The sequence below is a fragment of the Aureimonas sp. D3 genome, from assembly GCF_001463805.1.
GTDB classification, from domain to species: domain Bacteria; phylum Pseudomonadota; class Alphaproteobacteria; order Rhizobiales; family Rhizobiaceae; genus Aureimonas; species Aureimonas ureilytica_A.
Genome location: NZ_BBWM01000033.1, coordinates 1 through 50,415 on the forward strand (window position 1 = coordinate 1; position 50,415 = coordinate 50,415).

The following is a 50,415-nucleotide window of genomic DNA, read 5'->3' on the forward strand; positions in this document are numbered from 1 at the left end:
GGCCGAGGCGATCCTGCGCCGTGTGCGCCAGGAAACCGAGCCGCAAACCGGGGCGGGCGTGGAGCGGATGGTGCTCGGCGCCCGCCGCCACTTCTGGGCCGGCGATGCCGACCCGGCCGACCGAATCGAAGTCTGGGGCACGCGGATCGGGCGGCTGGCGGGGCTTGCCGCCTTCATCGTGCTCGCCTTCGTCCTGGTCGGACAGCTTATGGCGGAGTGAACCAGACCTTCATGTCCCAACCCTCCTCCGCGCCGGACGAAAAACCGGCCGTCATCTCCATTTCGTCCCATGTCGCACGCGGCACGGTGGGAAACCGCGCCGTGGTCTTCGCGCTGGAAACGCTGGGCTATCCCGTCTGGTCGGTGCCGACCGTGACGCTACCCTGGCATCCCGGCCACGGGCCTTCGACGCGCATCGTGCCCGAGCCCGGCGCGTTTGCGGCCTTCATGCAGGATCTCGCGAACGCGCCTTGGCTCGGCGAGGTCGGCGCGGTCATCTCCGGCTATTTCGGCGCGGCCGAGCAGGTGGAGGCCACCGCCGCTTTGGTCCAGGCGGTGAAGGCGAAGAACCCGCGCGCGCTGTATCTCTGCGACCCCGTGCTCGGCGACGGCGGGGCGGATGGGGCGGGCCGGCTCTACCAGCCGCGCCCAGTTCTGGAGGCGATCCGCGACCGTCTGATTCCGCTTGCCGACATCGCCGTGCCCAACCGCTTCGAGCTGGAGTTCCTCACCGGCCTCGAATTCTCCGGCAATCAGCATCTGGTGGAAGCGGCCAGCGCGCTGGGGCCGCGCTCGGTCGTCGTCACCTCGGCCTATCCGCTCCTGCGGGGGGGCATCGGCAATCTTCTGGTGGAGCATGACGCCGCCATCCTCGCCGAGCATCGGCGCATCGAGGGCGTGCCGAACGGGCTCGGAGATCTCACCGGCGCGGTGTTCCTGGCGCGCAAGCTCGCCGGCCTGTCGGGCGAAAAGGCGCTGCAATCCACCACGGCCGCCGTGTTCGAAATCCTCGCCCGCACCACCAAGCGCGGTAAGGACGAGCTGACGCTGGAAACCGACGCCGACAGTCTGAAGACGCCCATGGCCATGGTGCAGATCCGCCGTCTCGCGACGGGTGGACGGCGCGCGTGATTGCGTCCCGCTCCAACCGCGAGTTAGCCGGCAAAGCTCGGGTGTGACGGCGCGGCGATGCCTCGTCGGCATCGATGGGTGCCGCGCCGGCTGGATCGCGGCGATCGAGCACGAGGATGGGCGCGCCGAGCTTCGTACCACCCCTCGCTTCGACGCGCTCCTCGCCGATCTGCCCGATGACGCGCTTTTCGCCGTGGACATGCCGATCGGCCTGCCCGAGCGCATCATGGGTGCGGGGCGCCAGGCCGAGATCGCCGCTCGCCCGCTTTTGTCGCCCGGCCGGCGCTCCAGCATCTTCTCCATTCCCGCCCGCGCGGCGGTGGAGGCCGGAGCCGGGCCGTTCGGCAGCGAAGCGCATCGCCGGGAGGTGTTCGCCCGCGTCTGTGCGCTGGCACGCGCCACCTCCGATCCGCCCCGCGCCGTGTCGATCCAAGGCTTCGGCCTGTTTCCCCGCATTCTAGAACTCGACGCCTTGCTGCGCGCCGACGCTGCTCTTTCCGCGCGCGTCTTCGAAAGCCACCCCGAGATCGCCTTCGCGCAGCTCAATGGCGGCGAGGCCATGCGCCATTCCAAGAAGCGCGGCGGGCGGCCGTTCGAGGACGGCATGGCGGAGCGCCGTGCCCTGCTTCTTTCCTGCGGCCTGCCGCCGGAACTTCTGGCCGAGCCCCTGCCGCGCGGCGCCGGCGAAGACGACAGGCTGGACGCCTGCGCCCTCCTTCTCGTCGCGCGCCGTCTGCTCGCGGGGCAAGCCGTCAGCCTTCCCGATCCGCCGGGACGCGACGCCTTCGGCCTGCCCGTCGCGATCTGGGTTTAGAACCGGGGACAGAACCGTTCGGATCGATCGACCGGGTCTTGTTCCCGCCGGGCATCGTTGCCGCCGCGCATTGTTGCCGGTGCTCGTCCATGCGCTGCATGGCCTGCGCCCGGCGCCTCGCCGACAGAAACAATCCCTCGCTCGCCCTCCGCCGAATGGTTCTATCCCCGGTTCTTAGAACCGGATCGGTTCCCTCGGGCTGGGGCCTCTCCCCTGACGGGTTGATCGCCCTTTCAGGCAATGGACGAAGGGAAACCTCGATGGGCCTATCGGAAAAGGGCGATTCAACGTCGATTTCCGCTTCATAAGAACCGTCAGCCGCCTATGTGAGCAGATGCAAAAAAGGTTAGAGACGGTCCGAACTGGGGCTGATTCGCACGCTCGGCCCCTCGCGTCATCAGATATGGAGCGCTCGATGTCCCTTCTTCCGACGCCCCTCCTTCAGGGCTACCGCAGCTTTGTGGAAGGCCGCTATCTCCAGGAAACGCAGCGCTACCGCACCCTGGCACGCGAGGGGCAGGCGCCCGAAACCATGGTGATTGCCTGCTGCGACTCGCGTGCGGCACCCGAGACCATTTTCGGCGCGGGCGCGGGCGAACTGTTCGTGGTGCGCAACGTCGCCAATCTCGTGCCGCCCTACCAGCCGGACGGTGATTTCCATGGCACCTCCGCCGCGCTCGAATTCGCGGTTCAGGCCCTCAAGGTCAAACATATCGTCGTGATGGGGCATGGGCGTTGCGGCGGTATCAAGGCCGCGCTGTCGCCCGATGCCGAACCGCTGTCGCCCGGCGATTTCATCGGCAAGTGGATGAGCATTCTGGAGCCGGTCGCCGCCGCCGTTTCGGCCAACGAGCTTCTGACCTCCGGCGAGCGCCAGACCGCGCTGGAGCGCATTTCCATCCGCACCTCTATCGGCAATCTGCGCTCCTTCCCCTATATCGTCGAGCGCGAGGCGGCGGGCGATCTGACCCTGCACGGCGCCTGGTTCGACATTTCGACGGCCGAACTTTGGGCGATGGATCCCGAAAGCGGCGATTTCCAGCGCCCGCTGGTGGATCTCGACCCCGAGCCGGGCGACAGCATCGCGAAAGGCGACCCGATGCACCGCGCCGGCGATAGCGAGGAGATCGGCGAGGACGCCCTGTCCGAAGGGGCGAACTGAGGCGAGGGGAGTATGAGGCGGGTCCAGGAATCCGCTTCCTGGCTTGAGACGCTGCCGGTCGCCTTGGCCCCGATGGGCCGGGGCGCCGCTCCCCGTTTCATGGGCCCCTCAACGCAACCGATACGGGCGGCAGGTCCCAATCATCCAAAAAGGGTCGGCTCTGCCTCTGCGCGCAGCGGGATAGGGTAGCGAGGGCTCGTTCGCTCCGCCGGCGCCCTGTCAAACCGGCAACGGAATCGACGCACCACAAGGAAGCTCGCCTTCGCCCTTGCGTGGCCGCGCCGCCACAATTTACCTTGCATTTTAATGAAGACATCCCGTTCCCGCTTGCGAAATCGGGGGACGGCCCCTTTTAACGGTTAAGAAACGGCGCGCGGCCTCGGCGGCGCGGCTTGGCGGATGCGAACGAGGATCGGGCACGCATGACCCAGTGGATGAAGACGGGCGTGGCAATGGCGGCGCTTCTGAGCCTTGCGGGGTGCAACTCGGTCGCCCCCAGCTTCGGCGGCGGTGGCAATCTGGGCGGCGGCGGCGTTGCCCCCGTGCGCGCGGCCCCGGCCGGGCAGGTCTATGCGAGCCAGTTGCCCCCGCCGCCCCCGCCGCCGGCAACGCCCGTGGCGCAGACGCCGCCTCCGGGCCAGACCCCTCCGGGCCAGACGCCCGCCCCCGGTGCGCAGCCGGCAGCCCAGCCGACCAAGACGGCCTCCGCCGCGCCCGTGACCCGCGAAGGTCTCGTCGGCGCGTGGCGCGTGTCTTCGGGCGGCGGCAATTGCCAGATCTTCATGGCGCTGACGCAGTGGACGGGCGGCTACCGCGCGGCCTCGCGCGGCTGCCCCGGTCAGGTCGCCGACGTGTCGGCTTGGGACGTCTCGGGCAGCCAAGTCGTGCTGAAGGATTCGGGCGGCTCCACGGTCGCCACGCTCTCCAATGCCGGCGGCACCCGCTACGAGGGCACCACCAGCGGCGGCCAGTCGGTCAGCCTCTACCGCTAAAGGCGGACTCGTTTCCGAGCCGGGGATCGGCCGGGAAGGTTCGCTCGTGAAAGACGTCGCGCGGTTCCGATCGCGCGGCGCGTTGGCCCGAGGCGCGGCGAATGTCCGATCAGCGTCCGAAGGTCCAGCCTGTTCCTGCAACGGAGGCTTGGGGCAGAGATGTCACGCCGCTCCCTTCTGCCGCCGTTGCGGCTCTGAATGGGGCGGCGTTTTTGCGGTGCGGCGGCGGCGGTGCTATGAGCCTTGCCCATGCATACCGGCCAATGCGCGCGATCGGGCTCGATACCCTTTTTCCTCTGCCATCGGCTGGCCTCCCGCTTCTTTCGAGGTTGATCCGACATGCCTGATGCGAAGGGTTACGGAACGCCGGGGTCCGAGCGCGGACCCGTGCGCAGCGAGCTGGAGCGGCGCGTGCGCGCCGGCGACATCCAGCCCGACCCGATCCAGGCGGTTCTGGCCGATCGGCTGGATCGGCTGGAGCGCGAGCTGAAGTTTCAGGCGCTGCCGGCCAAATCCAGCGCGCTCGGCTGGCTCTTCGGCAAGCGCGAGAAGCCTGCCGCCCCACGCGGCCTTTATATCCACGGCTCGGTCGGGCGCGGAAAGTCCATGATGATGGACCTGTTCTTCCGCCTCTCCTCCGAGCCCCGCAAGCGACGGCTGCACTTCCACGAGTTCATGCGCGAGGCGCATGAGCGCATCAACGCCCATCGCGCGGCGGTGAAGGCGGGAGAGGCCAAGGGCGACGATCCGATCCCGCCGGTGGCCGAGGCGATCGCGGCCGAGGCCCGTCTCCTGTGCTTCGACGAGTTCACGGTGACCGACATTGCCGACGCGATGATCCTGTCGCGCCTGTTCGACGCGCTCTTCGCGCAGGGCGTCGTCCTGGTGGCGACCAGCAATGTCGCGCCCGATGATCTCTACCGCAACGGGCTGAACCGCCCGCTCTTCCTGCCCTTCGTGGAGACGCTGAAGTCGAGGGCCGACGTGTTCTTTCTCGACGCGCCGACCGACTATCGCATGGAAACGGTGGGCGGGGACGATGTCTATGTGACGCCGCTCGGCCCCCAGGCGGAAGCACGCATGGACGCGCTCTGGCGGCAGGTGCTGGGCGGCGCGCCGGAGCGGGCAGAGGGTTTCGAAGTGGCGGGCCGGCGCATCGCCGTGCCGCGTGCGGGCCAGGGGGCCGCGCGCTTCGCCTTTGCCGATCTTCTCCAGCGCCCGCTGGGCGCCAACGACTATCTGGCGCTCGCCGCGCGCTATCACACGCTGGTTCTGGACGGCGTGCCCGTCATGACGCAGGATCAGCGCAACGAGGCCAAGCGCTTCATTCTTCTGATCGACACGCTCTACGATGCGGGTCGGCGCATCATTCTGTCGGCGGCGGCTCCGGCCCATGAGCTGTACCGCGGCACATCGGGCACCGAACTCTTCGAGTTCGACCGCACCGTCTCGCGCCTCACCGAAATGCGCTCCGACGAGTATCTGGCGCAAGCGGCCGCCAAGGCCACGAAGGCAGCCTGACGCCCGCTCGAGGGCGGGGGCCGAACGCTGGCACCGTGCCGTCGGCCTTGCAGCTTCTCGAATGACGCGTCCTGCGCCTTTGTGGCTGTGTTGAAGCGCGGCCGATCCGCGAAGCCCCACGCTCTCAGCAGTTTGCGAAAAAATTCATCAAAGGCACCTCGCTCCGGCTTTCCTGTTGGGAATGCGGAGCTTTGTCATTGACCTTTACGTAATTCCCACATGGTCTAACCGGTTGAATCTGCTGGAGTGCAAAAAGCAATGATTGCACTTTCTCCGGGAGGGGGGTAGTCAGCCGGCAACAACGGCGACGAGCAGGGCTCAGGGCCGGGCGTGCGAGGCGCGATCGCTTCCTACGATCCGGGTGTTGAGGTTCGGTTCGCGCCGTGGATGCGAAACGAGGCGTCATGGCGCGATTGCGCACGATCCTGGCTCAATCTTCGCGCGCTATCCGCGCCGACGGATGGCCATGGCCGACGCCCTTGTTCTCGCCTGTCGCTTCGCAGCCTGCTGCGGCCGGGTCTCCCACCCGCCCTGCCGGCTGCGCCGATCCCGCTCTCAACGAGATGATCCCATGAACATTCACGAATACCAGGCCAAGCAGGTTCTCAAGGGCTTTGGCGCGCCCGTCGCGGGCGGCGTCGCCATCACGAGCGCCAGCGAGGCCGAAGCCGCCGCCAAGCAGCTGCCGGGCCCGCTCTATGTCGTGAAGTCGCAGATCCATGCCGGTGGTCGCGGCAAGGGCAAGTTCAAGGAACTCGGCCCCGACGCCAAGGGCGGCGTGCGCCTCGCCAAGTCGATCGAAGAGGTCGTCGCCCACGCCAAGGACATGCTGGGCAACACGCTCGTCACCGCGCAGACGGGCGACGCCGGCAAGCAGGTGAACCGCCTCTATATCGAGGACGGCGCGGATATCGCCCGCGAGCTTTACTGCTCGCTGCTGGTGGATCGCTCGGTCGGCCGCGTGGCCTTCGTGGTTTCCACCGAAGGCGGCATGGACATCGAGGCCGTCGCGCACGACACGCCCGAGAAGATCCACACGATCGCGATCGACCCCGAGACGGGGGTGACCGAAGCCGATGTGGCCAAGATCTCCGACGCCTACGGCCTCGACGGCGCGGCGCGCGAGGACGCCAAGTCGCTCTTCCCGGCGCTCTACAAGGCCTTTGCCGAGAAGGACATGGCGCTTCTGGAAGTGAACCCGCTGATCGTCATGACGGACGGCCATCTGCGCGTTCTCGACGCCAAGGTCTCCTTCGACGGCAACGCGCTGTTCCGCCACGACGACATGCGCGAGCTGCGCGACGAGACCGAAGAGGATGCCAAGGAAATCGAGGCCTCCAAGTGGGACCTCGCCTATGTCGCGCTCGACGGCAATATCGGCTGCATGGTGAACGGCGCGGGCCTCGCCATGGCGACGATGGACATCATCAAGCTCTACGGCAAGGAGCCGGCGAACTTCTGCGACGTCGGCGGCGGCGCCGGCAAGGAGAAGGTCGCGGCGGCCTTCAAGATCATCACGGCCGATCCGCGCGTCGAGGGCATCCTCGTCAACATCTTCGGCGGCATCATGAAGTGCGACGTCATCGCGGAAGGCGTGATCGCCGCCGTGAAGGAAGTCGGCCTCAAGGTTCCGCTGGTGGTGCGCCTCGAAGGCACCAATGTCGATCTCGGCAAGAAGCTCCTCAACGAGTCGGGCCTCGCCATCACGGCAGCGGACGATCTCGACGACGCGGCCAAGAAGATCGTCGCGGCGGTCAACGCCTGAGACTTACGATGGCCCTCCAGCCCAACCCATCCGACCTTCATTCTCGCCTGAGCGCCTTCGTCGGCGCTTGGGACGGGGAAGAGCATGTCGCGGCGTCGGCCTGGGCTAAGGAGGGACGCGCAACGGGGGAAGTTCAAGCCGAGCTTGTTCTCGGCGGCTTCTTCCTGGAGCAACGCTACCGTCAGAGGCGGGATGGCGCTGTCTCGTTCGAGGCGCGCAATCTCATCGGGTTCGATCCGGCAGACCAGCTATACAAGCTCTATCCGTTCGACACCGTGGGATTCGTTCCGCCCGCGCCCGCTTCCGGCGCTTGGCAGGAGGATGGACTCGTCTTCACGAGGACATCCCCGCGCGGCAGGCAGCGCACCGTATTCACTTTTGAAAATGAGGACCGCTACCGGATGGGCGTAAGCTTTTCGCCCGTGGGCAGCGATACCTGGCAGGAAGTCGTCAGCGGCGTCTATCGCCGTGCGGCCTCCCCCTCTTCCAACCTCATCCAAAGCTAAGGGCTCGCATGTCCATTCTCGTCGACAAGAACACCAAGATCATCGTGCAGGGCCTGACCGGCAAGACCGGCACGTTCCACACCGAGCAGGCGCTGGCCTATCACGGCACGCAGATGGTCGCCGGCATTCACCCCAAGAAGGGCGGTGAGACCTGGACCGGCTCGAAGGGCGAGAGCCTGCCGATCTACGCCACGGTCGCCGAAGCGCGCGACGCCACGGGCGCCAATGCTTCCGTGATCTACGTGCCGCCCGCCGGCGCGGCCGACGCCATCATCGAGGCGATCGAGGCTGAAATCCCGTTCATCACCTGCATCACCGAGGGCATTCCGGTGCTCGACATGGTGCGCGTGAAGGCCAAGCTCGACAAGTCGAAGTCGCGCCTTCTCGGCCCGAACTGCCCCGGCATCATGACGCCGGACGAGTGCAAGATCGGCATCATGCCGGGCTCCATCTTCAAGAAGGGCAATGTCGGCATCGTCTCGCGCTCCGGCACACTGACCTACGAGGCGGTGTTCCAGACCACGAACGAGGGCCTCGGCCAGACCACGGCCGTCGGCATCGGCGGCGATCCGGTCAAGGGCACGGAGTTCATCGACGTCCTGGAGATGTTCCTGGCCGACGACGAGACCAAGTCGATCATCATGATCGGCGAGATCGGCGGCGCGGCCGAGGAAGACGCCGCGCAGTTCCTGATCGACGAGGCCAAGCGCGGCCGCAAGAAGCCGATGGCCGGCTTCATCGCGGGCCGCACCGCGCCCAAGGGCCGCACGATGGGCCATGCCGGTGCCGTCGTCTCCGGCGGCAAGGGCGATGCGGAGTCCAAGATCGCGGCCATGGAGGCGGCGGGCATCCGCGTGTCGCCCTCGCCGGCGCGTCTGGGCAAGACGCTGGTGGAAGTCCTGAAGGGCTGATGCATCTTCTTCCGGCGAGGCGGGTCGTTTCTGCCCCGTTTCGGCCGGATTGAGGTTCGACAAGGCGATGCCGCGCGGCTCCCGGCCCGCGCGGCTCTTGCGCAGGAGCTCCTGTTCGGAGGTCTTCGCGCAAGAATGGCCGGGTAAGACGCGTTTCGAGTGAACGGCGAAGTGACGGTCCTTCGCCACCTTCCAGTTTTCAAGGAGACGGCGCCCGACAAAAAGGGAGCCGCGTTTTCAGATCATGGCACGCAACCCGGCGAACGAATCCTTCGCGCAGACCTCGTTCCTCTATGGCGGCAACGCCGACTATATCGAGGAACTGGCGGCCGCCTATGAGCGCGATCCTGCCTCCGTGTCGGAGGAGTGGCGCTCCTTCTTCGGCGCAATGGCCGACGACAAGGCGACGGTGGTCAAGAACGCCGAAGGCCCGTCCTGGCAGCGCGCCAACTGGCCCATCGCGGCCAATGGCGAACTCGTCTCCGCGCTGGACGGCAACTGGGGCCAGACCGAGGCCCGCATCGAGAAGAAACTGCGCGACAAGGCGGCCGAGGCGCCCAAGGGCGCTGCCGGCCCGTCCGAAGCCGACATTCTCCAGGCGACGCGCGATTCCGTGCGCGCGGTCATGCTGATCCGCGCCTACCGGGTGCGCGGCCATCTCCATGCCAAGCTCGATCCGCTGGGCATCGCCAAGTCGGCGGACGAAGACTACAACGAGCTGAGTCCGGCCAATTACGGCTTCACCGAAGCCGATCTCGACCGCAAGATCTTCATCGACGGCGTGCTCGGCATGGAATTCGCCTCGATCCGCCAGATCGTCGACATTCTGGAGCGCACCTACTGCTCCACGATCGGCGTCGAGTTCATGCACATCTCGAACCCGGTCGAGAAGCAGTGGATTCAGGAGCGCATGGAGGGACTCCACAAGGGCGTCGCCTTCACGCCCGAGGGCAAGCGCGCCATCCTGAACAAGCTGATCGAGGCCGAAGGCTTCGAGAAGTTCATCGACATCAAGTACAAGGGCACCAAGCGCTTCGGCCTCGACGGCGGCGAATCGCTGATCCCCGCGCTGGAGCAGGTCATCAAGCGCGGCGGCCAGATGGGCCTCAAGGAGATCGTGTTCGGCATGGCCCATCGCGGCCGTCTGAACGTGCTCGCCCAGGTCATGGGCAAGCCGCGCCGCGCCATCTTCCACGAGTTCAAGGGCGGCTCCTTCAAGCCCGAGGACGTCGAGGGTTCGGGCGACGTGAAGTACCATCTGGGTGCCTCGTCCGACCGCGAGTTCGACCAGAACAAGGTCCACCTCTCGCTGACGGCCAACCCGTCGCATCTGGAAATCGTCAACCCGGTGGTGATGGGCAAGGCGCGCGCCAAGCAGGACCAGATCGGCGGCGGGCGCACCCGCACCGAGCCGGTTCCCGCCGAAGTGCGCGCCGAGGTTCTGCCGCTGCTGATCCATGGCGATGCGGCCTTTGCCGGCCAGGGCGTCGTGGCGGAATGCTTCGGCCTGTCGGGCCTGCGCGGCCACCGCGTCGGCGGCACGCTGCACGTCATCATCAACAACCAGATCGGCTTCACCACCAATCCGCGCTTCTCGCGCTCCTCGCCCTATCCCTCCGACGTGGCGAAGATGGTCGAAGCGCCGATCTTCCACGTCAATGGCGACGACCCGGAGGCCGTGACCTACGCCGCCAAGATCGCGATCGAGTTCCGCCAGACCTTCGGCAAGCCCGTCGTCGTCGACATGTTCTGCTACCGTCGCTTCGGCCATAACGAAGGCGACGAGCCCGGCTTCACGCAGCCGATCATGTATCGCAAGATCCGCGAGCAGAAGACGACGCTCGAAATCTACGCCGCCAAGCTGGTGGCCGATGGCGTCCTCAGCCAGGAAGACGTCGATGCCCGCAAGGCCGAATGGCGCGCGGATCTCGAGGCCGAATACGAGGCCGGCCAGAGCTACCAGCCCAACAAGGCGGACTGGCTCGACGGCGCTTGGTCGGGCCTCAAGCGCGCCGACGACGAGGACGAGCAGCGCCGCGGCATCACCGGCGTTCCCGTCAAGACGCTGAAGGAACTCGGCCGCAAGCTGACCGAGATTCCGGCCGATTTCGAGGTCCACAAGACCATCGGCCGCTTCCTCGAGAACCGCGCAAAGGCGATCGAGACCGGCGAGAATCTCGACTGGGCGACCGGCGAGGCCCTGGCCTTCGCCTCGCTTCTGACCGAGGGCACGCCGATCCGCCTGTCGGGCCAGGATTCCGAGCGCGGCACCTTCTCGCAGCGCCATTCGGTCCTTTACGATCAGCGCAACGAGAACCGCTACATTCCGCTCTCGAACCTCGCCAAGGGCCAGGCGGCCTACGAGGTCATCAACTCGATGCTCTCGGAAGAGGCCGTGCTCGGCTTCGAATACGGCTACTCTCTGGCCGAGCCGAACGCCTTGACGCTCTGGGAAGCCCAGTTCGGCGACTTCGTGAACGGCGCGCAGGTCGTGATCGACCAGTTCATCTCGTCGGGCGAAGCCAAGTGGCTGCGCATGTCGGGTCTCGTCATGCTGCTGCCGCACGGCTACGAGGGTCAGGGTCCCGAGCACTCCTCGGCGCGTCTGGAGCGCTTCCTGCAGCAATGCGCGCAGGACAATATGCAGGTCGCCAACGTCACCACGCCGGCGAACTACTTCCACATCCTGCGCCGGCAGATGAAGCGCGACTTCCGCAAGCCGCTGATCCTGATGGCGCCCAAGTCCCTGCTGCGCCACAAGCGCGCCGTGTCGGATCTGACGGAGCTGGGCGGCGACACCTCGTTCCACCGTCTCCTCTGGGACGATGCCGAGATGCGCCCCTCGACGCTGACGGTGAAGCTCAAGAAGGACAAGGACATCCGCCGCGTCGTGCTGTGCACCGGCAAGGTCTATTACGACCTTCTGGAAGAGCGCGAGAAGCGGGGCGTGGACGACATCTACCTCCTGCGCGTCGAGCAGCTTTATCCGTTCCCGGCGAAATCGCTGGTCAACGAGCTGTCGCGCTTCAAGGATGCCGAGATCGTCTGGTGCCAGGAAGAGCCCAAGAACATGGGCGCCTGGAGCTTCATCGAGCCCTATCTGGAATGGGTGCTGGACCGCATCGGCGGCACCAAGCGCCGCGCCCGCTATGCTGGGCGTCAGGCCGCGGCCTCGCCGGCGGTGGGCACCATGTCCAAGCATCTCGCGCAGCTGGAAGCCTTCCTCGAGGAAGCTCTCGGCGACGCGGCGGCCTGACGGCCGCCGCCCCCACCCTTTTGGTTTCCAATTTCAGTCACGAATGAGCAAGCGATGAGCACCGAAGTCAAAGTCCCGACGCTGGGCGAATCCGTTACCGAGGCCACGATCGGCCAGTGGTTCAAGAAGGCGGGCGATCAGGTCAGCCAGGACGAGATCATCGCCGAGCTTGAAACCGACAAGGTGACGGTGGAAGTGCCCGCGCCCGCCGCCGGCACGCTGGCCGAGATCGTCGCCAAGGAAGGCGAGACGGTCGGCGTCGGCGCGCTGATCGCGGTGATCGGCGAGGCCGGCGCCTCGGCTGCGCCCGCTAGCGCCAAGCCCGCCACCCCAGCCCCCGAGGCCAAGGAAGGCTACGGCAACGCCGCGCCCGTTCCGGCCGCCGCCCCGGCTCCGGCCGCGTCCGGCTCGGACATGCCGGCGGCCCCGTCCGCGCAGAAGCTCATGGCCGAGAAGGGCGTTTCCGCGTCCGACGTCGATGGCTCGGGCAAGCGCGGTCAGATCCTGAAGGGCGACGTTCTCGACGCCATCGCCAAGGGCACGACGGCGCCCGCCGCCTCCGCTCCGGCCGCCCCCCGCGCGCCGTCTTCGGCGTCCGACGCGCCGCGCGAAGAGCGCGTGCGCATGACCAAGCTGCGCCAGACCATCGCGCGCCGCCTCAAGGACGCACAGAACACGGCCGCCATGCTCACCACTTTCAACGAGGTGGACATGACGGCGGTGATGGAACTGCGCGCCCGCTACAAGGACCTGTTCGAGAAGAAGCATGGCGTGAAGCTCGGCTTCATGGGCTTCTTCACCAAGGCCGTGACGCACGCGCTGAAGGAAATCCCGGCCGTCAACGCCGAGATCGACGGCACAGACCTCATCTACAAGAACTACTGCCATGTCGGCATGGCTGTCGGCACCGACAAGGGCCTCGTGGTTCCGGTGGTGCGCGACGCCGACCAGATGTCGATTGCCGGCATCGAGAAGGAACTCGGCCGCCTCGCCAAGGCCGCGCGTGATGGCTCGCTGACCATGAGCGACATGCAGGGCGGCACATTCACCATCACGAATGGCGGCGTGTACGGCTCGCTGATGTCGACGCCGATCCTGAACGCGCCGCAGTCCGGCATTCTGGGGATGCACAAGATCCAGGAGCGCCCGATGGTGGTGGGCGGCAAGATCGAGATTCGTCCGATGATGTATCTCGCGCTCTCCTACGATCACCGGATCGTCGACGGCAAGGAAGCCGTGACCTTCCTCGTGCGCGTCAAGGACTCGTTGGAGGACCCCGAGCGTCTGGTGCTCGACCTCTAAGATCACGGGTTGGCGGGGGCTGGTCTCCCGCTTCTCTCATCCCATCGGGAGATGGCCTTCGGGCCGCCTCCCGTCCAACCCCCAAGCGCCGTATCAATGCCAAGGACGTCCATGGGCCGGAACGCCTCATGCCCCCGCGAGACGACGAGGGAAACGAAGCCTTCCAAGGCCCGTGTTGCCGGACGCTCGGGCGGGCTCCCGTCCGCGATGCTGCTGGGGCTTCTGGTGCTCGGTCCCGCCGCACCCGCGCGCGCGCAGGACACGCCGGATTACCGGGACGACCGCTCGACGCCGAACGCGGTGATCGAAAGCCTCTACAACGCGATCAACCGGCGCGAATTCGTTCGCGCCTGGAGCTATTTCCGTGAGGAGCCGGACCGGCCGGATTTCGAGACCTTCGCCAAGGGCTATCAGGACACGAGCCGCGTGCGCTTGAAGCTCGGCGCGAGCGAGGCGGAAGGAGCGGCGGGCTCCACCTATTATCGACTGCCGGTCGTGGTCGAGGCGACGCGCGGCGGCACCGCGACCGTCTTTTCGGGTTGCTACGAGTTGCGTCTCGTGCAGCCGGCCACGCAGGCCGAGCCTCCCTTCCAGCCTATGGGCATCGTTCGCGGCAATTTGCGCCAGTCCAAGGCGAAGTTCGAGGAGGGGCAGGGCGACTGTTCCCAGCCGAACCCGCCGGCCAAGCCGTGAGAACCGGACCTGCGTCAGCGCCCCGCTGCGCCCGATCGCCGTGGGCAATGGTTTCGACCGGCCGCGTGCGCCCTAGCTCAGGAGACAAGCGGCGCATGACGCGCCCGAGTGCGGAGCCTTCTTGGATATGAACACGCCCTTGTCTCTGGAACTGGCCCTTCTCGGCTGGTCCGTCATCATCCTCTTCATTCATGTCGGCCTTCAGGGCCAGCTCGTGACACGCGAGCGGGGCCGAGAGTGGAATGCCGGTCCGCGCGACGGGCAGGCCAAGCCCCTCGGAACCTATGCCGGCCGAGCCGACCGCGCGCTGCGCAACTTTCAGGAAACGTGGCCGGCCTTTATTGCGCTGGCTCTCGCGCTGGCCGTCTCGGGACGCACCGGGGGGATCGGCGCGACCGGGGCTCTCGTCTGGTTCGTCGCGCGTCTCGTCTACATCCCGCTCTATCTCTTCGGGGTTCCCTATATCCGCAGCCTCGCCTGGCTGATCTCGGTGATCGGGCTTCTCCTCATGCTCATTCGCTTCCTCTGACAAACGAAAAGACGATCAACCCATGTCCGACACGTCTGAAACCTTCGATCTCGTCGTCATCGGCTCCGGCCCCGGCGGCTATGTCTGCGCCGTGAAGGCCGCCCAGCTCGGGCTGAAGGTGGCTGTGGTGGAAAAGCGCGCCACCTATGGCGGCACCTGCCTCAATGTCGGCTGCATCCCGTCCAAGGCACTCCTGCACGCTTCCGAGATGTTCGCGGAAGCCAGCCACGGCTTCGCCGATCTCGGCGTCAAGGTGACGCCGGAGCTGGACCTGCCGACCATGCTGGCGCACAAGGACAAGACCGTGCGCGCCAACACCGACGGCGTCGCCTTCCTGTTCAAGAAGAACAAGATCACCGGCGTCACGGGCGCGGGCCGCATCGTGAAGGCCGGCGAGGTCGAGGTGACGGCCGAGGACGGCGCCAAGCGCACGCTCAAGACCAAGGCGATCTGCATTGCGACCGGCTCGTCCGTCGCCGGCATTCCCGGCCTCGACGTCGCTTTCGACCGGGACACGATCGTCTCCTCGGACGATGCGATCGCGCTCAAGAAGGTGCCGGCCACGATGGTGGTGGTTGGCGGCGGCGTCATCGGCCTCGAACTCGGCTCGGTGTGGTCGCGCCTGGGCGCGCGCGTCACGGTGGTGGAATATCTCGACAAGATTCTCGGCCCCATGGACGCCGACGTCTCGACCCAGTTCCAGAAGCTCCTCGTCAAGCAGGGCTTCCATTTCAAGCTCGGCGCGCGCGTCACCGCCGTCGCCAAGAGCTCGGCCGGCGCGAGCGTGACCTTCGAGCCGGCGCAGGGCGGCGCGGCCGAGACGCTGGAAGCCGAGGTCGTTCTGATCGCAACCGGCCGCAAGCCCTACACGGACGGTCTCGGCCTTCAGGAAGCCGGCGTCGCGCTGGACAAGGCGGGCCGGGTCGAGATCGACGCGCATTACCGCACCAATGTCGAGGGCATCTACGCCATCGGCGACGTGGTGAAGGGTCCGATGCTGGCGCACAAGGCCGAGGACGAGGGCATCGCGCTCGCCGAAATCCTGGCCGGCCAGAAGGGTCACGTGAACTACGCCGTGATCCCCTCGGTGGTCTACACCTCGCCCGAGGTCGCCTCCGTCGGTCAGACCGAGGAAGAGCTGAAGAAGAACGGTGTCGCCTACAAGGTCGGCAAGTTCCCCTTCTCGGCCAACGGCCGCGCCCGCGCCATGCTGCACACGGATGGGTTCGTGAAGGTTCTGGCCGATGCCAAGACCGACCGGGTTCTAGGCGCGCATATCGTCGGCCATGGCGCCGGCGAGATGATCGCGGAAGCGGCCGTGCTGATGGAGTTCGGCGGCTCGTCGGAGGATCTGGCCCGCACCTGTCACGCGCATCCGACCATGTCGGAAGCCGTGCGCGAGGCAGCCTTCGCGGCTTTTGCCAAGCCGATCCATATGTAAGACCCAGAATCGGGGCACAACCCGGCGGGCTGACACGCAGGGTTGTGCCCCAATTTTAAGGGGCGCCGCGAATTTCCCGGCGCCCCGATCTTCACGCTTCCAGGTCCCGGTTCTCATGTTCGGTGGCGCGACATCGGACGACGCGGTTAAGACACCGTTTGGTATGTTTCACGTGAGACGCCCGGCCACGGGAACCTTTAACGTAGCGTAAGGTGCCGGGCTTCAATCTGGCGCGATCGTGGGGAGGCATGGGCCGTGTCCCCGGTCGGGTCGTTCGATGAGCCTTGCAGCCGTTTATCTTTTGGGCACCCGAGGTGCGGCCAAGCAGGCCTCCCCTCACGGCGACCCGCGGACAGACGATGTCGCCTCGCAAGATTCGCTCGCACTGGTCGAAACGGAACTCGCACGCGGCATCGACGGCTCGCCTTTCCCTTCAGCGCTGGAACAGACGTTTCGGGAACAAGAGGACCGGGAGCGACCCAAGCGGATCCGATCCTGGCTCCGACTCTGGGGAAGCGCCCACGGCATCTGGGCGTTCGGTCTGGCCATGACGCCGGCCGGCTGGGCCACGCCCATCCATACATACGCCGTCATAGGGATGGTGTTTCTGGCATTGCTGGCCTTTCCAGCCAGCCTGTTGACCCGCCGGAAATGGTTGCTGGCTGCGGTCGGTGTTTTGACGCTGGGCACGGCCTTCCTCCAGATGAAGCTGATATTGTTGCCGCTCTGGACACAGAGCGCTGTGACGCCGAATACGCTTCTTGGCCCCCTCGCAACGCTCGCCATTTCCATCGGCGCGCCTTTTCCCAAGGCCTGGATACGCCGAGCGACTGCGGGCCTCGTTCTGGTGATTGCATGTGGTGGCATCGCACTGCTCCCGTTCGGCCGGGCCGCCGTCTTCATCGGTGTCGCCATGGTCCTGCGTATGGTCAGCGATCATGTGAACGGGGAGATTTCGGCCCTTCGGCGAGAGGCTTTTCTTCTGCGCTATCGGAGCCGATTGCTCCATCAGCAACGGATTTCTCAGCTGGCATCGTTGGAGCGGCTCGCCAAGGTCGACTCGCTGACGGGCATCGCCAACCGCCGTGCGTTCGACACCTGCCTGATGGAGCATCTCGCGCGAGCGCTCCCGTGCCAGCCTGTCTGCGTGGCTCTTCTGGATGTCGATTACTTCAAGGCGCTGAACGACACGGCCGGCCATTTGTCGGGCGACGAATGTCTTCGTCGCATCGCCACCAGCCTGCGCAAGGCGGCGGGCGCCGCTTTCGTGGCACGGTATGGCGGGGAGGAGTTTGCGGTCCTCTTTCCGCTTGTGGAAGGCGAAGAGATGATGCCGCGGTTGGAGGCCTTCCGCCAGGCGGTTCTGGCGCTCGACATCCGCCATCTTGGCCGGGATGGCGAGAGGGTGACGATCAGCATCGGTGGAACCTTGGCTGTCGGGCCTGAAAACAGCCGCGTCGTCCTCGATCGCGCCGACCACGCCCTTTATCGCGCCAAGGCCAACGGGCGGAACCGCGTCGAGTTCGAGCCGATCGCAACGCAACAAGCCCCGACCGCGCAGGATCTCCGCCGCCTGCACAATGCCGCTCTGAGCGGGGCAAAGCGTTTGCCCGAGCGCACAGAGGCTCGGCAACACGCCTGATTGGGTTCGTTGGCTTCCAAGCCATTCGCCAGGTGCTGAGCGTCGGCGGCGCGGCTCTCCCTCGATAGGCGGATCTCTAGAGCATGCGAGCCCCGCTCTGAAGGCTCCGCTGCCGCGACCTTGCTCCACAGACCTCACGATGCGCCTTGAGAGCGAGGGTCGATGGGCTCAGGCCTCAGCGCGGGGGGGCTTGGTCCCTTTCGCTCGGGGGAAGCCTTTGTCAGTTCAGTCGCCCCGCCCGGCAGCGCGCATAGGCTCGCCGTCCCGCATCCTCGGCACTTTGGCGGTTCAGGAGATCGACGCCGATCGAATCCTCGCGGTCTGTCAGGTTCTCATAGGCGTTGCGCGCCGTCTGATCGGCATAGTTCTCGCAGCCGGGGCGCACCGGCGGGCGATAGGAGGCGGGGGCGAGACCAATCGGGGGCGCAGTCGGAACGCAGCCCGCGAGCGGCAGAGCCAGAAGGGCAAAAAGAAGTCGGCGCATGGAAGCATCTCCCGCTGATCGATTTGCGGAGGAAACGAGCGTGGGCCGGTCCGAGGTTCCCTGCGCCCGCGCAGAGAGCGGCGACCGCCGCGAAGGGGGCTGGCGAAGCCCGGCCCGCTGTCGGCCCGAGGCAGACGATGCTTCGGCGCCGTTGTCGCCGGCTCCGCGCGTCTTTCGTCAGGGAATGCGCGTCACGCTCCAGCCGGCGCGCCGGAGGCTTTCGACCAGCCCGGTCTCGCCCGGCAGATGCAGCGCCCCGACGGCCACGAACAGGCCGCCGCGCTGAAGAAGCGGACCCAGCCGCTCCGACATCACGGCGTTGCGCTTGTGCACGACCGCCTCATCGAAGCGCTGCGTCACCTCGATGGAGCGAGCATCGTCCGTGCCGCTCGGGGCAAGGGCCGAGGTTGCGGGCTCGATCAACGAGATGCGATCGCTGAGATAGAGCTCGGTCATGGTTTCGAAGAGATCGGGCAGCCGGTCCACGAGGTCCAGCGTCGCCACGAGATTGTCCACTTGGAGATCGAGCGGCAGGGAGGCGAGCGCCTCCAGCTGCTCGGCGGCGCTTTCGAGGCCCATCAGCGGCTTGCCGGCTTCGCGCGCCTCGCCGGCGAGCGCCAGATCGAGAACCTGCGCGCCGCTCCTCATGCGCTCCATCTCGCACGGGGCGACCAGAAGCTGCGTGGCCAGAAACCAGGGCTGAAGCGTGCGAATGGCGGCGAGCGGCATGGCGCGCGCTTCCAGCTCGGGCTGAAGGCGGGCCATTTCATCCGCCGGCACCAGCGTGTCCAGCGTTTGGCCCGCCGGCAGGGTGGTGAGATCGGGGCGCGAAAGCAGCACCTTGGCCATGACCGCCTGATCCAGCGCGTCGGTGGTTTCCACCACCATGCCCGACGCGGCCTCGAAGGCGGCGCGCGCCTTTGGGGGGAGGGTCAGAACGCGCGGATCGGAAAGATGCATCGTGCCATAGAGGAACGAGGGTGCCACGTTTGCGCGCTCGACGCGGTAGAACCGGCCTTCGCCATTCGGCACCTCGGCGGCCTCCCGCTCCGCCTCGGCCAGCTTGCCGCTTTGCTCCAGCGCTGGCAGGGCGCTGGTCCCTTTGGCGCAGGTGGAGGTCTCGGCCTGAGCCGGGAACGCAAGAAGCGCGAAGGCGACCAGGGCGGCACTGCGGCGCAGGAGCGGACGAGGCGAGGCAAGAGCGAACATGGGCGATCCCGAACGGGGAAGAGGAGAGTGGGTCAAGCCGCGCCGCGCCGCGCGCGCGGATGGGCGTCGTCATAGATCTGGAGAAGCCGCCCGCCTTCGATGCCGGTATAGACCTGCGTCGAGGACAGCGAGGCATGGCCGAGCAGGTCCTGGATGGCGCGCAGGTCTCCGCCCTTGGCCAGAAGATGCGTGGCGAAGGAATGGCGTAGCGCGTGGGGCGTTGCCGAATCCGGCAGGCCGAGATAGCCGCGCAGCCGCTGCATCTCGCGCTGGATGATGCCGGGGGCGAGCTGTCCGCCGCGCGCGCCGCGAAACAAGGGGCCATCGGCCGCGAGCTGGTAGGGGCACAGACGCCGATAGGCGGCCACGGCCTCCAGCACGGCCGGCAGAAGGGGCACGAGGCGTTGCTTGTTGCCTTTGCCGGTGATGGTCATGGAGCGCGCGCCCGGATCGGCCAGCGCGTCTCCCGGCAGGTTCAGCGCTTCCGAGATGCGCAGTCCGCAGCCATAGAGCAGCGTCAGCACCGCGACATTGCGGGCCGCGATCCAGGGCTCGCTGGCTCCCGCGCCTGCTTCCTCGGTCACGGCCAGGGCGTCCGGCACGCTCAAGGGGCGGGGCAGGGATTTCGGCCGCTTGGGCGCGCGCATGGAGGCCGCGCCCGCGCCGGACGCCAGTCCTTCGCGCTCCAGATGGCGGATAAAGGATCGCACGCCCGAAAGATGACGCCCGAGCGAGCGAGCGCCCGCGCCGTCGCGCCGACGCTCCGCCAGAAAGGCGCGGAACTCGGCGGGCTTTAGGTCGGCGAGATCGGCCGGGGCGACGGGGCGGCCCTGGTAGCCTGCGAAGAAGGTGAGGAACTGGCGCACGTCGCGCTCGTAGGCGTCGATCGTCTGAGGCGAGGCCTGACGCTCCACCTCCAGCCGCCGCAGCCATTGCGTCTTCAGGGCCAGAAGGTCCGAGGTCGCCGAGATCAGAACAGGGGCGTTCATGCCGAGCGTCTTTCCTTGCAGCCGAACGACGGGGGCGACGCGCGGGCCACCCATGGCTGTTTCAACTATCTGGCCGCTTCGGCGTAAATGAAAGGTTGCCGCGCTGGAAACTGGCCGGTCGCGCCCCAGAACATCGCGGGATGAAATGCGGACGTATCATGCGGCCGCATTCGATCAAGGGACAGGACGACGATCGTCCGCCGAAACGAGGAGATCCGCATGAAGCGCCATGCAACCGCCGTCTGGAACGGTGCGCTCGGAACCGGCACGGGAAACCTGACCACCCAGTCGGGCGCTCTCAGCCAGCACGGCTATTCGTTCAAGGCTCGGTTCGAAGACGAATCCGGCAAGTCGGGCACCAACCCGGAAGAGCTTCTGGCCGCCGCCCATGCCGGCTGCTTCGCCATGCAGCTGTCGCATTTCCTGGCCGAGAACGGCACGCCCGCCGACGAGCTGAAGGCGCGCGCCGTGGTCAGCGTCGAGCAGGCCGATGGCGGCTTCGAGGTGAAGTCGAGCGCCATCACGCTGGAAGCCAAGGTGCCGGGCATCGACGACGCGGCGTTCCAGAAGCTCGCCAATCAGGCCAAGGAAGGCTGCCCGATCTCGAAGGCGCTCGGCGCCATCGAGGTTTCGCTGGACGCCAAGCTGGTCTGATCCCGCATTCATGAAACGAAAGCTCGCCGCTGATGCGGCGGGCTTTCTCATGGCGCGTGAGACTTAGCCGCGCCGCTTGCGCCCGTAGAGTTCGAGCCGGTGAAAGACGATCTCGTAGCCGAGTTCGCGCGCGATCTCGTCCTGCAGCGCTTCGATCCGGTCGGAGCGAAATTCGATCACCGCGCCCGTGTCCATGTCGATCAGATGGTCGTGATGGTCGCTGTCGGCCTGCTCGAAGCGGGAGGGGCCGTTGGCGAAGGCATGGCGATGGATCGCGCCCTTGTCTTCCAGAAGCCGCATGGTGCGGTAAACGGTCGACAGGGAGATGGAAGGGTCGATGGCCGAGGCCCGCCGGAAAATCTCCAGCGCGTCCGGATGGTCGCCGCCTTCGCTGAGGATGCGCAGGATCGTGCGCCGCGGCCGTGTGATGCGCACACCCGCTTCGCGCAGCAGCTTCTCATAGTCGTGGGCTTGGCTCGCCGTGCTCATGCAAGGCTCTCTACCCGCAAATGGCACGGCGCGCGAGACGCTTCCGGGCAGGACTTGGATGCGTCCGACAGGACCGACTCGGTGGCGTTGGTCGAGCCGCTCTATCGCTCATACCGCAGGACCTGCGTTTCCGGCTTCGCGCAGCTTGCCCGCTTTCCACCCGAGCGCCTGTCGGCGCGTCCAAGGAGGCGGAAGGGAAACCTCATTGGGGGGCCGTCGCTCCTGAGGTCTGGAAGGGCGAGCACCAGAGCGGACCTCGCCTCTCTCGGGATGGGGTTGGTGAGTCAGGGGGCGCTTCGAAGTCTCGGGATCGCACCGCGTTGAACCGAGCGGACGCATACCGGAATCGATGGATCGCTCCTGCGGCTTGAGCGTCCTAGTCAGCGCCCTCAGAGTCCGTGAGAGGCGCGTGCTGTCGCTGCCGGCTCACGGCGCTCGCAGGTCTCTCGTCTCGCCGGATCGCCACCCGCCGCCGGCACACCCCGGCCGCCTTCGAACAGCGTATCCCGAGGCTGCGCCTCATCCAACGCGACGCAATGGTCTTTTCTTGCAAATCATTTGCAATTGCATTGACGGGTTGGCGGATTGCTCCTAGCTTTCCTCTCGCTCGCAGTCCGCAAAGGATGGTTCCCGCATGTCGTCGCGTCAGGCCGAGGCCGAGATCGCCCCTTCCTTCGCCAACCCGCCCGATCAACAAGGCTTTGCGCGGGAGCGCGGGGAGGGCTCGCTGCACCAGTCGTTCCGCAGCGTGGGGGTCGGAGACGGCGGGACGCTGTTCCGGCGCTTCCTCGCTTTTCTGGGCCCCGGCTATCTCGTGGCCGTCGGCTATATGGACCCCGGCAATTGGGCGACCTCGCTCGCGGGCGGCTCGGAGTTTGGCTACACGCTGCTCTTCGCGGTGCTTCTGTCCTCTCTCATGGCGATCGTGCTTCAGGCGCTTTGCGCGCGGCTCGCCATCGCCACGGGCCGCGATCTCGCTCAGGCCTGCCGCGATGCCTATCCCAAGCCGGTCTCGGTCGGCCTCTGGATTCTGGCCGAACTCGCCATCGTCGCAACGGATCTTGCCGAAGTCATCGGCACGGCCATCGCGCTGAAACTCCTGTTCGGCCTGCCGCTCGAATGGGGCGTCGTCGTCACCGCCTTCGACGTCTTCGTCATTCTCTGGCTGCAGTCGCGGGGCTTTCGCTATGTCGAAGCCTTCGTCGCGACCATGATCCTGGTGATCGCGCTCTGCTTTGTCGGCCAGCTGCTTCTGGCCCAGCCCTCGATCGCGGCGATCTTCGCCGGCTTTCTGCCCTCGGCCTCGATCGTGACCGACGAGCGTCAGCTCTATCTCGCGCTCGGCATTCTGGGTGCCACGGTGATGCCGCACAACCTCTATCTGCACACCGGCATCGTGCAGACGCGCGCCTACCGCGAGGACGAGGCGGGCAAGCGCGAGGCGATCCGATTCGCCACGATCGACTCGACCCTCGCGCTCGGCATCGCGCTGGTCGTCAACGCGTCCATTCTCATCCTCGCCGCCGCCGCCTTCCACGCGACCGGCCATGGCAGCGTCGAAGATCTGGAACAGGCCCATTCGCTGCTGACGCCGCTTCTGGGTGCGGCCATCGCCCCGGTGCTCTTCGCCATCGCGCTGCTGGCCTCGGGTCTCTCCTCCACCGTGACGGCGACGCTGGCCGGCCAGATCGTGATGGAGGGCTTCCTGCGCCTTCGCATCAGCCCGGTCGTGCGCCGCCTCATCACGCGCGGCCTCGCCATTCTGCCGGCGGCCGGCATCATCATCGCCTATGGCGAACAAAGCGCCGGCCAGCTCCTGATCTTCAGTCAGGTCGTCCTGTCGCTCCAGCTGCCCTTCGCCGTGGTGCCGCTGGTGCTCATGTCGCGCGACCGCAGCAAGATGGGGAACTTCCGGGCCCCGGTCTGGCTGCTCGCCATCGCCGGCGCGATCGCGACGCTGATCGTCGCGCTCAACGTGAAGCTGGTTCTGGACTTCGTGAATTCCGGTTTCGCGGGCTGATTCCTCGCTCCTATACGAAACCGTATGGAAACCTCGACGCTGTCTCCATCTCGCGGCCCTAACAAACCCTCAGCAGGTTTGGGTCGTGAGGGGCCATGGGTTCGGTCGGCGGGAAAATCGTCTGTCTTCTTCTGGCGAGCCTGGGGGCGTCCGCTCTCGCCGTGCCGGCGCTGCTCGGCCTCACCTTGCTCGGCGGCAATCTGCATGAGGTCGGCGGCGGCGTGATCCGCGCTGCGCAGATGAGCCCGGCCGATCTCGCCAGTACCATTCAGGCGCAAGGCGTGCGCTCGATCCTCAATCTGCGCGGGGAGCATCCAGATGAGGCCTGGTGGCAGGAGGAGCGGGCGGTCGCACAGGCCAACGGCGTCGAATACATCTCCGTCTCGCTGTCGGCCCGCCACAAGCCCGACCTCGCCACAATGCGCCATCTCGCAGCCGTCATGCGCGATGCGCCCAAGCCGCTTCTGATCCATTGCCTGCAAGGGGCCGATCGCACGGGCCTCGCCTCCGCGATCTACGAGCTTTCGCAAGGCCAGGCCGCAGGTGAAGCGGCCGATCAGCTGTCGCTCATGTTCGGCCATTTCCCATGGCTCGGCAACAAGACCCGCGCCATGGACGAAGCCTTTGCCGAATATTCGGCGGCGGACGCCACGCCAAGCCCGGCGGCAGCTTCCGTGGCCGCTCGCTGAGACAAGAAACCGAAGCCAAACGAAAAAGGGCGGCGCCGAAGATGGCGCCGCCCCTTTTATGTCAGCGGAGCGGTTGGCGCGCTCAGGCGGCCTTCTTGGCGCCGAGCAGGCGGCGGTTGACGAGCAACTCGGCGATCTGGATCGCGTTCAGCGCCGCGCCCTTGCGCAGATTGTCGGCCACGACCCACATGTTGAGGCCGTTCTCCAGCGTCTGGTCTTCGCGGATGCGGCTGATATAGGTCGCGTCCTCGCCCGCCGTGTCGATCGGCGTCGCATAGGCGCCATCCTCGTGCTTGTCGATCACGAGGCAGCCGGGGGCTTCGCGCAGGATCTCGCGCGCCTCGTCGGCGGTGATCGGGTTCTCGAACTCGATGTTCACCGACTCGGAGTGCCCGATGAAGACGGGCACGCGCACGGCCGTGCAGGTGACCTTGATCTTCGGATCGAGCATCTTCTTGGTCTCGGCCATGACCTTCCACTCTTCCTTGGTCGTGCCGTCTTCCATGAAGACGTCGATATGGGGAATGACGTTGAAGGCGATGCGCTTGGTGAACTTCTTGGCGGTCACGGGATCGGCCACGAAGACGGCGCGGCTCTGCTCGAACAGCTCGTCCATGCCCTCCTTGCCCGCGCCCGAAACGGACTGATAGGTCGAGACGACGACGCGCTTGATCTTGGCCTTGTCGTGCAGGGGCTTCAGGGCCACCACGAGCTGCGCGGTGGAGCAGTTCGGATTGGCGATGATGTAGCGCTGCGTGAAGCCGGTCACGGCGTCGGCGTTCACTTCGGGCACGATCAGCGGCACGTCGGCATCGTAGCGGAAGGCCGAGGAATTATCGATCACGACGCAGCCCTGCGCGCCGATCTTGGGTGCCCATTCCTTGGCGACCGAGCCGCCGGCGGACATGAGGCAGATATCGACGTCGGAGAAGTCGAAGAGTTCGAGCGCCTTGACCTTCAGGGTCTTGTCGCCGAACGAAACCTCGGTGCCCTGCGAACGACGGGAGGCGAGCGCCACCACTTCGTCGGCCGGGAAGCCGCGTTCGTCCAGGATGTTGAGCATTTCGCGGCCGACATTGCCCGTCGCGCCGACCACTGCAACCTTGTAACCCATGGGTCTGACCTGTTCCACCGCCCCCTGCAAGAACTCGTCATGCGCTTCTAGCCCCGTTCCGGGGGCGAGCGGAACGAGGGTCAGGGCGTAATCGTGGTTTTGGTCGAAAGCGCGGACATGGCGCTTCTCATGCGCCAGCCCGCTCGCCCTGTCAATCGCTCCGAATGGCCGAAGCTGGTTTCCGGCTTGCGGTCACCTTTGGAATGGGTCTATGTAATATTATAACATTACCGAGGAGATCCGCATGGGCCGTTATCGCTGCCAGGAGACGCCGACCGATACCCGCCTTCCCGTGACCGTCCTGTCCGGCTTTCTGGGCGCGGGCAAGACGACGCTGCTCAACCACATCCTCAACAATCGCGAGGGGCGGCGCGTCGCCGTCATCGTCAACGACATGAGCGAGGTGAATATCGACGCCGATCTGGTGCGCGAGGGCGGGGCCGATCTGTCGCGCACCGACGAGACGCTGGTGGAGATGACGAACGGTTGCATCTGCTGCACGCTGCGCGGCGATCTGATGGCCGAGGTAAAGCGCCTCACCGAGGAAGGGCGCTTCGACTATCTCCTGATCGAGGGCACGGGCATCGCCGAGCCGCTTCCGGTGGCCGCCACCTTTTCCTTCCGCGACGAGGCGGGCGAAAGCCTGTCCGACCGCGCGCGCCTCGACACGATGGTGACGGTGGTGGATGCCTCCAGCCTCCTGCGCGACTACGGCTCGCATGTGCTTCTCTCCGAGCGGGGCGAGACGGCGGGCGAGGGCGACGAGCGCACGCTGGTGGATCTCCTGGTGGAGCAGATCGAGTTCGCCGACGTGGTGGTGATCAACAAGGCGTCCGAAGTGGACAAGCTGACGCTTCAGGCGGTGCGCTCGGTTGTTACCGCGCTGAACCCGACCGCGCGCCTCGTCGAGACCGATTTCGGCCGCGTGCCGCTGGGCGAGGTGCTCGACACCGGCCTGTTCCATGAGGAAACGGCGCAGACCCATCCGCTCTGGTACAAGGAACTATACCAGCCCGAGGCGCACAAGCCCGAGACGGAGGAATACGGCGTGACGAGCTTCGTCTACCGCGCGCGCCGACCCTTCGACCCGCAGCGCTTCGACGCGTTCGTCAAGGCGGTCTGGCCGGGCCTCATCCGCGCCAAGGGCCATTTCTGGCTGGCGACGCGGCCGGACTGGGTGGGCGAGTTCTCGCTGGCAGGTGCAGTGGCGCGCGTGTCGGGCCTCGGGCGCTGGTGGGCGGCGGTGCCGCGCGAGCGCTGGCCCGACGTGCCGGAATGGCAGGATCTCCTGCGCCGCAACTGGTCCGCGCCCTGGGGCGACCGGCGGCAGGAACTCGTCTTCATCGGCGCGGGGCTGGACGAGGCGGCGATTCGCGAGGCGCTGGACGATTGCCTCGTCGGCCCGGCGGACGTGTTCGACGCCGCGCGCTTCCGCGCCCTGCCCGACCCGTTTCCGCAATGGGGTCGCGCGGCCTGAGACTTAAGAGAAAGGCCGGCCTCTCATAGGAGAGACCGGCCTCGCGCTTTAAAACTTCGACGCTTTGATCCGTGCCAAGGCGCCTGGATCAGACGCGGCGATCGGGATAGGGCGTGCCCACCGGCTGCGGCGTGGCGGAGCGGCGCGCGCTGCGCTCGGCGATCTTCTTCGTGACCCAGCCGACGAACAAGGCTTTGATGATGCTGCGGATCATGGGTTCGGTCTCCAAGGATTGATGTGTCTCGTTGGAGGCAGAATGCGGCCAAGCTCTCGAGGTTCCTGACCAACAGACACGATAGCAGTCACGTGATCGCAGCTGAATTGTGTCGGCAAAAGGGCGGTGTAACTTCCTATTTCGTAAAAATCCGTTAGCCTTTGCGACCAGCGCTGGGAGGCGCCGCCGCTTCATGCGGCCAGGGAGGACAACGCGTGACAAGTTATTCCAGGAGCGCCGATCCGGCGCTGGAACGCCAGCCCATGACGAAGCGCGAGCGCAAGGTGATCATCGCCTCCTCGCTCGGCACCGTCTTCGAATGGTATGATTTCTATCTCTACGGAACGCTCGCCGCGATCATCGGGCGGCAGTTCTTCTCGCAATTTCCGCCGGCCACGCAGGCCATTTTCGCGCTTCTGACCTTCGCGGCGGGCTTTCTCGTGCGCCCCTTCGGCGCGCTGGTCTTCGGGCGCCTCGGCGATCTCGTCGGACGTAAATACACGTTCCTTCTGACGATCCTGATCATGGGCCTGTCGACGTTCTCGGTCGGCCTTTTGCCGGGCTACGACCAGATCGGCGTTGCCGCGCCGATCATCCTCGTGGCGCTGCGCATGGCGCAGGGCCTGGCGCTCGGCGGCGAATATGGCGGCGCGGTCGTCTATGTCGCGGAGCACTCGCCGCGCAACCGTCGCGGCTTCTACACCGCCTGGATTCAGACCACGGCGACCATGGGCCTGCTCCTGTCGCTCTTCGTGATCGTGACGCTGCGCCTGAATCTGGGCGAAGACGCCTTCCAGAGTTCGCAGCCGCTGTTTCTCGGGCTGACGGGCGGCTGGCGCATTCCCTTCCTTCTGTCGATCATCCTGCTTCTGATCTCGATCTATATCCGCCTTCAGATGCATGAATCGCCGATCTTCCAGAAGATGAAGGAAGAGGGCACCCAGTCCAAGGCGCCGCTCTCGGAAGCCTTCGGCAACTGGCGCAACGGCAAGATCGTCCTGATCGCGCTGTTCGGGCTCGTGATCGGTCAGGCCGTGGTCTGGTACACCGGCCAGTTCTACGCACTGTTCTTCCTGCAGACGGTGCTGAAGATCGATCTTCTGACGGCCAACGTCCTGATCGCCTGGGCGCTGATCGTGGCCACGCCCTTCTTCCTCGTGTTCGGCTCGCTGTCGGACCGGATCGGGCGCAAGCCGGTGATCCTGGCCGGCTGCCTGCTCGCGGCGGCAACCTATTTCCCGCTCTTCAGCGCGCTGACCAACGCGGCCAACCCGACCTATGCCAGCGCCATCCAGACCGTGCGGGCGGAAGTCGTGGCCGATCCCGCCACCTGCGGCTCGCTGTTCGATCCGGTCGGCATCCGCACCTTCACCAGCCCCTGCGACATCATGCGCCGCACCATGTCGCAGCAGGCCTTCCGCTACACGCAGGTGGACGCGCCCGCCGGCAGCGCGCCGCAGCTCGTCGTCAATGGCGGCGCGCCGATCGCCTTCACCGACGCCAAGGGCTTCTCCGAAGCGCTCGGTCCCGCCATGGTCGCGGCCGGCTACCCCGCCGCCAACGACCCGGCCAAGGTCAAGATCACCGGCTTCTTCTCGGCGCTCGCCTCGGTTCAGGCCCTGAAGGTCATCGCCATCCTGACGGTGATGGTGATCTACGTGACCATCGTCTACGGCCCGATCGCCGCCGCGCTGGTGGAGTTCTTCCCCACGCGCATCCGCTACACCGCCATGTCCTTGCCCTACCATATCGGCAATGGCTGGTTCGGTGGCCTTCTGCCGGCGACCTCCTTCGCGATCGTCGCCTCCACGGGCGATATCTTCGCGGGTCTCTGGTACCCGGTCTTCTTCGCGCTCCTAACCGTCGTGATCGGCGTCATCTTCGTTCGCGAAAAGAAGGGCGTCGATCTCGCCGACTGATCGGCGCGCTCGCAGATAAGCCTCAAACGAAAACCGCCGCCTCGGGAAACCGGGGCGGCGGTTTTGTCTGTTCTTCAGGAAACGAAGAGCGTCAGGCCGCGAGCTTGCGGCGGAAGGCGTCGAGCACCGCGTCGCCCATCTCGCTCGTTCCGACCTCGCGGCAGCCCGGCGCCATGATGTCGCCCGTGCGCGTGCCCGACTCCAGAACTTCGGCGATGGCCGCTTCCAGCTTGTCGGCCTCGTCCACCATGGCGAAGGAATAGCGCAGCATCATCGCGAAGGAGGCGATCATGGCGATCGGGTTGGCGATACCGCGGCCCGCGATGTCGGGAGCCGAACCGTGGACGGGCTCGTACATGGCGCGGCGCTGGCCGCTCGTCTCGTCCGGCGCGCCCAAGGAGGCGGAGGGCAACATGCCGAGCGAGCCCGTCAGCATGGCCGCGATGTCGGACAGCATGTCGCCGAAGAGATTGTCGGTCACGATGACGTCGAACTGCTTGGGCGCGCGCACCAGCTGCATTCCGCCGGCGTCCGCCAGCATGTGGTCGAGCGTGATGTCGCTGTAGCCCTTGTGCGTTTCGGTGACGACCTGGTTCCACAGGACGCCCGACTTCATGACGTTGCGCTTTTCCATGGAGGTGACGCGGCCGCGCCGGGTGCGCGCCAGTTCGAAGGCGACCTTCGCGATACGCTCGATCTCGTAGGTGTCGTAGATCTGCGTGTCGATGCCGCGCTTCTGGCCGTTGCCGAGATCCACGATCTCCTTCGGCGCGCCGAAATAGACGCCGCCGGTCAGCTCGCGCACGATCAGAATGTCGAGCCCGTCCACCAGCTCGCGCTTGAGCGAGGAGGCTTCGGCGAGCGCGGGATAGCAGATGGCGGGGCGCAGATTGGCAAAGAGCGACATGTCCTTGCGCAGGCGCAGGAGACCCGCCTCGGGACGCTTCTCATAAGGGACGCTATCCCATTTCGGGCCGCCCACCGCGCCGAAGAGCACCGCGTCCGCCGCCATGGCCCTGTTCATGTCGGCGTCGGAAATCGGATCGCCCGACGCGTCATAGGCCGAGCCGCCGACCAGGCCGCGCTCGGTCTCGAAGCCCGCCGCGCGCTCCGCGTTGAGAAGGGTCACGAGCTTCTCGACCTCGGCCATCGCCTCCGGTCCGATGCCGTCGCCCGGCAGAAGAAGAAGCTTGCGCGTGGTCATGAGATCCCCCAGGGCTCGAAATCCGCCGGTGCGGCAGTTGGTTCGGACGGGTCGTAGCGGCCCGGCCCGCCGACCGCAAGCCGCCATGGCCGGCGCAGAGCGGACCGATCGCGCGGCGCGCCCGCGTGTCGGCGCATTTTGGCGGGCGCGTCTTCATGCTTTCTTGACCCCGATTCCAGCGAAGGCGTGCGCGGAGCCGAGGCGTCAATATCTTGGCAACGGGAAAAGGCGAACGATCGTCTGCAACGGGAATAATAAGGCGACAGATCTGTCGCCCGGCGTCTTATCGGGGGATGAAGCGGTGAGATTGAGTATCAGGACCAAGCTCGCGGCGGGTTTCGGTGTCGTTCTGGTGATGTTGGCGGCCACTGGCGCGGTGGGACTGGGCGAACTCGGGCGCTCCAACGAGCAGACCGAGGCCTTCACCGATGGGCCTTTCCGGCAGGTTCAGCGCCTGGGCGAGCTTTATGCGCTCCAGGCCACCGCGCGCAGCGACTTCCAGAGCCTGATCCTCAGCCAGCAAGCCGACGAGCAGAAGGCGATCGGCGCGCGCTTCGACGAAAAGATGGGCACGGTGAACACCGTGCTTCAGGATTATATCGCGGGTCTGCCGGAGGCGATGCGCGGGGACGCCGCCGATATGAAGACTCTGCTCGGCGAACTCGACGCCGCCTTCGCGCAGGCGCGCCCCTTCGCCTCCACAACCTTCCGCACCGACGCGATCAAGGCCATGGGCAAGGCCGAGCCGATCGGCATCGAAATCACCAATGTCCTCCAGCAGCTCCAGAGCGCCTTCCGCGCCGGGCCGCAGACGCCGCTGATGACCATTTCGATCAACACGCTGTCGGACATGCGCGCCCGGTTTCCCGAAATGCGCATGATGGCCAATCAGGTGCTGATCGAGACCGACGACGCCAAGCTGAAGGCGATGTCGCAGCTTCTGACCGCGCGTCAGGCTCAGTTCGGCGCCTATATCAACCAGCTGAAGTCGGCGGCCGACCCGTCCTTCCAAGGTCGGCTGAATTCGCTGGAAAAGCGCTGGGGCCAGTTCAAGGACGCGATGAACGGCTGGGTCTCTGGCGGCATCGCCAATGACACGGGCCGCGCTCGCAACCTGTTCAACAGTCAGATCGTGCCGGCGGCCGAGAAGTTCGAGACCCGCATTCTCGCGCAGAAGAAGGTCGAGGATCAGATCGCCAGCGGCTTCGTGCAGCGCGCCAACACGGCCTTCACGGAAACGAAAATCTTCCTGATCGCGCTGATCGGCGGCGCGGTGCTGATCGGGTTGGCCGTTGCCGCCTGGCTCGGCCTGTCGATCTCGCGCGGCCTGTCGCGCGCGGTTGAATTGGCGCGCCGCATCGGCTCGGGTGACCTGACGCAGCGCATCGAAGTGAAGGGCCGTGACGAACTGGCCGATCTCCAGCGCGCCATGAGCGACATGACGGTGAAGCTTTCCGAGATCGTCTCGGGCGTGCGCGCCTCGTCCTCACTGGTCGCCGCCGGCTCGGCCCGCTCGGCCGAAACCGCCGAGAAGCTATCGTCCGGCTCGACCGAACAGGCCGCGGCCTCCGAGCAGGCCTCGGCGGCGATCGAGGAGATGACCGCCAATATCCGCCAGAACGCCGACAACGCGTCCACCACCGAGAAGATCGCGGCCCAGGCCGCAGAACATGCCGGCACCACAGGCGATGCGGTAGCCCAGTCCACGCAGGCCATGCGTGAGATCGCCGAGAAGATCGCCGTGGTGCAGGAGATCGCCCGTCAGACGGACCTGCTCGCGCTGAACGCCGCCATCGAGGCTGCCCGCGCCGGGCAACACGGCAAGGGCTTCGCGGTCGTGGCCTCTGAGGTTCGCAAGCTCGCCGAGCGAAGCCAGGCGGCGGCGACCGAGATCGGCGAACTTTCCTCGCGCACGCTGATCGTTGCGGAAGATGCCGGCTCGCGTCTGGAAAAGCTGGTGCCGGACATCAAAAAGACGGCGGAGCTGGTCTCCGAGATTTCAGCGGCCTGCCGCGAGCAGTCGATCGGCATCGAGCAGATCAATCAGGCGATCGGGCAGCTGGATCAGGTGACGCAGGCCAATGCCGGCGCGGCCAACCAGATGACGGCGACGGCCGAGCAGCTGGCGTCCGAAGCGGGCCGCCTCGAAGAGCGCGCGGGCTTCTTCCGCATGACGGATGCCGAGCGCGACGCGCTGATCCAGGCGGAAGCCTTGGAGATCGAAACCACCAACCGCCAAGTGGACGCGCGCAAGTCGGGCGCGTCTCAGGCTCCTGCCCCCAAGCGCGGAGCGCCCAGCGCATCTTCGGCCCGGCCTGTGTCCAAGGCCCCCGCGCGCGCGCCGGCACCGTCCGCTACGGGCAAGGGCGCGGCTCAGCCTGCCAACAAGCCGACCTCGCCCGCCAAGGCCCCGGCGGTGCATCTTGCCGATGCTGACGACCTGTTCGAAGCGGGCGATGCCAACCCCGTCCATTCGCTGCAAGCCAAGGCGGCCGGCTTTGCCGCCACGCAGCGCGACGTCAAGGGCGGCTTCTCGCTGGATCTCGGCGGCAACGATGGGTTCGAGCGCATGAGCCGCTGAGGCTCGTCGCGCCGTCAGGGTCGATCACGAAAAAGCCCGGCGCGGGACGATCCCGCGCCGGGCTTCTTTTTTGAATGATTTGCGAGGCTTCACCGATCAGGCGCGAAGCGCACTTGCCTCGATCTCGACCTTCATTTCCGGCCGGATCAGCCCCGCCACGATCATCGTCGCGGCCGGGCGAATCTCGCCGAACCAGCGGCCGGTGACCGCGAAGACCGCATCCGCGAAGCGAACGTCCGTCACGATATAGCGAACGCGCACGATGTCGCTCATCGCAAAGCCGGCTTCGCGCAGCGCGGCTTCGATCGTCGCCAGCGCGTTCTCGGTCTGCTCGCCGACATCCTCCGGCATGGTCATCGTGCGATAGTCGTAGCCCGTGGTGCCCGACACTTCGCAGATGTTGCCGAGCGCCACGGCGCGGCTGTAGCCGGCCTGCCGCTCGAAGGGCGAGCCGGTGGAGATGAGCCGCCGGCTCCTGGCCTCACTCTCCATCAGGCCCAGGGGCGCTCGGCGCCGAGGCGCTGCTCGAAGCCGCTGATGGAGGCTTCGCGCTCCAGCGTCAGGCCGATATCGTCCAGTCCGTTGATGAGGCAGTGCTTGCGGAACGGGTCCATCTCGAAATGGATCACGCCGCCGTCCGGCCGGCGGATTTCCTGCGCTTCGAGATCGACGCTGAGCGTGGCGTTCGCGCCCTTCTCGGCGTCCGCCATCAGCGCGTCCAACTCCGCCTGGCTGACGCGGATCGGCAGAATGCCGTTCTTGAAGCAGTTGTTGTAGAAAATATCGGCGAAGGACGTCGAGATCACGCAGCGGATGCCGAAATCCAGAAGCGCCCAGGGCGCGTGCTCGCGCGAGGAGCCGCAGCCGAAATTGTCGCCCGCCACCAGAATCTCGGCCTTGCGATAGGCCGGACGGTTGAGGACGAAGCTCTCGTCCTCCGACCCGTCTTCCTTGTAGCGCAGATTGGCGAAGAGCCCGACGCCCAGGCCCGTGCGCTTGATCGTCTTCAGGTAATCCTTGGGGATGATCATGTCGGTATCGACATTGAGCGTCGGAAGCGGCGCCGCGACGCCCGTCAGCTGATCGAACTTCTGCATGATGGCGATCCTTTCCCCTGGGGCTCGGATGGAATTTTCCTGAAGAGAGGCCGGAAAATTTTCGTGTCGGTGTCGTTACACCCTCCAATGCCCTTCGACCAACCCCTTTCGGCAGGAGGGGCGTTTTCGAAAATGCAGATGATGATGAAAAAACGCGTTGCAATGTTTATCGCGATAAACTAAAACCGAATCAACAGAGAGGAACACCAGGCCATGACGCGGTTGGAGCGTCCGATCCCGTTAGACGACAGGCTCTGCTTCTCGCTGTATGGCGCGTCCATGGCCGTGGGGCGAACCTACAAGCCGATCCTGGATCGGCTGGGGCTCACCTATCCGCAATATCTCGTTCTGTCCGTTCTCTGGGAGGGCGACGGGCCGAGCGTCAGCAGCATCGCCGACCGGCTCGACCTCGAGCCGAGTACGGTGACACCGCTGGTCAAACGCCTGGAAGCGTCCGGCTTCGTGACGCGCCGGCGCAATCCGGAGGACGAGCGACAGGTCACGGTGTCGCTCACCGAAGCCGGGCGGACCATGCGTGAGGAGAGCGCCTGCCTTGCCCAGGAGCTACTGTCCGCATCCGGCATGTCGCTGGATCGGGTGATGGCCCTCAACGAAGAGGTTCGCGCCCTGCGGGATGCCTTGGCGAGCACCTATGGGCACCAGCGCCGGGCCGTCTGAGACGCCTCGACGATTTCGGTCGGCCCGCCTCGGCGGGCGTGACCCTTCCGCGTGTCGCTTGTCGGGCGACGCGCTCCGTTCAACCCTTCTACTTCCCATAAATTCAAAGGACGATTCCCATGCCCGTTGACGTCATCTACAAGACCAAGGCCACGGCCAACGGCGGCGGCCGCGACGGCGCGGCGCGCTCCGACGACGGTTCGGTCGATGTGAAGCTCGTGGTTCCCAAGGAAATGGGCGGCCCCGGCGGCGTCGGCGCCAACCCGGAGAAGCTGTTCGCCGCCGGCTATTCGGCCTGCTTCCTGGGCGCCATGCGCGCGGTCTCGTCCAAGGTCGGCGTCAAGGTTCCGGCCGAGGCGACGGTGACGGCCGAAATCGGCTTCGGCCCGCGCTCGGAAGGCGGCTACGGCATCACCGCCGACCTCACGATCGACCTTCCGGGCGTGGATCGTGCAGAGGCCGAAAAGCTGATCGCCGCCGCGCACGAGGTCTGCCCCTATTCCAACGCCACGCGCAACAACGTCAATGTCGGCCTGACGTTGGCCTAAGCGCGGCGCTCATGTGAGCGCAAAGCTTGCCTGAGCTCTCGTCACGACTCGAGGCCGGGGCGCGTCCGCGCTCCGGCCTTTTTCATGGCCTTCTCCATCACGCCCGCCTTGAACAGGCCGGGGGGATCGGGCAGACCTTCACGCCATGACCGAAGCCGAACCGCTCCTGCGATCCGTTCTCTTCGTGCCCGCCGCCAACGGCCGGGCGCTCGACAAGTCCGCCACGCTGAAGGCCGACGCGCTGATCTTCGATCTGGAGGATTCGGCGGCCGATGAGGAAAAGGACGCCGCGCGCGAGCGCCTGCGCGCCCATCTTCTCGCCCGCCCGCCCAGTTCCATCCTGCGTGTCGTGCGCATCAATCCGCTCGCCACGCGGCATGGCACGGAAGACCTCCTGATGGCGCGCGGGGCTCGCGTCGATGCCATTCTCCTGCCCAAGGTCGAGGGGCCGCGCCAACTGCACGAGGCCGACGACGCGCTGGTGGAAACCGACGCGCCCCAAAATCTTCGGCTCTGGGCCATGGTGGAAACGCCTCGCGGGGTGCTCCATGCCCCCGACATCGCGGAGGCGCGCCTGCGCCACCGGCTCGGCGCGCTCGCGATCGGGCCGAACGATCTCGTCTCTGCCGCCGATCTCCAACTCTCCCCCGGCCGCCCCGAACTCATGCCCTGGCTCGGCCCCGTTCTCGTCGCCGGCAAGGCGGCCGGCATTCCCGTGCTCGACGGCGTCTGGTCCGATCTCACCGATATCGGGGGCTTCGAAGCCGAATGCGCGCAGGCGCGCCGCATGGGCTTTGCCGGCAAAACGCTTGTTCATCCCGCGCAGATCGCGGGCGCCAACGCGGCTTTCGGGCCATCGAGCGAGGAGATCGAGCGCGCCCGCCGCCTCGTTGCCGCCTTTGCCGCGCCTGACAATGCGGGGCGCGGCGTCATCCGCCATGAGGGGCGGATGGTGGAACTCCTACACTTACAGGCGGCCGAGCGCCTGCTCGCCCGCGCCGCTTCGATCGAGGAAAGAACAAACCCATGAAGCTCTATCGCCTGCTCACCGGGGTGGACGACGCCGCCTTCTGCCACAAGGTTTCGCTGGCCCTCTCCAAGGGCTGGGAACTCGCCGGCAGCCCGGCCTATGCGTTCGACGCAAAGGAAGGCGTGATGAAATGCGCCCAGCCCGTCACCAAGATCGTCGAGGGCAAGGACTATGATCCCGCGATGAAACTCGGCGAGCAATGAACCCGCTCGGTCTCGGCCGTCTGGGTCTGCGGGCCGGACGCGCAGGGCTGCGGTCTGGCGAGGCAGGGCTTCGCGAGGGCGAAGCCGGCTTGCGCCAAGCGGAAACGGCTCTGCGCGCGCTGGGCTCGCTCCGGGGCGCGCCCTTCGATCTTGGTGCCGAAGTGTTGCGCCGAGCCGGCGCTGCGGTCCGCACGGGACAGGACGCTGTGCGCCTAGGCGACGAAGGCCTCGCGCGCGGCGAGGAGGCGCTGCGTCGGGCCGAAGAGCGGTTGCAGCGTCGAAGCGCGCCCCGCTCTTGAGGCGCTGGGGCCGGGCGCTCTTCGCTGCCGGGTTGGCGCTTGCCGCGAGCCTTACCGGCCTCGCGCTTCTGGCGCTCGCCATCCCGCGCGCGCCCGAAGTCCGCTTTCCGCCACCGGAAGCCGGCGAGGAACGGGTCGTGCTGCTGGCCGCCAACCCGATCCACACCGACATTCTCCTGCCCGCGACGCCGGATGTTTTGGCACGCTTCGGTTTCCTGGCCGGCGACGGGCTGCCGCTGGACGATCCGCGTGTCGGCGCCATCGCGGTCGGCTGGGGCGGGCGCGCCTTCTACACGCAGACACCGGAATGGCGCGACCTGACGGTGGGAGCGCTCTGGCACTCCGTCACCTATGACCGCTCGGTGCTGCATCTCTCGCTCGCCCCCGCGCTGACGGGCGAGGAGCCCGGCCTGCGCCGCCTCAGTTTGAGCGAGCCGGCCTTCCAAGCGCTTCTGCGCTTCATCGAGGCGAGCTTCCAGCGCACCCCATCCGGCGCGCCGGAGATCTTGCCCGGCTTCTCCTACGGCCCCTATGACCGCTTCTACGAAGCGCGCGGCGGCTTCAATCTCCTGTTCGGGTGCAACACCTGGACGGCGCAAGCCCTGCGCCAAGCCGGCCTCACCACCAGCCTCTGGTCCCCTTTGCCCCCGCTGCTTTTGTGGGGGCTGGACTGGCACGAGGCCAAGGTCTTGGGGTGATCAATCCGCCTCGGCCTCCAGCGCTTCCATGTCGTCGTCCGACAGGCCGAAATGGTGGCCGATTTCGTGGATCAGGACGTGGGAGACGAGGGCGCTGAGGGTTTCTTCGTGCTCGGCCCAATAATCCAAGATCGGGCGGCGGTAGAGGAGGATGCGGTTGGGGAATTCGCCCGTCGCGCCGACCGCCATTTCCGCCACGGGCCGGCCTTCGAAGAGGCCGAGAATATCGAAGGGGCTTTCGAGATTCATCGCCTCGACCACCTCGTCCTCCGGGAAGTCGGCGATATGGAAGCGGATCTCACCTGAAAGCGCGCGAAATTCGGGCGGCAGCTGCGCATAGGCGTCGAGCGCCAAGGCCTCGATCTCCTCCAGGCTCGGCGCCATGCGCTGGCCCCAGTCCCCCGCCTGATCGCGCTGACCCATCGCATTCTCTTTCCCAGTCCCACGAAGCTCATCGTGTCGTGGCATATCGCGGCGCACCCTGCGAGCCCGCTTCGGCTCACGAATGCGCGCGGACGCGCATCTTTCCCTATGAGAGACCCAAGCCCCCGGTTTTCCACAGGGCCGAGCAAGAGCTGTGAACAAGGAATGTAATCCTTGATGCTGATCGATTGACTCGAATCGGCAGCTCTGGAATTCATAGGAACATAGAGGGAACAGATGCCGTTTCGGACAAAGCCTCAGGGCTGACGAGGGTTTGTCCGAAGGAGACGTTCATGTCGGGGGTCCAACCAAAAGCCGCCTTTGCCGCGCCCTGGGATGAGGGGCCGGTGTTTGACAGATGTCTGGATTCATTCAGAGAAAACAAGGCTTCGTCAAGCGTTTCGGCGGACCCTCTATCGTCTCCCCATGCCGCGGGCGCGACCCCAAATGGGCGGCAGCTCGACACCCTGCGCGAGGCGATCCGCCGGATCGAGCACCGCCCATCCGAGACGTGGGATACTCCCCGGAAAGCCAGAACAGACGGTCCGGCACAAGCCGAGATCGAAAAAGCGGAAGAGGAATTTCGTCCTGCTCTGCCCGTCTGCCGGCTCGGCGCGGACAGGATCGACCAAGCGCTCGGCGGTGGCTTTCCCGAAGCCGGCCTGTCGGAAATCCGGGTCGAGACCGTGCGGGACGGAGGCGCGGGGCTCGGCTTCGCCTTGGCGCTCGCGGTGCGGCTGGGCGCGTCGCCTCGGCGCCCGCTCGTCTGGATCGCGCCCGCCGCGACGCTGACGGATGCCGGCTATCCCTATCGGCCGGGGCTCGTCGCCTTCGGGCTCGACCCCGCCGCGCTGGTGATGGTGCGCGCGCGCCGGCTGGAGGACGCGCTCTGGGCGGCGGAAGAGGCCGCGCGCTCCGGCGCGCCGGCGCTGACGCTTCTGGAGGTGCAGAACAACCCTGCCGCGCTGTCGCTGGAGGGCTCGCGCCGGCTGCACTGGCGCTCGCGCCACGCGGGGCGGCCGGTTCTCGTTCTGCGACAGGGCGGCTCGGCCGAGACCACCGCCGCGCCCTTGCGCCTGCAACTTTCCGCCGCGCCGGCGGGCCGCGTGCCGGGGCTGGAGGCCCATTCCTGCCTCGGCGCGCCCGCCTTTGCCGTAGCGATCGAAAAATCCCGCGATGGCCGTCTTGGCCAATTCCATCTGGAGTGGAACGTCCATGAGCGTCGATTCGTCCAAGCCGAGCGTGCCGCCGCGCTTTCTCGCCCTGTTCTTTCCCCGCCTGCCGACGGACCGGCTGCGACGGCAGAGATTCGGTCGCTCCTGGCGGCTCGAGACGGAGGGAGCCGAAGGGCCGAGCCTCGCCGCCACGCCTCTTGACCCGAGCGCTGGCACGCCCGTCCTGACGCCGCGCTTAGGCGCGGGCAATGGCCATCGCCCGCCGGCCACCATGCCGCCCGCCACGCTGCGCCCCTCGCAGCGCGAGCTCGCGCCCGGCGCCGAGGTGCTGCGCCCGCTCGCCCTTTATGAACGGCAGAACGGCGCGGAGCGGCTCGTGGCGCTCTGCGATCTGGCGGCTCGGCTCGGTCTGCGTCCGGGGCTGGGCGTCGCCGAGGCGCGGGCGCGCTTTCCCGAACTGGAACTGTGCGAGAGCGACCGCGCGGCCGACCGGCATCTTCTGGAAGCCTTGGCGGACGCGGCCGAGCGTTACACACCGCTGGTCGCGCTGGATGGGCGGCAGGGGCTCGTGCTCGACATTTCCGGCTGCGCCCATCTCTTCGGCGGGGAAGGGGGCCTGTGCCGCGAGGTGCACTTGCGTTTTCGCGCGCAAGGCTTCGCGCTCGGCTGGGGCCTCGCCTCGCATCCGGCCCTCGCCTCCGCCCTGGCGCGGCACCGGCCGGGCACCTGTCTGCTGGAGGGAGCCGAGCCGCCCGTCCTGACGGCGCTGCCGATCGCCGCGCTGCGCATCGGGGCGGAGGAGCGCGGGCGTCTCGCCCGGCTCGGCCTCGTCACGGTGGGCGACCTTCTGGCCCTGTCGCGCGCGCAGCTCGCGCGGCGTTTCGGCTCGGGGCTTCTGACACGGCTCGACGCGCTAACCGGCCGCCATCGCCCGCCGATCGAGCCGCGCCGCTTCGTGGCCTCGCTGACGCACGAGCGGCTTCTCTTCGAACCCGTGAGCCTGTCCGACGACATCCTGCGCATTGCGAACCACTTGGCGGGTCATCTCAAGCCCGAGCTGGAAGCGCGGGGGCAAGGCGCGCGGCGGCTGGAGCTCACGCTGTTTCGCGTCGATGGACGGGTGGAGCGGCTTCCCGTGCGCAGCGCCCGCCCCTTGCGCGATCCCCGGCGCATCGAGCGTCTCTTCGCCGAGCGGCTGAAGGGGATCGGCGACGATCTCGATGTCGGCTTCGGCTACGATCTCCTGCGCCTGTCGGTGGTGGAGACGGAGGCGATGGCGGAAGCGCAGACGAGCCTCACGCAAGAGGAGAGCGCGCCCGAAGCCTTGGCCGAACTTCTCGACCGCCTGTCCACGCGGCTCGGCGAAACCGCGCTGTTCTCGCTGGAGCCGGACGAGAGCCACCGGCCCGAGCGCGCCCAGCACCGCGTCCAATGGCTGAGTGCGTCGGACGCGGGCGGCTCGGACACGCCGCTCGCCCCCCGGCCGCTCCGGCTTCTCGTGCCGCCCGAGCCGGTGAGCGCCACGGCCGAGGTGCCGGACGGGCCGATCCGCCAGTTTCGCTGGCGGCGCGCACATTACCGCGTGGAGCGGATCGAGGGGCCGGAGCGCATCGCGCCCGAATGGTGGCGCGAGGATGCCGCGCCGGAGCGCGATTATTTCCGCGTCGAGGACGAGGGCGGCCGGCGCTACTGGATGTTTCGCGAGGGCGCGCGGCCGGACGGCGCGTCCGGCTGGTTCCTGCATGGGCTCTTCGCGTGACATCGGGCTTCCTGCCCCCCGGCCCCGGCTTTTGCGAGATCGGCGCGGCCTCGACCTTTTCCTTTCTGCGCGGCGTCTCGCAGCCGGGCGAGATGGTGGTGGCCGCCCAGGCGCTGGGGCTGGGCGGGCTGGGGCTGGCCGATCGCAACAGCGTCGCCGGCGTGGTGCGCGCCTATGGGCAGGCGCAACTGGTGCAGATGCCCTTTCGCGCCGGAACGCGCCTCGTCTTTCAGGACGAAACGCCCGACCTTTTCGCCTATCCGCGCGACCGCGCCGCCTGGGGGCGGCTTTGCCGGCTTCTGACAACAGGAAACCTGCGCGCGCCCAAAGGTGAATGCCATCTGACCCTGGCCGATCTCGTCGAATGGGGCGAAGGTCTCAGCCTCGCGCTGCTTGCGCCGGAGGAACTCGGTGGCGACGGGCAGGAAGCGCAGGCGGCGGAACGCCGGCTAACTCAGTCCCTCGCGCCGCTCGTCTCGGCCTTTCCCAAGGCCGTGCGCCTCGCGCTCGCCCCGCGCTTCGACGGCGGCGACCGGCGGCGGATCGAGCGCGCCGAGGCGCTGGCGCAACGCTTCAGGGCGCCGCTTCTCGCGACCAATGACGCGCTCTATCATGGCACGGAGCGCCGGCCCCTGAGCGACGTGGTGACCGCCATTCGCGAGCATGTGCCGCTTGCGCAAGCCGGCTTTCGGCTGGCCCGCAACGCCGAGCGACGGCTGAAACACGAGGGCGAGATGCTGCGGCTTTTTCGCGGCCACGAAGAGGCGATCCATGAAGCCAGGCGATTTTTCGAAGAGGTCGAGTTCGACCTCGCCAGCCTCCGATACGACTATCCCGACGAGGCGCTGGGCCTGTCCGTCAGCCCGGCCGAGGAGTTGCGGCGTCTCGCCTATGAAGGCGCGGCCTGGCGCTACCATCCCAAACCCGTTCCGCCCGCGATCTTCGCGCGGATCGAGGATGAGATGAGGCTGATCGAGAAGAAGAAATACGAGCCCTACTTCCTCACCGTCCACCGCATCGTGCAGGCCGCGCGCGATATGAAAATCCTCTGCCAGGGGCGCGGCTCGGCGGCCAACTCGGTGGTCTGCTACTGCATCGGCGTGACGGAGGTTCACCCCGACAAGGCCGGGCTGCTCTTCGACCGCTTCATCTCCGCCGAGCGCGACGAGCCGCCCGATATCGACATCGATTTCGAGCACGAGCGGCGCGACGAGGTGATCCGCTGGATCTACGATTTCTATGGGCGGGACTCGGCCGCGATCGCCGCCACCGTCATCACCTATCGCGCCCGCTCGGCGGCGCGCGAGGTCGGCAAGTGCTTCGGCCTGTCGGAAGACGCCTTGAGCGCCCTGTCGGGCTCGGTTTGGGGCTATTCGGCGAGCGATCTCGGCGCGGCGGAAGCCGAGGCGGCGGGCCTGTCGGCTGGGGATCGCACGACCCGCCATGTGCTCGACTTCGCCCATCAGCTCGCCGGCTTTCCGCGCCACCTGTCGCAGCATGTCGGCGGCTTCGTGCTGACGCGCGGCCGGGTGGACGAGACGGTGCCCGTGCTCAACACTGGCTCCAAGGGGCGCATCATCGTCGAATGGGACAAGGACGATCTCGACACGCTCGGCATTCTCAAGATCGACATTCTGGCGCTCGGCATGCTCTCCTGCCTGCGCCGCGCCTTCGAAATGCTGAACCGGCTCTATCCCGGCGAGGCGACGGGCGACGGGCGGGTGGCCTCGCTCGACACGCTGCCCGTCGAGCCACCCAACGCCCCGGTCTGGCGGATGACGCATCGGGCCGACACGCTCGGCACCTTCCAGATCGAAAGCCGGGCGCAGATGACCATGCTGCCCAAGCTGAGGCCCAACGAGTTCTACGATCTTGTCATCCAGGTCGCCATCGTGCGCCCCGGCCCGATCCAGGGCAACATGGTGCATCCCTATCTGCGGCGGCGCATGGGGCTGGAGAAGCCCGATCTTCCCAGCGACGAACTGAAGGATATTCTCGAGCGCACCTGCGGCGTTCCGCTGTTTCAGGAACAGGCCATGCGCATCGCCATGGTCGCGGCCGGCTTCACGGGGGCCGAGGCGGACAAGCTGCGCCGCGCCATGGCGACCTTCAAGCGCTCAGGGCAGGTGACGCATTTCAAGGAGCGGATGATCTCCGGCATGATCGCCAAGGGATACGAGCCCGATTTCGCCGCGCGCTGCTTCAGCCAGATCGAGGGCTTCGGCGAATACGGCTTTCCCGAAAGCCATGCCGCCTCCTTCGCGCTGCTCGTCTATGCCTCGGCCTATATCAAGTGCCATTTCCCGGATGTCTTCGCCGCTAGCCTTCTCAACTCGCAGCCCATGGGCTTCTACGCCCCGGCGCAGATCGTGCGCGACGCGCGCGAGCACGGGGTGGAGGTGCGTGCCGTCTGCGTCAACCGCTCGCGCTGGGATTCCGCGCTGGAGCCCGGCCGCTTCGACCCGCGCGACATGCACCCGCGCCATCGCGAGATGGCCGGCGCGATCCGCACCCGCCATGCGCTGCGGCTCGGCTTTCGGCAGGTGAAGGGCTTGGGCGACGCGGATATGAAGCGATTGGTCGAGGCGCGCGAACAGGGCGGCCCCTTTCGCTCGCTCCATGATCTGCGCCAGCGCAGCGGCCTGTCCCGCCGCGCCTTGGAGCGGCTGGCCGATGCCGACGCCTTTCAGGACATGGGCCTCAAGCGCCGCGCCGCGCTCTGGGCGGTGCAGGGGCTGGACGAGCCGGTGGAGGACCTGCCGCTCTTCGCGCTGGCCAAGGGGCCGGACCTGCGCCCCGAAGCCCCCGCCGCGCTGCCCGACATGCCGGAGGGCGAGGAGGTGGTGAACGACTATCGCTTCCTGTCGCTATCCTTGAAGGCGCACCCGATCTCCTTCCTGCGCGGGCACCTGAGCGATCTCGGCATCGTCCAGACGGCGGCGTTGGATCAGGTGAAGCCGGGGCGGCGGGTGGATGTGGCGGGACTCGTGCTCATTCGCCAGCGGCCGGGCTCGGCCAAGGGCGTCGTCTTCATCACGGTGGAGGACGAAACGGGCGTCGCCAATATCGTGGTCTGGAAGACCATGTTCGAGCGCTTCCGATCCGTCGTGCTCGGCGCGCGCTTCATCCGCATTTCCGGCCGCATCCAGCGCGATCATGGCGTGCAGCATCTGGTCGCCGAGCGGCTGGAAGACCTCTCGCCGCTTCTCGCTCACCTCTCGAAGGGCGGGCTGGAGCGCACCAACACGCTGCAACCGGCCGACCATGTGCGCAAGCCGTTGAGATATCACGGGAATGAGCGCGCGCTGCAGCGACCCATTCCGGCCGATGTGGTGGAGGCGGCGAGCGCGCTCGGCGCGGTTCTCTCGCGCGCCGACGAGTTCCGCCGCCCGCAGCCCGAAGGCCGCGTCAACCTGCACCGAACCCCGCGCGAGGGCCGCACCATGCCCGATGTGCCCTGGGAGGTGCGATTGGGCGAGCGGCCGGGCGCGGTGGAGGACGATGCGCGGCGCACCCATGCCGTCCTGCCCAAGGGGCGCAACTTTCACTGAGGGCGACGGCGGTCCCGGAGTCTGCGATGCCTCCGGGCAGAAGAGGGAACCCCGGTAATGCCAGACATCTGCGAGCATCATCGCCGCTGCTTGGACGCTCAACCTCGGCGAAGTGAGGCCGTGTCAGGCGTTCCGCGCCAAAATCTCCCGCAGCGCCTCCACCAGCCGCTCGCATTCGGCCGGTGTGCCGACCGTGATGCGCAGGAAATCCGCGATGCGCGGGCGCGCGAAATGACGCACCAGAATGGCCCGCTCGCGCAGCGCCCGCGCGAGGTCGGCGCCCGCCCGCGCCGGGTGCCGAGCGAACAGGAAATTGGCGCGGGACGGCAGAACCCCGAAGCCGAGGCCTCCAAGCGCGACTGAAAGCTCGTCCCGCGCGGCGACCGTCAGCGCCGTGTGATGCTCGAACCAGTCCCGGTCCCGCCAGGCGGCAAGCGCGCCGGCCTGCGCGGTGCGGCCGAGCGGATAGGAGTTGAAACTGTCCTTCAACCGCTCCAGCGCCTCGATCAGCCCACGTTGGCCGAGCGCGAAGCCGACGCGCAGGCCCGCTAGCGAGCGCGACTTGGAAAAGGTCTGCACCACCAGAAGGTTGGGATGGTCCCTGATGAGACCCGCCGCGCTCTCCGCGCCGAAATCCACATAGGCTTCGTCCACCACCACGGGCTGGTCGGGGTGATCCTCCAACAGTTGGCGGATCGCCGTCAGCGGCAGGGCGATGCCGGTCGGCGCATTGGGATTGGGCAGGATGATCGCGCCGCAGGGCCGGCGGTAATCCTCCACCCGCACCCGGAACCCCTCGTCCAGCGCCACGGTCTCGTAAGGAATGCCGAAGAGCCGGGCATAGGTCGGATAGAAGGCATAGGTCAGGTCGGGGAAGAGCAGCGGCCGCTCGTGGTTCAGGAGCCCCTGGAAGACATGGGCCAGAACCTCGTCCGACCCGTTGCCGACGAAGACCTCGCCCGCCGACAGGCCGAAGCTCGCGCCGATCGCCTCGCGCAGCGCCAGCGAGGACGGATCGGGATAGAGCCGCAGATCGTCCGAGGCCGCCGCGCCGATCGCCTCCAGCGCGCGGGGCGAGGGGCCATAAGGGCTCTCGTTGGTGTTCAGCTTCAGAAGATTGGCGACGCGAGGCTGCTCGCCCGGCACATAGGGCTCCAGCGTGTGGACGATCCGGCTCCAGAAACGGCTCATGAAACGACAGCTCCCCGCGTTGCGCGCGCCTTTGATAGACCGGCGAAAGGCGCACTGGCGAGGGGCGAAGCGCTCCCATGTCGGCCGGCTCCGGTGGCCTTTCTTCCCATCCGTTAGCCCTATCCACAACTGCGAGTCGAGCGTTTACGGGTCTGTGATAGAGGTGTGAGATTGTCTCCGGCGGCCCATCCGAGACAGTCCCTTGACCTATCTCCTGCTGAAATACCTGCATGTTGTCGGCGCGACCGTTATTCTGGGGACGGGAACGGGCATCGCCTTTTTCATGCTGATGGCCCACCGCACAAGCGACGCCGCCTTCGTCGCGCGCACGGCCGGCGTGGTGGTGACGGCCGATCTTCTGTTTACCGCCTCCGCCGTGACGCTTCAGCCCATCACCGGCTATCTGCTGATGCGCGAAGCCGGCTATGCCATGAACGAGCCCTGGATTGTCGCCTCGCTGGCGCTCTATGGCGTCGCCGGCCTGTTCTGGCTGCCGGTGGTCTGGATTCAGGCGCGGATGCGCGATCTGGCACAAGAGGCCGTAGCCCGGGCCGAGCCGCTGCCGCCGCGCTATCATAGGCTTTTTCGCATCTGGTTCCTCTTCGGCTTTCCGGGCTTCGGTGCCGTTGCGGCCATCCTCTGGCTCATGATCGCCAAGCCGAGCCTCTGACCGATGACTCCGCTCCCGACCATCGCGATCCTGGGTGCCTCCGGCCTGATTGGCGAGGCGCTGGCGCGTCATTTGCAGGCCGAAGGCTACCCCGTCCTGGCGCTTGCGCGCCGCTTCACGCCCGCCCAGCGCCGCGCCCTGCGACGCCCCATCGAGACGCCGCTCGTGGAAGCGTCCGCCGCCGATCTCTCGCGCCTTCTGGACGCGGAAGGGGCGGAGATCGTCGTGAACTGCATCGGCGTGTTGCAGGACAGCGGCAAGGGCCGGGCGCGGGCGGTGCATCGTGATTTCGCCGCCCGGCTGGTGGAGGCGACGCGAACGCGCCTTCTCGTCCAGATTTCCATTCCCGGCCGCGAGGCGGAGGATCGGACAGGCTTCAGCCTCACCAAGCGCGAGGCCGAGCACCTGATCGCGCAGCAGGCCGTTTCTTTCGCGATCCTGCGCCCCGGCTTCGTCTGGGCTCCCGCAGCCTATGGCGGCAGCGCGCTGATCCGCGCGCTGGCCATGCTGCCCTTCGCCCTGCCGGCGCGCGAGGCCGCAAGCCCCTTTGCTGCGACGGACGTTCGTGACATCGCTCGTACGGTGGCCTTCCTTGCGCATCGCTGGGCCGAGGGCGAGCGAGACTGGTGCGTCACATGGGACGTGATGGAGCGTCGGCCCGGCACAGTGGAAACCGTGGTGGAGGCCGTGCGCCTCCATCTCGGCGGCCCGCCCGCGCGGCTGCGCCTTCCCGGTTTTCTGATGATGGCCGGCGCGCGTTTGGGCGATCTCGCCGCGCGTCTCGGCTGGTCGCCGCCTATCCGCACCACCGCGCTCATGGAAATGCAGCGCGGCGTTTCGGGCGATCCCGGCGCCTGGATGGAGGCGACGGGCCTTCAGCCCGCCTCGCTCCTCGATGCCCTCTCCGGCACGCCTGCCACCGTTCAAGAGCGCTGGTTCGCGCGTCTTTATCTCCTGAAGGCTCTGGTGTTCACCATGCTCGTTCTGTTCTGGCTCGTGTCCGGCCTTGTCGCGCTCACGATCTCCTTCGAAGCGGCCACCGCGATCCTGATCGGGCTCGGCCTGCCGGTGGGCCTTGCCAAGGGCGCGACGGTGCTGACCAGCCTTCTGGACATTCAGATCGGCACGATGATCGCCACCCGTCGCACCGCCCGTCTCGGACTCTGGGCCGCCATCGCCCTGTCGCTGGCCTATGTTCTGGGCGCGATTCTCTTCGACCCCGACCTCTGGCTCGACCCGCTCGGCTCCATGGTCAAGACCCTGCCCGCCATCGTCCTCGCGCTGGTCGCGCTCGCGCTGCTGGACGAGCGGTAGGATTTACGAACCGGAGAGAAGCCGGATCGCTTGGTCCAACTGGTGGTCGACGCCCTCGCGCAACTCACTGCGGGTGAGGGGGATCGGCATGTCGGGTGTGACCCCAACCCCTTCGAAGGCCTGTCCGTCGGCCTTTGTTTCGCGCTTGGTGGACACGCGAAAGCTCATGCCGAACTCGGGGAAGCGTTGAACGAAAGGCTGTCCGGTGGAGCCGAACGTCGCTTCGCCCAGAACCGGACCCCGCGCGCCATCCTGGAAGCGCAGAACGAAATCCTCGCAGGCCGAGGCGCAGCCGCCATCTACCAGAGCCGCCATTTTCCCGACGAAGGCATCCGGCTCGGGCTGGGTCGTGTCTGCTCCCGCGCGCATCATCAGTTGGGGCAGGGAGGCCACCGTCCCGTGGAACGCCTCCTGGGCATCGTTGAGAGCGATGGTCATGGGAGAAACGAAGCTCGTGCCGCGATAGGGCCGGGTCATGATGGCCGCGAGAAGCCGGCTCGGCGTTTGCCCGCCGCCATTGCCGCGAAGATCGAGAAGGATGGCGCGCGCATCCTTTGCCGCCCGGATGGCGGTGATGGCCTCGTCCTCATACCGATGCCCGTCGAAACTGGGAATGCGCAGGATAACGAGCCCGTCGGGGCCGGGGCGGGACGTCACTTCCTTTGACAGCGTAAGTCCGCGCCATGGCGCGTCGGAGGGCGCTGCCCGATCGATAGGAACCTCCCGTCCGTCCTCCAGCGTGAGCGTAAAACTGGAAGGGAAAAGAAAGGGACGGCTCCAGACCACGCGGTCGAGGGTCGCCTGACTCGACTGTCCGATCTCGGCCCGGATCGGCTCCAGCCATTCATCGATCGGGTGTCCGTCCACCGCAATGACGACATCGCCGGAAGAAAGGACGGGAAGGCGCGAACGGAGGATGGTCCAGGCGCCCTCGACCGGGCGGAGGGTGAAGGGCAGCGGGCGTGCCTCCCGTTCCATCACCTCGTCGAAAAAGCCGGTATGGCCATTCTTCAGGCTGGCGAAGAGACGCATGGTCGCCAGCGAGAAATTTCGCCGATCGGGCGCCGTGAGAGCTTCCCTCAGATAGGCGTGATAGCGCGCTTCGAAATCAAAGTCGGCGGGCAGGCCTTCGGCATGAGCGAAATAGGTTCGGATCGCATGATAGGCCGCCGAGGCGATCGCCGCGCGCTCGGCCAAATCCGGATCTCGTACAGGCATGGTCTGGGCAGATGCTGGCTCCACCAGACATTCAAGCGGCTGGCTCATCGCGCAGGCGAGAAAGGCGACAATCGGCAGGACGCGTCGAAACGGCATCGGTGCTCTTTCCGATCCGTCGAATCAACTCGACAGGCCCGCAGCATCGAACGGCCCCTCCGGTCGTCGCGATCAGGTCTATTGCATCGTTCTATGGCGCATCATCTATCACGTGAGCGTGATGCCGCCAAGCGCCTGCCTGCGCATCGCCAAAAGCATCGTGCGCCATAGTTTGTCCCTTCAGGAACAGGGTCCGACGTCTTGAGGGAGACGGCGGCCGGGGGCAGGGCGCGGACGCGCCGGGGGAACGACGCTGAAACGGGCCACTTCATCCACTCGAAGGCAAGGCTGCTGGCGCGACATCGCGCTCCCGCGAAGCGCCAAGCTCCCGCGAAGCGCCAAGCTCCCGCGAAGCGCCGAGCTTCCGCACAGCGCCGAGCTTTGGTGCGGTGCCAAGCCTGCACGAGGCCTCGCGCTTCGGCGCGCGGCGTCGCTTCTGCCGCTTCTTGCCCTCGCTGCCTGCCAAGGGCCGCAATCGACCTTCGCCCCGGCGGGCATGGAAAGCGACCGCGTGCTCGGCCTGTTCTGGGTCATGCTGGCGGGAGCCATCGCCATCTGGCTCTTCGTCATGGGCATTTCGGTCTATGCCACGCGCAGCGAAAGCCGGCCCTTGAGCGACAAGGCCGGCCAACGCTTCATCCTGTGGGGCGGCGTCGCCTTTCCCGTCGTGGTGCTGACGGCGCTTCTTGTCTTCGGCTTGCGCCTCATGCCCGAGTTCCGTGCCCCGGCTGATGGCCCGCGCATCGCCGTCTCGGGCGAGCGCTTCTGGTGGCGCGTTCATTACAACACGCCCGATACGCCGGGCGTCGCCAAGGCGCTGTCGGGCGAGGGCGTGCCGTCCGCCAACGAAATCTGGCTGCCGGTGAACCGGCGCTCCGAGCTGCTTCTGGGCTCGCCCGACGTCATCCACTCGTTCTGGGTGCCGAACATCGCGGGCAAGACGGACACGATCCCTGGCCGCATCAACCGGCTCGTGGTGGAGCCGACCAAGCTCGGCCTCTACAACGGCATCTGCGCCGAGTTCTGCGGCACGGCCCATGCGCAGATGCTGTTTCGCGTGCGCGTCGTCAGCCAGGAGGAGTTCGACGCCAAGGTGGCGGCGGAAGCCGCGCCCACGACGGTTCTCGACCACCCCGGACGGATCGCCTTCGAGCGCAATGGCTGCGGCGCCTGCCATGCCGTGCGCGGCACGGACTCGGCCGGCCTCGTCGGCCCTGATCTCACGCATCTGGCCAGCCGCCAGACGCTCGGGGCCGGCATTCTGGACATGAACCCCGACAATATCATGCGCTTCGTCGCGCTCACCGAACACGAGAAGCCGGGCGTCGAAATGCCGTCCTTTTCCATGCTGCCGCGGGACGAACTCCGGCAGATCGCCGAATGGCTGGGGGCGCTGAAATGAGCATGGCGGCCGAACTCAATGCGATGCGCCGCCCCGAGGACCCGGACCAGGAGGACGAATCCGTCCGCAAGGCCCAGGCCGAGCGTCTGATCGCCGTCTGGGACAGCCCCAAGGGCTGGCGTTACTGGTCCGACGTCAACAACACGACGGTCGGCGTCTGGTACACGGCGACGGCCTTCGCCTTCATGCTGTTCGCCGGCGTGCTCGGCCTGATGATCCGCGTGCAACTGGTCGCGCCCGACACCGACTTCCTGTCGGCGACCATGTACAATCAGGTCTACACGCTGCACGGCACGGTGATGATGTTCCTGTTCGCCGTGCCGATCTTCGAGGCGGTGGCGGTGATCCTCCTGCC

45 protein-coding genes and 1 pseudogene are annotated in these 50,415 nt (G+C 66.9%); 34 read left to right on the plus strand and 12 right to left on the minus strand.

The genetic code is table 11. The annotated features are described in order from the left end of the window. From AUL36_RS24205 to AUL36_RS09085, 15 genes and pseudogenes are all read left to right on the plus strand, one after another. The coding region (locus tag AUL36_RS24205; RefSeq protein WP_374700753.1) for a hypothetical protein at nt 1-220 on the plus strand (220 nt) is incomplete at its 5' end. A gap of 11 nt (nt 221-231) precedes the next feature. After that, nucleotides 232-1,131 carry a pyridoxal kinase PdxY gene (pdxY, locus tag AUL36_RS09020; protein WP_062219952.1) on the plus strand — a complete coding sequence of 300 codons (900 nt, stop codon included), beginning with the start codon at nt 232-234 and terminating at the stop codon, nt 1,129-1,131. Between the two features lie 43 nt (nt 1,132-1,174). After that, the gene (locus tag AUL36_RS09025) at nt 1,175-1,945 is read left to right on the plus strand and encodes a DUF429 domain-containing protein (RefSeq protein WP_062219909.1); all 771 of its coding nucleotides are present in this window, start codon (nt 1,175-1,177) and stop codon (nt 1,943-1,945) included. Between the two features lie 415 nt (nt 1,946-2,360). Beyond that, nucleotides 2,361-3,002: pseudogene (locus AUL36_RS09030) on the plus strand (carbonic anhydrase); the annotation flags it as partial. A 527-nt stretch (nt 3,003-3,529) separates the two neighbouring features. Next, entirely contained in the window at nt 3,530-4,099 is a 570-nt protein-coding gene (locus AUL36_RS09035) for a protease inhibitor Inh/omp19 family protein (RefSeq protein WP_062219913.1), read from the plus strand. Between the two features lie 339 nt (nt 4,100-4,438). After that, nucleotides 4,439-5,620, plus strand: coding sequence for a cell division protein ZapE (gene zapE, locus AUL36_RS09040; RefSeq protein WP_082655731.1), 1,182 nt, complete (start codon nt 4,439-4,441; stop codon nt 5,618-5,620). 571 nt (nt 5,621-6,191) lie between these two features. Continuing rightward, nucleotides 6,192-7,385 (plus strand): ADP-forming succinate--CoA ligase subunit beta, encoded by a 1,194-nt coding sequence (gene sucC / locus AUL36_RS09045; RefSeq protein ID WP_062219915.1) that lies wholly within the window; start codon nt 6,192-6,194, stop codon nt 7,383-7,385. A gap of 8 nt (nt 7,386-7,393) precedes the next feature. Further along, complete coding sequence (locus tag AUL36_RS09050) at nt 7,394-7,891, plus strand: DUF1579 family protein (RefSeq protein WP_062219917.1); 498 nt, start codon at nt 7,394-7,396, stop codon at nt 7,889-7,891. 8 nt (nt 7,892-7,899) lie between these two features. Next, the gene (gene sucD, locus AUL36_RS09055; protein WP_058602155.1) at nt 7,900-8,802 is read left to right on the plus strand and encodes a succinate--CoA ligase subunit alpha; all 903 of its coding nucleotides are present in this window, start codon (nt 7,900-7,902) and stop codon (nt 8,800-8,802) included. Nucleotides 8,803-9,046: 244 nt separating this feature from the next. Further along, on the plus strand, nt 9,047-12,058 hold the full coding sequence (locus AUL36_RS09060; protein WP_058602154.1) for a 2-oxoglutarate dehydrogenase E1 component: 3,012 nt from the start codon (nt 9,047-9,049) through the stop codon (nt 12,056-12,058). Nucleotides 12,059-12,112: 54 nt separating this feature from the next. Then, nucleotides 12,113-13,360 (plus strand): 2-oxoglutarate dehydrogenase complex dihydrolipoyllysine-residue succinyltransferase, encoded by a 1,248-nt coding sequence (odhB, locus tag AUL36_RS09065; RefSeq protein ID WP_058602153.1) that lies wholly within the window; start codon nt 12,113-12,115, stop codon nt 13,358-13,360. A gap of 111 nt (nt 13,361-13,471) precedes the next feature. Further along, entirely contained in the window at nt 13,472-14,053 is a 582-nt protein-coding gene (locus AUL36_RS09070; RefSeq protein ID WP_156418317.1) for a hypothetical protein, read from the plus strand. Nucleotides 14,054-14,180: 127 nt separating this feature from the next. Then, nucleotides 14,181-14,582: an MAPEG family protein gene (locus tag AUL36_RS09075; RefSeq protein ID WP_058602151.1), complete on the plus strand. Its 402-nt coding sequence runs from the start codon at nt 14,181-14,183 to the stop codon at nt 14,580-14,582. Nucleotides 14,583-14,604: 22 nt separating this feature from the next. Beyond that, a complete protein-coding gene (gene lpdA, locus AUL36_RS09080) occupies nt 14,605-16,023 on the plus strand; it encodes a dihydrolipoyl dehydrogenase (protein WP_062219921.1) in 1,419 nt (472 codons plus the stop codon). Nucleotides 16,024-16,570: 547 nt separating this feature from the next. After that, a complete protein-coding gene (locus AUL36_RS09085; protein WP_192843808.1) occupies nt 16,571-17,665 on the plus strand; it encodes a GGDEF domain-containing protein in 1,095 nt (364 codons plus the stop codon). Nucleotides 17,666-17,885: 220 nt separating this feature from the next. On the opposite strand, the gene AUL36_RS09090 is transcribed toward AUL36_RS09085, so the two are convergent. From AUL36_RS09090 to AUL36_RS09100, 3 genes are all read right to left on the minus strand, one after another. After that, nucleotides 17,886-18,149 (minus strand): hypothetical protein, encoded by a 264-nt coding sequence (locus AUL36_RS09090; protein WP_062219924.1) that lies wholly within the window; start codon nt 18,147-18,149, stop codon nt 17,886-17,888. A gap of 177 nt (nt 18,150-18,326) precedes the next feature. Then, nucleotides 18,327-19,358, minus strand: coding sequence for a TraB/GumN family protein (locus AUL36_RS09095; protein WP_062219926.1), 1,032 nt, complete (start codon nt 19,356-19,358; stop codon nt 18,327-18,329). 32 nt (nt 19,359-19,390) lie between these two features. Beyond that, nucleotides 19,391-20,347, minus strand: a complete 957-nt coding sequence (locus tag AUL36_RS09100) for a tyrosine recombinase XerC (protein WP_062219957.1) — start codon at nt 20,345-20,347, stop codon at nt 19,391-19,393. A 219-nt stretch (nt 20,348-20,566) separates the two neighbouring features. On the opposite strand from AUL36_RS09100, the gene AUL36_RS09105 reads away from it, so the two are divergent. Then, a complete protein-coding gene (locus tag AUL36_RS09105) occupies nt 20,567-21,001 on the plus strand; it encodes an OsmC family protein (protein ID WP_062219927.1) in 435 nt (144 codons plus the stop codon). Nucleotides 21,002-21,064: 63 nt separating this feature from the next. Here the strand turns inward: AUL36_RS09105 and AUL36_RS09110 are convergent, their stop codons facing one another. Then, nucleotides 21,065-21,490, minus strand: coding sequence for a Fur family transcriptional regulator (locus AUL36_RS09110; RefSeq protein WP_058602145.1), 426 nt, complete (start codon nt 21,488-21,490; stop codon nt 21,065-21,067). A 634-nt stretch (nt 21,491-22,124) separates the two neighbouring features. Here AUL36_RS09110 and AUL36_RS09115 point away from each other — a divergent pair. Continuing rightward, nucleotides 22,125-23,510 (plus strand): Nramp family divalent metal transporter, encoded by a 1,386-nt coding sequence (locus AUL36_RS09115; RefSeq protein WP_082655732.1) that lies wholly within the window; start codon nt 22,125-22,127, stop codon nt 23,508-23,510. A 95-nt stretch (nt 23,511-23,605) separates the two neighbouring features. After that, entirely contained in the window at nt 23,606-24,199 is a 594-nt protein-coding gene (locus AUL36_RS09120; RefSeq protein ID WP_062219928.1) for a fused DSP-PTPase phosphatase/NAD kinase-like protein, read from the plus strand. Between the two features lie 82 nt (nt 24,200-24,281). On the opposite strand, the gene AUL36_RS09125 is transcribed toward AUL36_RS09120, so the two are convergent. Continuing rightward, nucleotides 24,282-25,313 (minus strand): aspartate-semialdehyde dehydrogenase, encoded by a 1,032-nt coding sequence (locus AUL36_RS09125; protein WP_058635520.1) that lies wholly within the window; start codon nt 25,311-25,313, stop codon nt 24,282-24,284. A 244-nt stretch (nt 25,314-25,557) separates the two neighbouring features. On the opposite strand from AUL36_RS09125, the gene AUL36_RS09130 reads away from it, so the two are divergent. Continuing rightward, entirely contained in the window at nt 25,558-26,790 is a 1,233-nt protein-coding gene (locus tag AUL36_RS09130) for a GTP-binding protein (protein ID WP_062219930.1), read from the plus strand. Nucleotides 26,791-26,878: 88 nt separating this feature from the next. Here AUL36_RS09130 and AUL36_RS24845 read toward each other — a convergent pair whose 3' ends face one another. Further along, nucleotides 26,879-27,004 (minus strand): hypothetical protein, encoded by a 126-nt coding sequence (locus tag AUL36_RS24845; RefSeq protein WP_275477493.1) that lies wholly within the window; start codon nt 27,002-27,004, stop codon nt 26,879-26,881. 263 nt (nt 27,005-27,267) lie between these two features. Here AUL36_RS24845 and AUL36_RS09135 point away from each other — a divergent pair, with 263 nt between their 5' ends. Then, entirely contained in the window at nt 27,268-28,923 is a 1,656-nt protein-coding gene (locus AUL36_RS09135; RefSeq protein ID WP_058602141.1) for an MFS transporter, read from the plus strand. A 91-nt stretch (nt 28,924-29,014) separates the two neighbouring features. On the opposite strand, the gene leuB is transcribed toward AUL36_RS09135, so the two are convergent. After that, nucleotides 29,015-30,127 carry a 3-isopropylmalate dehydrogenase gene (gene leuB / locus AUL36_RS09140; RefSeq protein WP_062219932.1) on the minus strand — a complete coding sequence of 371 codons (1,113 nt, stop codon included), beginning with the start codon at nt 30,125-30,127 and terminating at the stop codon, nt 29,015-29,017. A 307-nt stretch (nt 30,128-30,434) separates the two neighbouring features. On the opposite strand from leuB, the gene AUL36_RS09145 reads away from it, so the two are divergent. Further along, on the plus strand, nt 30,435-32,708 hold the full coding sequence (locus AUL36_RS09145; protein WP_062219934.1) for a HAMP domain-containing methyl-accepting chemotaxis protein: 2,274 nt from the start codon (nt 30,435-30,437) through the stop codon (nt 32,706-32,708). 96 nt (nt 32,709-32,804) lie between these two features. Here AUL36_RS09145 and AUL36_RS09150 read toward each other — a convergent pair whose 3' ends face one another. Next, nucleotides 32,805-33,200: a RidA family protein gene (locus tag AUL36_RS09150; protein ID WP_062219936.1), complete on the minus strand. Its 396-nt coding sequence runs from the start codon at nt 33,198-33,200 to the stop codon at nt 32,805-32,807. After that, on the minus strand, nt 33,200-33,805 hold the full coding sequence (gene leuD, locus AUL36_RS09155; RefSeq protein ID WP_058599367.1) for a 3-isopropylmalate dehydratase small subunit: 606 nt from the start codon (nt 33,803-33,805) through the stop codon (nt 33,200-33,202). The genes AUL36_RS09150 and leuD overlap by 1 nt, the downstream gene beginning before the upstream one ends. A 213-nt stretch (nt 33,806-34,018) precedes the next feature. Here leuD and AUL36_RS09160 point away from each other — a divergent pair, with 213 nt between their 5' ends. The 6 genes from AUL36_RS09160 to AUL36_RS09185 all read left to right on the plus strand — a co-directional run bounded on the left by AUL36_RS09160 (nt 34,019) and on the right by AUL36_RS09185 (nt 37,261). Beyond that, nucleotides 34,019-34,483, plus strand: coding sequence for a MarR family winged helix-turn-helix transcriptional regulator (locus AUL36_RS09160; RefSeq protein WP_058635515.1), 465 nt, complete (start codon nt 34,019-34,021; stop codon nt 34,481-34,483). A gap of 119 nt (nt 34,484-34,602) precedes the next feature. After that, nucleotides 34,603-35,031 (plus strand): organic hydroperoxide resistance protein, encoded by a 429-nt coding sequence (locus tag AUL36_RS09165; protein WP_058599369.1) that lies wholly within the window; start codon nt 34,603-34,605, stop codon nt 35,029-35,031. 145 nt (nt 35,032-35,176) lie between these two features. After that, the gene (locus tag AUL36_RS09170; protein WP_062219938.1) at nt 35,177-36,061 is read left to right on the plus strand and encodes an HpcH/HpaI aldolase/citrate lyase family protein; all 885 of its coding nucleotides are present in this window, start codon (nt 35,177-35,179) and stop codon (nt 36,059-36,061) included. Next, entirely contained in the window at nt 36,058-36,264 is a 207-nt protein-coding gene (locus tag AUL36_RS09175; protein WP_058599371.1) for a DUF1737 domain-containing protein, read from the plus strand. Before AUL36_RS09170 ends, AUL36_RS09175 begins: the two co-directional genes overlap by 4 nt. Then, the gene (locus AUL36_RS09180) at nt 36,261-36,563 is read left to right on the plus strand and encodes a hypothetical protein (protein ID WP_062219940.1); all 303 of its coding nucleotides are present in this window, start codon (nt 36,261-36,263) and stop codon (nt 36,561-36,563) included. Before AUL36_RS09175 ends, AUL36_RS09180 begins: the two co-directional genes overlap by 4 nt. Beyond that, nucleotides 36,560-37,261, plus strand: a complete 702-nt coding sequence (locus AUL36_RS09185; RefSeq protein ID WP_202814747.1) for a TIGR02117 family protein — start codon at nt 36,560-36,562, stop codon at nt 37,259-37,261. The genes AUL36_RS09180 and AUL36_RS09185 overlap by 4 nt, the downstream gene beginning before the upstream one ends. Here the strand turns inward: AUL36_RS09185 and AUL36_RS09190 are convergent, their stop codons facing one another. Further along, complete coding sequence (locus tag AUL36_RS09190) at nt 37,262-37,684, minus strand: metallopeptidase family protein (protein ID WP_058635511.1); 423 nt, start codon at nt 37,682-37,684, stop codon at nt 37,262-37,264. A gap of 293 nt (nt 37,685-37,977) precedes the next feature. On the opposite strand from AUL36_RS09190, the gene AUL36_RS09195 reads away from it, so the two are divergent. From AUL36_RS09195 to AUL36_RS09205, 3 genes are all read left to right on the plus strand, one after another. Then, entirely contained in the window at nt 37,978-39,060 is a 1,083-nt protein-coding gene (locus AUL36_RS09195; RefSeq protein ID WP_192843809.1) for an ImuA family protein, read from the plus strand. Between the two features lie 70 nt (nt 39,061-39,130). Continuing rightward, nucleotides 39,131-40,618, plus strand: coding sequence for a Y-family DNA polymerase (locus tag AUL36_RS09200; RefSeq protein ID WP_244497085.1), 1,488 nt, complete (start codon nt 39,131-39,133; stop codon nt 40,616-40,618). Between the two features lie 11 nt (nt 40,619-40,629). After that, nucleotides 40,630-44,169 (plus strand): error-prone DNA polymerase, encoded by a 3,540-nt coding sequence (locus tag AUL36_RS09205; protein WP_441294142.1) that lies wholly within the window; start codon nt 40,630-40,632, stop codon nt 44,167-44,169. 123 nt (nt 44,170-44,292) lie between these two features. Here the strand turns inward: AUL36_RS09205 and AUL36_RS09210 are convergent, their stop codons facing one another. Then, a complete protein-coding gene (locus AUL36_RS09210; protein WP_062219945.1) occupies nt 44,293-45,360 on the minus strand; it encodes a pyridoxal phosphate-dependent aminotransferase in 1,068 nt (355 codons plus the stop codon). 202 nt (nt 45,361-45,562) lie between these two features. On the opposite strand from AUL36_RS09210, the gene AUL36_RS09215 reads away from it, so the two are divergent. Beyond that, nucleotides 45,563-46,030 carry a DUF2269 family protein gene (locus AUL36_RS09215; RefSeq protein ID WP_062219946.1) on the plus strand — a complete coding sequence of 156 codons (468 nt, stop codon included), beginning with the start codon at nt 45,563-45,565 and terminating at the stop codon, nt 46,028-46,030. 3 nt (nt 46,031-46,033) lie between these two features. After that, nucleotides 46,034-47,344 carry an SDR family oxidoreductase gene (locus AUL36_RS09220; RefSeq protein WP_062219949.1) on the plus strand — a complete coding sequence of 437 codons (1,311 nt, stop codon included), beginning with the start codon at nt 46,034-46,036 and terminating at the stop codon, nt 47,342-47,344. A gap of 3 nt (nt 47,345-47,347) precedes the next feature. Here the strand turns inward: AUL36_RS09220 and AUL36_RS09225 are convergent, their stop codons facing one another. Continuing rightward, complete coding sequence (locus AUL36_RS09225) at nt 47,348-48,658, minus strand: S41 family peptidase (protein WP_244497083.1); 1,311 nt, start codon at nt 48,656-48,658, stop codon at nt 47,348-47,350. A 496-nt stretch (nt 48,659-49,154) separates the two neighbouring features. On the opposite strand from AUL36_RS09225, the gene AUL36_RS09230 reads away from it, so the two are divergent. Beyond that, nucleotides 49,155-50,060 (plus strand): cytochrome c oxidase subunit II, encoded by a 906-nt coding sequence (locus AUL36_RS09230; RefSeq protein ID WP_244497084.1) that lies wholly within the window; start codon nt 49,155-49,157, stop codon nt 50,058-50,060. After that, nucleotides 50,057-50,415, plus strand: a 359-nt coding sequence (locus AUL36_RS09235) for a cbb3-type cytochrome c oxidase subunit I (protein ID WP_192843810.1), incomplete at its 3' end; no start/stop codon positions are given. The genes AUL36_RS09230 and AUL36_RS09235, both read left to right, overlap by 4 nt.

Excerpts from the sequence above, each read along its gene's own strand:
- AUL36_RS09195 (WP_192843809.1), top strand. The coding sequence starts at position 37,978 with ATGTCGGGGGTCCAACCAAAAGCCGCCTTTGCCGCGCCCTGGGATGAG.
- AUL36_RS09085 (WP_192843808.1), top strand. The coding sequence starts at position 16,571 with ATGACGCCGGCCGGCTGGGCCACGCCCATCCATACATACGCCGTCATA.
- odhB (WP_058602153.1), top strand. The coding sequence starts at position 12,113 with ATGAGCACCGAAGTCAAAGTCCCGACGCTGGGCGAATCCGTTACCGAG.
- AUL36_RS09135 (WP_058602141.1), top strand. The coding sequence starts at position 27,268 with ATGACGAAGCGCGAGCGCAAGGTGATCATCGCCTCCTCGCTCGGCACC.
- leuD (WP_058599367.1), bottom strand. The coding sequence starts at position 33,805 with ATGCAGAAGTTCGATCAGCTGACGGGCGTCGCGGCGCCGCTTCCGACG.
- AUL36_RS09150 (WP_062219936.1), bottom strand. The coding sequence starts at position 33,200 with ATGGAGAGTGAGGCCAGGAGCCGGCGGCTCATCTCCACCGGCTCGCCC.
- AUL36_RS09105 (WP_062219927.1), top strand. The coding sequence starts at position 20,567 with ATGAAGCGCCATGCAACCGCCGTCTGGAACGGTGCGCTCGGAACCGGC.
- AUL36_RS09190 (WP_058635511.1), bottom strand. The coding sequence starts at position 37,684 with ATGGGTCAGCGCGATCAGGCGGGGGACTGGGGCCAGCGCATGGCGCCG.
- AUL36_RS09050 (WP_062219917.1), top strand. The coding sequence starts at position 7,394 with ATGGCCCTCCAGCCCAACCCATCCGACCTTCATTCTCGCCTGAGCGCC.
- AUL36_RS09160 (WP_058635515.1), top strand. The coding sequence starts at position 34,019 with ATGACGCGGTTGGAGCGTCCGATCCCGTTAGACGACAGGCTCTGCTTC.
- AUL36_RS09220 (WP_062219949.1), top strand. The coding sequence starts at position 46,034 with ATGACTCCGCTCCCGACCATCGCGATCCTGGGTGCCTCCGGCCTGATT.
- AUL36_RS09130 (WP_062219930.1), top strand. The coding sequence starts at position 25,558 with ATGGGCCGTTATCGCTGCCAGGAGACGCCGACCGATACCCGCCTTCCC.
- zapE (WP_082655731.1), top strand. The coding sequence starts at position 4,439 with ATGCCTGATGCGAAGGGTTACGGAACGCCGGGGTCCGAGCGCGGACCC.
- AUL36_RS09090 (WP_062219924.1), bottom strand. The coding sequence starts at position 18,149 with ATGCGCCGACTTCTTTTTGCCCTTCTGGCTCTGCCGCTCGCGGGCTGC.
- AUL36_RS09170 (WP_062219938.1), top strand. The coding sequence starts at position 35,177 with ATGACCGAAGCCGAACCGCTCCTGCGATCCGTTCTCTTCGTGCCCGCC.
- AUL36_RS09100 (WP_062219957.1), bottom strand. The coding sequence starts at position 20,347 with ATGAACGCCCCTGTTCTGATCTCGGCGACCTCGGACCTTCTGGCCCTG.
- AUL36_RS09125 (WP_058635520.1), bottom strand. The coding sequence starts at position 25,313 with ATGGGTTACAAGGTTGCAGTGGTCGGCGCGACGGGCAATGTCGGCCGC.
- AUL36_RS09070 (WP_156418317.1), top strand. The coding sequence starts at position 13,472 with ATGGGCCGGAACGCCTCATGCCCCCGCGAGACGACGAGGGAAACGAAG.
- lpdA (WP_062219921.1), top strand. The coding sequence starts at position 14,605 with ATGTCCGACACGTCTGAAACCTTCGATCTCGTCGTCATCGGCTCCGGC.
- AUL36_RS09110 (WP_058602145.1), bottom strand. The coding sequence starts at position 21,490 with ATGAGCACGGCGAGCCAAGCCCACGACTATGAGAAGCTGCTGCGCGAA.
- leuB (WP_062219932.1), bottom strand. The coding sequence starts at position 30,127 with ATGACCACGCGCAAGCTTCTTCTTCTGCCGGGCGACGGCATCGGACCG.
- AUL36_RS09075 (WP_058602151.1), top strand. The coding sequence starts at position 14,181 with ATGAACACGCCCTTGTCTCTGGAACTGGCCCTTCTCGGCTGGTCCGTC.
- AUL36_RS24845 (WP_275477493.1), bottom strand. The coding sequence starts at position 27,004 with ATGATCCGCAGCATCATCAAAGCCTTGTTCGTCGGCTGGGTCACGAAG.
- AUL36_RS09180 (WP_062219940.1), top strand. The coding sequence starts at position 36,261 with ATGAACCCGCTCGGTCTCGGCCGTCTGGGTCTGCGGGCCGGACGCGCA.
- AUL36_RS09225 (WP_244497083.1), bottom strand. The coding sequence starts at position 48,658 with ATGCCGTTTCGACGCGTCCTGCCGATTGTCGCCTTTCTCGCCTGCGCG.
- AUL36_RS09200 (WP_244497085.1), top strand. The coding sequence starts at position 39,131 with ATGCCGCCCGCCACGCTGCGCCCCTCGCAGCGCGAGCTCGCGCCCGGC.
- AUL36_RS09230 (WP_244497084.1), top strand. The coding sequence starts at position 49,155 with ATGGAAAGCGACCGCGTGCTCGGCCTGTTCTGGGTCATGCTGGCGGGA.
- AUL36_RS09210 (WP_062219945.1), bottom strand. The coding sequence starts at position 45,360 with ATGAGCCGTTTCTGGAGCCGGATCGTCCACACGCTGGAGCCCTATGTG.
- sucC (WP_062219915.1), top strand. The coding sequence starts at position 6,192 with ATGAACATTCACGAATACCAGGCCAAGCAGGTTCTCAAGGGCTTTGGC.
- sucD (WP_058602155.1), top strand. The coding sequence starts at position 7,900 with ATGTCCATTCTCGTCGACAAGAACACCAAGATCATCGTGCAGGGCCTG.
- AUL36_RS09035 (WP_062219913.1), top strand. The coding sequence starts at position 3,530 with ATGACCCAGTGGATGAAGACGGGCGTGGCAATGGCGGCGCTTCTGAGC.
- AUL36_RS09095 (WP_062219926.1), bottom strand. The coding sequence starts at position 19,358 with ATGTTCGCTCTTGCCTCGCCTCGTCCGCTCCTGCGCCGCAGTGCCGCC.
- AUL36_RS09060 (WP_058602154.1), top strand. The coding sequence starts at position 9,047 with ATGGCACGCAACCCGGCGAACGAATCCTTCGCGCAGACCTCGTTCCTC.
- pdxY (WP_062219952.1), top strand. The coding sequence starts at position 232 with ATGTCCCAACCCTCCTCCGCGCCGGACGAAAAACCGGCCGTCATCTCC.
- AUL36_RS09120 (WP_062219928.1), top strand. The coding sequence starts at position 23,606 with ATGGGTTCGGTCGGCGGGAAAATCGTCTGTCTTCTTCTGGCGAGCCTG.
- AUL36_RS09165 (WP_058599369.1), top strand. The coding sequence starts at position 34,603 with ATGCCCGTTGACGTCATCTACAAGACCAAGGCCACGGCCAACGGCGGC.
- AUL36_RS09115 (WP_082655732.1), top strand. The coding sequence starts at position 22,125 with ATGTCGTCGCGTCAGGCCGAGGCCGAGATCGCCCCTTCCTTCGCCAAC.
- AUL36_RS09175 (WP_058599371.1), top strand. The coding sequence starts at position 36,058 with ATGAAGCTCTATCGCCTGCTCACCGGGGTGGACGACGCCGCCTTCTGC.